Origin of the sequence: Cellulomonas cellasea, assembly GCF_030372105.1 — a bacterium.
Classification (GTDB): Bacteria; Actinomycetota; Actinomycetes; order Actinomycetales; family Cellulomonadaceae; genus Cellulomonas_A; species Cellulomonas_A cellasea_A.
Genome location: NZ_JAUDBQ010000016.1, coordinates 56,224 through 111,490, shown reverse-complemented (window position 1 = coordinate 111,490; position 55,267 = coordinate 56,224). Strand labels below are relative to the sequence as shown.

At 73.6% G+C, this 55,267-nt stretch carries 49 protein-coding genes, 1 tRNA gene and 1 pseudogene; 18 read left to right on the top strand and 33 right to left on the bottom strand.

What is annotated here, in order from left to right; genetic code table 11:
- The 8 genes from QUV83_RS14900 to ctaC form a co-directional block, all read right to left on the bottom strand.
- Positions 1 to 2,549 (bottom strand): carboxypeptidase-like regulatory domain-containing protein (locus QUV83_RS14900; protein ID WP_289565681.1); only part of this gene is annotated, 2,549 nt, incomplete at its 3' end.
- Between the two features lies 1 nt (position 2,550).
- Entirely contained in the window at positions 2,551 to 4,740 is a 2,190-nt protein-coding gene (locus QUV83_RS14895; RefSeq protein WP_289565680.1) for a carboxypeptidase-like regulatory domain-containing protein, read from the bottom strand.
- A gap of 7 nt (positions 4,741 to 4,747) precedes the next feature.
- Positions 4,748 to 5,401 carry a DUF4255 domain-containing protein gene (locus QUV83_RS14890; RefSeq protein ID WP_289565678.1) on the bottom strand — a complete coding sequence of 218 codons (654 nt, stop codon included), beginning with the start codon at positions 5,399 to 5,401 and terminating at the stop codon, positions 4,748 to 4,750.
- Positions 5,402 to 5,558: 157 nt separating this feature from the next.
- Positions 5,559 to 5,945, bottom strand: a complete 387-nt coding sequence (locus QUV83_RS14885) for a DUF4280 domain-containing protein (RefSeq protein ID WP_289565676.1) — start codon at positions 5,943 to 5,945, stop codon at positions 5,559 to 5,561.
- A 6-nt stretch (positions 5,946 to 5,951) separates the two neighbouring features.
- Complete coding sequence (locus QUV83_RS14880) at positions 5,952 to 6,404, bottom strand: septum formation family protein (protein ID WP_289565674.1); 453 nt, start codon at positions 6,402 to 6,404, stop codon at positions 5,952 to 5,954.
- Positions 6,405 to 6,528: 124 nt separating this feature from the next.
- On the bottom strand, positions 6,529 to 6,927 hold the full coding sequence (locus tag QUV83_RS14875; RefSeq protein ID WP_289565672.1) for a cytochrome c oxidase subunit 4: 399 nt from the start codon (positions 6,925 to 6,927) through the stop codon (positions 6,529 to 6,531).
- Positions 6,924 to 8,735, bottom strand: a complete 1,812-nt coding sequence (ctaD, locus tag QUV83_RS14870; protein WP_289565670.1) for an aa3-type cytochrome oxidase subunit I — start codon at positions 8,733 to 8,735, stop codon at positions 6,924 to 6,926. The genes QUV83_RS14875 and ctaD overlap by 4 nt, the downstream gene beginning before the upstream one ends.
- Positions 8,735 to 9,571 carry an aa3-type cytochrome oxidase subunit II gene (gene ctaC, locus QUV83_RS14865; RefSeq protein WP_289565668.1) on the bottom strand — a complete coding sequence of 279 codons (837 nt, stop codon included), beginning with the start codon at positions 9,569 to 9,571 and terminating at the stop codon, positions 8,735 to 8,737. Before ctaC ends, ctaD begins: the two co-directional genes overlap by 1 nt.
- Positions 9,572 to 9,904: 333 nt before the next feature.
- Here ctaC and QUV83_RS14860 point away from each other — a divergent pair, with 333 nt between their 5' ends.
- Positions 9,905 to 11,077: an aminotransferase class V-fold PLP-dependent enzyme gene (locus QUV83_RS14860; RefSeq protein WP_289565666.1), complete on the top strand. Its 1,173-nt coding sequence runs from the start codon at positions 9,905 to 9,907 to the stop codon at positions 11,075 to 11,077.
- The gene (locus tag QUV83_RS14855; RefSeq protein ID WP_289565664.1) at positions 11,074 to 11,364 is read left to right on the top strand and encodes a sulfurtransferase TusA family protein; all 291 of its coding nucleotides are present in this window, start codon (positions 11,074 to 11,076) and stop codon (positions 11,362 to 11,364) included. Before QUV83_RS14860 ends, QUV83_RS14855 begins: the two co-directional genes overlap by 4 nt.
- Positions 11,365 to 11,476: 112 nt before the next feature.
- Here the strand turns inward: QUV83_RS14855 and erpA are convergent, their stop codons facing one another.
- Both erpA and QUV83_RS14845 read right to left on the bottom strand, forming a co-directional pair.
- Positions 11,477 to 11,827 (bottom strand): iron-sulfur cluster insertion protein ErpA, encoded by a 351-nt coding sequence (gene erpA, locus QUV83_RS14850; protein WP_066589160.1) that lies wholly within the window; start codon positions 11,825 to 11,827, stop codon positions 11,477 to 11,479.
- 121 nt (positions 11,828 to 11,948) lie between these two features.
- The gene (locus tag QUV83_RS14845; RefSeq protein ID WP_289565662.1) at positions 11,949 to 13,124 is read right to left on the bottom strand and encodes a glycerate kinase family protein; all 1,176 of its coding nucleotides are present in this window, start codon (positions 13,122 to 13,124) and stop codon (positions 11,949 to 11,951) included.
- A 77-nt stretch (positions 13,125 to 13,201) separates the two neighbouring features.
- On the opposite strand from QUV83_RS14845, the gene nadA reads away from it, so the two are divergent.
- The 3 genes from nadA to QUV83_RS14830 all read left to right on the top strand — a co-directional run bounded on the left by nadA (position 13,202) and on the right by QUV83_RS14830 (position 15,884).
- Positions 13,202 to 14,407: a quinolinate synthase NadA gene (gene nadA, locus QUV83_RS14840; protein WP_289565660.1), complete on the top strand. Its 1,206-nt coding sequence runs from the start codon at positions 13,202 to 13,204 to the stop codon at positions 14,405 to 14,407.
- Positions 14,408 to 14,441: 34 nt separating this feature from the next.
- Complete coding sequence (locus QUV83_RS14835) at positions 14,442 to 15,041, top strand: DJ-1/PfpI family protein (protein ID WP_289565658.1); 600 nt, start codon at positions 14,442 to 14,444, stop codon at positions 15,039 to 15,041.
- 102 nt (positions 15,042 to 15,143) lie between these two features.
- The gene (locus QUV83_RS14830) at positions 15,144 to 15,884 is read left to right on the top strand and encodes an acyl-CoA thioesterase (protein WP_354003952.1); all 741 of its coding nucleotides are present in this window, start codon (positions 15,144 to 15,146) and stop codon (positions 15,882 to 15,884) included.
- On the opposite strand, the pseudogene QUV83_RS14825 reads toward QUV83_RS14830, so the two are convergent.
- Positions 15,772 to 17,145: pseudogene (locus QUV83_RS14825) on the bottom strand (dipeptidase); the annotation flags it as partial. The gene QUV83_RS14830 and the pseudogene QUV83_RS14825 overlap by 113 nt on opposite strands.
- Before the next feature lie 34 nt (positions 17,146 to 17,179).
- Between QUV83_RS14825 and QUV83_RS14820 the strand changes: the two are divergent.
- Entirely contained in the window at positions 17,180 to 17,785 is a 606-nt protein-coding gene (locus tag QUV83_RS14820) for a DUF3043 domain-containing protein (RefSeq protein WP_289565657.1), read from the top strand.
- 20 nt (positions 17,786 to 17,805) lie between these two features.
- Positions 17,806 to 18,816 (top strand): aldo/keto reductase family protein, encoded by a 1,011-nt coding sequence (locus tag QUV83_RS14815; RefSeq protein ID WP_289565655.1) that lies wholly within the window; start codon positions 17,806 to 17,808, stop codon positions 18,814 to 18,816.
- Positions 18,817 to 18,895: 79 nt separating this feature from the next.
- On the opposite strand, the gene QUV83_RS14810 is transcribed toward QUV83_RS14815, so the two are convergent.
- From QUV83_RS14810 to QUV83_RS14790, 5 genes are read right to left on the bottom strand one after another with little or no spacing between them, the layout of a single operon-like run.
- Entirely contained in the window at positions 18,896 to 19,546 is a 651-nt protein-coding gene (locus QUV83_RS14810) for a YczE/YyaS/YitT family protein (RefSeq protein ID WP_289565653.1), read from the bottom strand.
- A complete protein-coding gene (locus tag QUV83_RS14805) occupies positions 19,543 to 19,755 on the bottom strand; it encodes a hypothetical protein (protein WP_289565652.1) in 213 nt (70 codons plus the stop codon). Before QUV83_RS14805 ends, QUV83_RS14810 begins: the two co-directional genes overlap by 4 nt.
- A 4-nt stretch (positions 19,756 to 19,759) precedes the next feature.
- Positions 19,760 to 20,845, bottom strand: a complete 1,086-nt coding sequence (locus tag QUV83_RS14800; protein ID WP_289565650.1) for a quinone-dependent dihydroorotate dehydrogenase — start codon at positions 20,843 to 20,845, stop codon at positions 19,760 to 19,762.
- A gap of 26 nt (positions 20,846 to 20,871) precedes the next feature.
- A complete protein-coding gene (locus tag QUV83_RS14795; RefSeq protein ID WP_289565648.1) occupies positions 20,872 to 21,156 on the bottom strand; it encodes a YdeI/OmpD-associated family protein in 285 nt (94 codons plus the stop codon).
- Between the two features lie 33 nt (positions 21,157 to 21,189).
- Positions 21,190 to 21,474 carry a YdeI/OmpD-associated family protein gene (locus tag QUV83_RS14790; protein ID WP_289565646.1) on the bottom strand — a complete coding sequence of 95 codons (285 nt, stop codon included), beginning with the start codon at positions 21,472 to 21,474 and terminating at the stop codon, positions 21,190 to 21,192.
- Between the two features lie 289 nt (positions 21,475 to 21,763).
- Here QUV83_RS14790 and manD point away from each other — a divergent pair, with 289 nt between their 5' ends.
- Both manD and QUV83_RS14780 read left to right on the top strand, forming a co-directional pair.
- Positions 21,764 to 22,987, top strand: coding sequence for a D-mannonate dehydratase ManD (gene manD, locus QUV83_RS14785; protein ID WP_289565644.1), 1,224 nt, complete (start codon positions 21,764 to 21,766; stop codon positions 22,985 to 22,987).
- The gene (locus QUV83_RS14780) at positions 22,977 to 25,079 is read left to right on the top strand and encodes an alpha-glucuronidase (RefSeq protein WP_289565642.1); all 2,103 of its coding nucleotides are present in this window, start codon (positions 22,977 to 22,979) and stop codon (positions 25,077 to 25,079) included. Before manD ends, QUV83_RS14780 begins: the two co-directional genes overlap by 11 nt.
- Here the strand turns inward: QUV83_RS14780 and QUV83_RS14775 are convergent.
- The 5 genes from QUV83_RS14775 to QUV83_RS14755 all read right to left on the bottom strand — a co-directional run bounded on the left by QUV83_RS14775 (position 25,041) and on the right by QUV83_RS14755 (position 31,928).
- Complete coding sequence (locus tag QUV83_RS14775) at positions 25,041 to 25,817, bottom strand: DUF624 domain-containing protein (protein WP_289565640.1); 777 nt, start codon at positions 25,815 to 25,817, stop codon at positions 25,041 to 25,043. The two genes, QUV83_RS14780 and QUV83_RS14775, sit on opposite strands and share 39 nt — an antisense overlap.
- A 30-nt stretch (positions 25,818 to 25,847) precedes the next feature.
- Positions 25,848 to 27,491 carry an ABC transporter substrate-binding protein gene (locus QUV83_RS14770; RefSeq protein ID WP_289565638.1) on the bottom strand — a complete coding sequence of 548 codons (1,644 nt, stop codon included), beginning with the start codon at positions 27,489 to 27,491 and terminating at the stop codon, positions 25,848 to 25,850.
- An 80-nt stretch (positions 27,492 to 27,571) separates the two neighbouring features.
- Positions 27,572 to 28,501 (bottom strand): carbohydrate ABC transporter permease, encoded by a 930-nt coding sequence (locus QUV83_RS14765; RefSeq protein ID WP_289565636.1) that lies wholly within the window; start codon positions 28,499 to 28,501, stop codon positions 27,572 to 27,574.
- Positions 28,498 to 29,514: an ABC transporter permease gene (locus tag QUV83_RS14760; protein ID WP_436231931.1), complete on the bottom strand. Its 1,017-nt coding sequence runs from the start codon at positions 29,512 to 29,514 to the stop codon at positions 28,498 to 28,500. Before QUV83_RS14760 ends, QUV83_RS14765 begins: the two co-directional genes overlap by 4 nt.
- The gene (locus QUV83_RS14755; protein WP_289565634.1) at positions 29,511 to 31,928 is read right to left on the bottom strand and encodes a beta-glucosidase; all 2,418 of its coding nucleotides are present in this window, start codon (positions 31,926 to 31,928) and stop codon (positions 29,511 to 29,513) included. The genes QUV83_RS14760 and QUV83_RS14755 overlap by 4 nt, the downstream gene beginning before the upstream one ends.
- Before the next feature lie 231 nt (positions 31,929 to 32,159).
- On the opposite strand from QUV83_RS14755, the gene QUV83_RS14750 reads away from it, so the two are divergent.
- A complete protein-coding gene (locus tag QUV83_RS14750) occupies positions 32,160 to 33,197 on the top strand; it encodes a LacI family DNA-binding transcriptional regulator (protein WP_289565632.1) in 1,038 nt (345 codons plus the stop codon).
- Positions 33,198 to 33,281: 84 nt separating this feature from the next.
- Complete coding sequence (locus tag QUV83_RS14745; RefSeq protein WP_289565630.1) at positions 33,282 to 33,455, top strand: hypothetical protein; 174 nt, start codon at positions 33,282 to 33,284, stop codon at positions 33,453 to 33,455.
- 43 nt (positions 33,456 to 33,498) lie between these two features.
- On the opposite strand, the gene QUV83_RS14740 is transcribed toward QUV83_RS14745, so the two are convergent.
- Both QUV83_RS14740 and QUV83_RS14735 read right to left on the bottom strand, forming a co-directional pair.
- Complete coding sequence (locus QUV83_RS14740) at positions 33,499 to 34,077, bottom strand: methylated-DNA--[protein]-cysteine S-methyltransferase (RefSeq protein WP_289565628.1); 579 nt, start codon at positions 34,075 to 34,077, stop codon at positions 33,499 to 33,501.
- Positions 34,074 to 35,696: a DNA-3-methyladenine glycosylase 2 family protein gene (locus QUV83_RS14735; RefSeq protein ID WP_289565626.1), complete on the bottom strand. Its 1,623-nt coding sequence runs from the start codon at positions 35,694 to 35,696 to the stop codon at positions 34,074 to 34,076. Before QUV83_RS14735 ends, QUV83_RS14740 begins: the two co-directional genes overlap by 4 nt.
- A 179-nt stretch (positions 35,697 to 35,875) precedes the next feature.
- On the opposite strand from QUV83_RS14735, the gene QUV83_RS14730 reads away from it, so the two are divergent.
- Positions 35,876 to 36,307, top strand: coding sequence for a VOC family protein (locus QUV83_RS14730; RefSeq protein WP_289565624.1), 432 nt, complete (start codon positions 35,876 to 35,878; stop codon positions 36,305 to 36,307).
- Between the two features lie 114 nt (positions 36,308 to 36,421).
- On the opposite strand, the gene QUV83_RS14725 is transcribed toward QUV83_RS14730, so the two are convergent.
- The 3 genes from QUV83_RS14725 to QUV83_RS14715 all read right to left on the bottom strand — a co-directional run bounded on the left by QUV83_RS14725 (position 36,422) and on the right by QUV83_RS14715 (position 39,651).
- Positions 36,422 to 38,002, bottom strand: coding sequence for a pectate lyase family protein (locus tag QUV83_RS14725; RefSeq protein WP_289565622.1), 1,581 nt, complete (start codon positions 38,000 to 38,002; stop codon positions 36,422 to 36,424).
- A 328-nt stretch (positions 38,003 to 38,330) separates the two neighbouring features.
- The gene (locus QUV83_RS14720; RefSeq protein WP_289565621.1) at positions 38,331 to 39,176 is read right to left on the bottom strand and encodes an alpha/beta fold hydrolase; all 846 of its coding nucleotides are present in this window, start codon (positions 39,174 to 39,176) and stop codon (positions 38,331 to 38,333) included.
- A gap of 52 nt (positions 39,177 to 39,228) precedes the next feature.
- Positions 39,229 to 39,651: a GNAT family N-acetyltransferase gene (locus QUV83_RS14715; protein WP_289565619.1), complete on the bottom strand. Its 423-nt coding sequence runs from the start codon at positions 39,649 to 39,651 to the stop codon at positions 39,229 to 39,231.
- A 176-nt stretch (positions 39,652 to 39,827) separates the two neighbouring features.
- On the opposite strand from QUV83_RS14715, the gene QUV83_RS14710 reads away from it, so the two are divergent.
- Positions 39,828 to 40,196 carry a cupin domain-containing protein gene (locus QUV83_RS14710; protein ID WP_289565616.1) on the top strand — a complete coding sequence of 123 codons (369 nt, stop codon included), beginning with the start codon at positions 39,828 to 39,830 and terminating at the stop codon, positions 40,194 to 40,196.
- An 89-nt stretch (positions 40,197 to 40,285) separates the two neighbouring features.
- On the opposite strand, the gene QUV83_RS14705 is transcribed toward QUV83_RS14710, so the two are convergent.
- A tRNA-Leu gene (locus tag QUV83_RS14705) sits at positions 40,286 to 40,368 on the bottom strand.
- 177 nt (positions 40,369 to 40,545) lie between these two features.
- Here QUV83_RS14705 and QUV83_RS14700 point away from each other — a divergent pair.
- A complete protein-coding gene (locus tag QUV83_RS14700; RefSeq protein ID WP_289565614.1) occupies positions 40,546 to 41,763 on the top strand; it encodes an AI-2E family transporter in 1,218 nt (405 codons plus the stop codon).
- Positions 41,764 to 41,776: 13 nt separating this feature from the next.
- On the opposite strand, the gene QUV83_RS14695 is transcribed toward QUV83_RS14700, so the two are convergent.
- The 5 genes from QUV83_RS14695 to QUV83_RS14675 all read right to left on the bottom strand — a co-directional run bounded on the left by QUV83_RS14695 (position 41,777) and on the right by QUV83_RS14675 (position 50,333).
- Complete coding sequence (locus QUV83_RS14695) at positions 41,777 to 42,670, bottom strand: dihydrodipicolinate synthase family protein (RefSeq protein ID WP_289565612.1); 894 nt, start codon at positions 42,668 to 42,670, stop codon at positions 41,777 to 41,779.
- 44 nt (positions 42,671 to 42,714) lie between these two features.
- Positions 42,715 to 46,185: an error-prone DNA polymerase gene (locus QUV83_RS14690; protein ID WP_289565691.1), complete on the bottom strand. Its 3,471-nt coding sequence runs from the start codon at positions 46,183 to 46,185 to the stop codon at positions 42,715 to 42,717.
- A 180-nt stretch (positions 46,186 to 46,365) separates the two neighbouring features.
- Positions 46,366 to 47,583, bottom strand: coding sequence for an endo-1,4-beta-xylanase (locus QUV83_RS14685; RefSeq protein ID WP_289565689.1), 1,218 nt, complete (start codon positions 47,581 to 47,583; stop codon positions 46,366 to 46,368).
- A gap of 195 nt (positions 47,584 to 47,778) precedes the next feature.
- Positions 47,779 to 49,383 (bottom strand): DNA polymerase Y family protein, encoded by a 1,605-nt coding sequence (locus QUV83_RS14680; protein WP_289565610.1) that lies wholly within the window; start codon positions 49,381 to 49,383, stop codon positions 47,779 to 47,781.
- Complete coding sequence (locus QUV83_RS14675; RefSeq protein ID WP_289565608.1) at positions 49,380 to 50,333, bottom strand: hypothetical protein; 954 nt, start codon at positions 50,331 to 50,333, stop codon at positions 49,380 to 49,382. The genes QUV83_RS14680 and QUV83_RS14675 overlap by 4 nt, the downstream gene beginning before the upstream one ends.
- A gap of 169 nt (positions 50,334 to 50,502) precedes the next feature.
- Between QUV83_RS14675 and QUV83_RS14670 the strand changes: the two genes are divergently transcribed.
- From QUV83_RS14670 to QUV83_RS14655, 4 genes are all read left to right on the top strand, one after another.
- On the top strand, positions 50,503 to 50,859 hold the full coding sequence (locus QUV83_RS14670) for an ArsR/SmtB family transcription factor (RefSeq protein WP_289565606.1): 357 nt from the start codon (positions 50,503 to 50,505) through the stop codon (positions 50,857 to 50,859).
- Complete coding sequence (locus QUV83_RS14665; RefSeq protein WP_289565604.1) at positions 50,856 to 52,601, top strand: SulP family inorganic anion transporter; 1,746 nt, start codon at positions 50,856 to 50,858, stop codon at positions 52,599 to 52,601. The genes QUV83_RS14670 and QUV83_RS14665 overlap by 4 nt, the downstream gene beginning before the upstream one ends.
- A 52-nt stretch (positions 52,602 to 52,653) precedes the next feature.
- The gene (locus QUV83_RS14660) at positions 52,654 to 53,193 is read left to right on the top strand and encodes a YbhB/YbcL family Raf kinase inhibitor-like protein (protein ID WP_289565602.1); all 540 of its coding nucleotides are present in this window, start codon (positions 52,654 to 52,656) and stop codon (positions 53,191 to 53,193) included.
- 69 nt (positions 53,194 to 53,262) lie between these two features.
- Complete coding sequence (locus QUV83_RS14655) at positions 53,263 to 53,835, top strand: YbaK/EbsC family protein (RefSeq protein ID WP_289565601.1); 573 nt, start codon at positions 53,263 to 53,265, stop codon at positions 53,833 to 53,835.
- Between the two features lie 107 nt (positions 53,836 to 53,942).
- On the opposite strand, the gene QUV83_RS14650 is transcribed toward QUV83_RS14655, so the two are convergent.
- Positions 53,943 to 55,127 (bottom strand): class I SAM-dependent methyltransferase, encoded by a 1,185-nt coding sequence (locus QUV83_RS14650; protein WP_289565599.1) that lies wholly within the window; start codon positions 55,125 to 55,127, stop codon positions 53,943 to 53,945.
- Positions 55,128 to 55,267: the final 140 nt, after the last annotated feature.

Sequence of the window (55,267 nt, the reverse complement as noted above, 5' to 3'; positions counted from 1 at the left end):
GCCTGGCTGTTGAGCACTGTGGTGACCGCGGATGTCGCGGTCGGCGGCCCGGACGCGCTCATCCGCACCTCGACGAGGTAGTGCTGGGGGGCCTCCACCTCGGGGAAGGCGTAGGCGCCGCTGGTGTTCGTGGTGGTGCTGGCGACGGGGCCGGCGGCTGTGCCGTAGTCGGTGGCCCGGTACAGGTTGACGACGACGCCCGCCGCGTCGACACCGGCCTGGGTGACCTTGCCGCGCACGCTCGCGGGGCTGGCCAGGGTGGCGTCGAGCACGGCGGTCTGGCCCGCGACCAGCGTCACGATGCTCGAGGTGGAGGCCGTCGACGAGCGGGAGAACGTCACCGTGTACGTGCCCGGTGGCAGTGCGTCCACCGCGTACCTGCCCCGTTGGGCGGCCGGCGTCGAGGCGGTCGTGACCTGGTACTGCGTGCTGCCGGAGGACAGCGTCACCGTCACGTTGGGCGCCGGCCCGGTCACGGCCCCCTGCTCGTCGGTCTGCGAGACGATGCCGGCGAGCTGGGCGGTGGAGGCCCGCATCGTCGCGTTGACCTGGTCGGCCCGCGGGGCGCCGGAGGTGACGGAGCCGTTGCCGTCGAGGCTCACCGATACGACCTGGGTGGCGAGGTCGTCCCGGGTGAACGTCACGGTGTACGAGCCGGGGATCGCCAGGCCGGACACCGACCACGCGCCCACGTCGACAGTTGACTGGCTGACCGTCTGCCAGGTGCGCGCGCCGTCGCTGACGGTCACGCCCACCCCGCCGGCGCGCAGGCCGGCCGGGGTGACCCCGACCCTGCCCCCGAGGCGCCCCGAGTCGATCCCGAGGGTCGCGGAGACGCCGGTGAGGGCCTGGCCTGCGGCGAGGTCGAGGCTGAGGGTCGCCGACGAGTGGCCGGCCGCCGCGACGACCACCGTGAACGTCGCCGGGGTGGGCAGATTGCGCAGGGTGAAGGAGCCGACGTCGCCGTCGGTGAGCGTCACGGTGCGCACCGTGACGTCCCCGGCCGTCGCGATCACGGTGGCGTCGCCGATCGGCCCCTGGGACCCGACCACCACGCCGGAGATCGTGCCGTCGCCCTCCAGCAGCCGGATCTCGATGCCGGAGCGCAACTCGCCCGCCGCGACGTCGACGCGCTGCACCTGGGTGCTGAAGCCCGGCTTCGAGACCACGATGTCGTAGACGTTCGGCGAGGGGACGTCCTCGAGCTGGAATGTGCCGTCCGCGCCCACCGGGGCGGTGCGGACGATCGCGCCCGTGGTGGCCCCCGGCGCCGCGCCGGCCAGGTCCTCGGCCTCGATCGGCAGCTCGAGCTGCACGGTGGCCCCCGCCACATCGGCGCCCACCACAGTCCCGGAAAGCGTCGCGGGCACGCCGCCGAGCAGCACGACGAGCCCGCCCACCGACTGCCCTGTGCCGAGCTCGACGGCGGCGGCGTCCTCAGGGGACGGCGAGGACGGGTACCAGACCTCGCTGAACCCCGCGCCGCGGAACCTGAGCTTGTACTCCCCGGCGGGCAGCTTCGACACCTGGAACGCGCCGTCGTCGCCGGTGGCCGTCGTCGCCAGCGCCTGCGTGGGGTCCGACGCGCCGAAGGCCTCGACGGCGACGCCAGCCACCGCGCCCTCGGAGGACAGCAGCCGCACCACGCCGCCGATCGACGACGTCCCCACCGTGGCCCCCTGCTCGCGTGCCTGCGCCACCTGCAGCGCCAAGTCCCGGTCGGCTGCGGAGCGGTTGACCACGCTGGTCAGCGCGACGGCGATCACCACCGCGAACACGCTCACCGCCACGAGCAGCCCGAGCAGGGACATGAGCCCGCGGTTGAACCGGGGACGCTGGACGAGCACCCCGATGGCCGCCGGCGGTGTCGCGTCGGACACGACACTCGGCCCCTGTGCGAGGTCCTCCTCGTCCCAGTCAGGGGCGCCGCCGCGGCCGCGACGACCCGTGGCGACGTCTCCGCGCGGGTCCGTGACGCGCAACTCGAAGGGGCGCACCGCGGGGCTGCCGAACCACGGCCGCCGGCCGCGGGCGCGCAGCTCCGTGGTGACCTGCTCCCCCGGGGCCAGCACGAAGGTGTCGGGGGTGAACGCGAACCTGACCTTGCCCTCGGCGTCCGCGCCGACCAGCGAGGACGTCTCCGTGGTGTTGCCGTTGTTCTCGACCACCACGCCGAAGACGCCGCCCCGGCCGCCGGTGACCGTGGCCGGCTCGAGCCGGACGTCCACGCGCGGCGCGCGCGGCACCTCGAGGGTGATGTCCTCGACATGGGTGAGACCGCCCTCGCCGAGCGCTGTGACCTGGACGGCCATCTGCCGCTCGCCGGCGGGCACGCCCTCGGGCAGCAGCACCCGGACCTCGGTCTGCTCGGTGGCGCCGGGGAACAGCCGCAGCGTCGGCGTCTCGACGGTGACCCAGCTCGCGTCGGCGCCCAGGAACCGCACCGTCGCCCCGGCGATCACGTCGGCGGTGTTGGTCACGGCGACCGTCAGCACGGTCTCCTGGCCGGGGTGCGCCACCGCCCGACGCGGCTCGGTCACCACACGCATGTCAGCTCCCCGCCGTCAGGTCGACGTCCTGCGAGGCGACGCCCCCGGCAGTGACGGTGACCAGGGTCGCGGCGACCACCTGCGCGCCCTGCAGCACCCGCACGGTGTAGCGGCGCGGCGCGAGCGAGCCCACGGTGAACGCGCCGGTGCCGCTCGCGGACGTGGTGCGCCAGGTCTGCTTGCCGTCGGTCACCTCGACGCTGGCGCCGCCCACTGCCACGCCCGCGTTCAACACCCGGCCGGAGACGGCGCCCACCGCCGACGTCAGGGTGACGCGCACCGGCGCCGAGCTCCCGTCGGAGCCCACCACGACCGGCACCGTCGCGGCCGCGTGCCCCGCGAGCTCGACGGTGACCGTGTACGAGCCCGCGCCCGCGAGCCCCGTCAGCTGGAACGCGCCCACGTCGCCCTGCGTGAGCGTCGTGACGACCGCCGCCGTCGATGACCCGCCGAGGCGCACGGTGGCGCCGCCGAGCCCGGCCCCCGCCGCGTCGGTGACTTTGCCGGTGATCGTCCCCGCGCCCGCGCGCAGCGCGACGTCGGCGCCGGTGCGCTGCTCCCCCGGCCCCAGGTCCACGACGAGGGTGCGGGAGGCGTGGCCGTCCTTCGCGAAGGTCAGCACGTACGTGCCGGGGGTGGGCAGCCCGGTCAAGACGTAGGCGCCCACCGTGCCCGTGGTGGGGGTGCCGACCTCGAGCGTCTTGCCGTCGACGGTGGTGCTCACCACGACGCCGCCTAGCCCGGCCCCTCCGTCCGTGACCCGGCCGGTGATCTGCCCGGAGCCCGCCCCGAGCCGCACGTCCGTCACGAAGCGCTCCTGGCCTCCGAGCACCCGCTCGGCGAGGGTGGTCGGCGCGTACCCCTCGGCGCTGAACGTCACCTCGTAGGAGCCCGGCGCGGGCAAGCCCGCGAGCACGTAGGAGCCGTCGGCGGCGGCCGTGGCCTCCCACGGCGACAGCGCCTCGCCACCGGCCCAGGTCGGCCGGGCGGTCACAGTGACGACCTCGTCGTCGTCCGCGAGCGTGACAGTCCCCCGCAAGGCCGCCTCATGTCCCGTGATCACGGCGTCCACACCGTCGGTCACTTCGCCCGCTGTGGCGCGCACGGGGTCCGAGCCCTCCAGCGCGGGCGCCTGCGGGTGCCACACGTCGTCATAGCCCTCGGCGCTGAACCGCAGATGGTAGGAGCCGGGCAGCAGCCCGGCCACCGTGTAGCCGCCGTCCGCCTGGGTGGCGGCCGAGCTGACCACCACCGGCCCGTCGCGTCCCAGCCGGATCACCTCGACAGTGATCCGCCCGACGCCCGTGGGGTCGACGGCGCCCCGCACCTGCCCGCTCAGCACTCCCCCGACGCCCGCGGCCACGGCCCCGTCCTTCGGGACGGCCCCCGCCACGCCGCCCGCGGCGCCGTCGGCGGAGCCGGACGCGGCGAAGAACGACGCCGGCGCCACCCGGGTCAGCGGGTCCTGGCCCAGCACCGCGCGGATGCCCAGGAGTGACACCGCCGCCCACATGCCGACGATCGCGACCAGGGTCAGCGTGGTCAGCAGGCCCCGGCCGATCAGCGGCCGCTGGCGCAGCACCAACGGCACCGTCGCCTGCTGCTCGGCCGCCGTCGCGTCCAGTCGCAGCGCCCGGTCGCGGTCGGAGCCCACCAGGTGGCGCGGCCCGCGGACCTCCACCGTGCAGCGGGCCCGCTCACCGGGCGCCACCGAGACGCTCGACGGCGTGACCTTCGCCCGGAGGCTGCGGTCCGCGTCATCAGCCCGCAGCGCCACGTCGAGCAGCACGTTGCCCTTGTTGACCACGTCGACGGCGAACTCGGCCTTGCGCCACGCCCGCGCGACGGCGGGGTCGGCCTCCACCGCCAGCGCGGGGCGGACCCCGACCACCACCAGGACCTCATGGGCCCCGGCCACGACCGCCGGGTCGTTGCCGGTGACGAGCAGCGCCAGCGGGTGGGCGCCCGCCGGGAACACGGCGGGCACGTCCACCACGGCGGTGACCGTCCCGGACGCGTCGGGGAAGAGCGCGACCCGCTCGGGACGCGCGTGGGCGAACTCCTCCAGCGACCCGCGCGCGCGCAGGCCGACGCCCTCGATCACGTGGCCGGTGTTCACGACCTCCAGCGGGATCTCGACACTCGACCCGGGCGCGACCTCCACCCGGTCGACAGCACACAGCACCCTCATCCGACGGTCACGCGGGCCCAGATCCGTCGGCGTCCCGCACCAGGCCGGAGCCCTCCCGGCGGATGCCCGAGCCCCCGCGCGCGGCGGTGGGCGCCTCGGGCGCGCCCCGCGGAGTCGCGACCGCGGAGCCGGCCACCGATGTGACGGCCGGAGGCGCCGCCTCCCAGTCGAAGGCGTCACCCGCGACGGTCACCATCAGCAGGAAGCTCGCGCGCAGCTGCCCGCCGAGCGCGCCCCACAGGTCGCGCGGCCGGTTGCCCTGATCCTGCACGACAGCGAGCTGCACCCCCGAGGCCAACGGGGCGGGCAGGTACTGCGGGGGCAGCACCTGGTGGGCGAGCACCCGCGACATCACGTCGCCGAGCAACTGGTGCTCATCGCGCACGACGCTCGCCCAGGCGCTCACCAAGTAGTCGAGCTGCACCATCGGCAGCGGGGCCCGCTGCTGCGCGCCGGCGCCTGTGGCCCGTGCCGCGGCGGGGCGCGGCGGCTGCGCGCTCCTGCTGATCCCGTAGAGGAACGCGTTGACGGTGATGCGGTTCACCTGAGAAGACCAGCTCGACGCCGGCGTCTCGAAGGACACGTCGCCCACCTCGCGGGGCAATGGCAGCGTGGCGCGCCAGAACGCCTCCAGGCCGTCCTCGACCGTGGGGATCAGCAACAGACCTCTCCTCCGTCGAGCCTGACCAATGTGCGCACATGCCCGTGATGGCCGCAGGCATGCGGGTGGCACGGGCTTGCCGAGGCTATGCGGCGGGCACGGCGCCGCTCATCGGTAATCGCTACGCAACTTGGACGCGGGCGCCCCGGGGCGGCGCTCAGCTGGTGGTGCGCACCGACCCCGGCATCACGATCTGGATGACCCCGCCGTACGCGCAGGCGCAGGTCGTCCCCGCCACCAGGGCCGGCGCGCCGCCGATCTGCACCGTCGGCGAGCCCCCCGCCCAGGGGGTCGTCACAGGCGTGCACGGCATCGGGGTGAGCACGCCCAGCGCCGCGCTGGTGGCCGCCGCCACGGCCGGGTTCGCCAGGCTCATGCACATCGCGAACGGGGGGATGTTGACGAACGGCGTCGCGTCGATGATCGTCGCCGCGGGCTTCCCCTCGACCATCACCCGCTTGACCGGCAGCACCTGCATCGTCGCTGGCGCGACGCCGAACGAGCACATGAGCATCGCCGTCGACGTCACCTGGGGCCTGCCCACGGCGCCTCAGACCTCAGCGCCGCGCACGGACGCGGTCAACTGGGCGCCCGTGGTGGTCACCAGGCAGGTGATGTCACGGTCCTCGCCCTGCGACCAGCCGCGCGCCGAGGGCAGCAGGTACGTGAAGAACAAGTCGGAGTCGCGGTAGTCGAGGCCGACGTAGCCCTCGAACTCGGCGACGCAGGCGCCGTCGGCGTAGGTGGCGAGCTGCGCGTCGCCGGGGAACTCGGCGTCGGCCGGCTCATAGCCCGTGACCGCGAACACCTCGAGGGTGTGCTGCTGCTCGCACGACACCCGCTCGACCTCGGTCAGCTCGGCGGTGATCTCCGCGGGCGTGCGCAGGCAGTCGCCCACCGCCAGGTCGAAGACCTCGACCATGTCGCCCGTGTCCTCGTCGCCGCCGAACCAGGCGCAACCGCCGAGCATCGGGAGCGCCAACGCTCCCGCGACGGCGGCCATAGCCCTCCGCCGCCTGCCGCGCCTGTCCCGTCCCACATCCACGCCCTCGCTCACAGTCACCACGAGCCCCCACGCTAGGCGCGTGGGGGCTCGTGGGTCTTGCGTAGTCGTTGCTGAGATCGCGTCAGTGGGCGTGCTGGCCGCGGGAGAACTCGAACACCCAGCCCACCAGCCCGATCACGGCGAACGCGGCGCCGATGTAGGCGATCCACCAACCGGCAGCCATGCCCAGGAAGACCAGCGCGGCGGCGCCGGCGATGACCAGCGGCCACCAGCTCCACGGGCTGAACACGCCCTGGTCACCGGCGCCCTGCTCGATCTCGGCCTCGGGGTCGTCCTCGGGGCGGGGGTCGATGCGGCGCGACAGCAGCAGGAAGTAGCCGCCGATCATCCCGACGAGGGCCGCCACCAGCGGGATGCCGAGGGAGCCGATGGGCTCCCAGCCGCTCCACAGCCCGTAGATCAGGCCGACGGGAAGGAAGAACACCACCCCGTAGAGGAAGAGCTTGTACTCGATCTTCATCGCTGGTCCTCCGGCTCGTCGCCCTGGTCCTTCACCTGGGTCGCGGACTGCTCAGGCTCCCCTGTCCCCTGCGCGAGGCGCTCTTCCACCAGTGTGTTCTCACCACGCCGGTCGGCGTCGCCGAGCAACTGGTCGAGCACACCGGTGTCCGGCTGCGCGCGGTCGAGGGCGGCGATCTCCGGGTGGTGGAGGTCGAACGCGGGGCGCTCGGAGCGGATGCGCGGCAGCGACGTGAAGTTGTGCCGCGGCGGCGGGCAGCTCGTGGCCCACTCGAGCGACGCCCCGTAGCCCCACGGGTCGTCGACCGTCACCTTGGGCGCCCGGCGCCAGGTGATGTACACGTTCCACAGGAACGGCAGCGTGGACGCGGCGAGCAGCACCGACCCGACGGTCGAGAGCTGGTTCATCCAGGTGAACCCGTCCTGCGGGGAGTAGTCGGCGTACCGGCGCGGCATGCCGTCGACCCCCAGCCAGTGCTGCACCAGGAACGTCGCGTGGAAGCCGATGAACAGCGTCCAGAAGTGGATCTTGCCGAGCCGCTCGTCGAGCATGCGCCCGGTGAACTTGGGCCACCAGAAGTACAGGCCGGCGAACATCATGAACACCACGGTGCCGAAGACCACGTAGTGGAAGTGCGCCACCACGAAGTACGAGTCGGACAGGTGGAAGTCGAGGGCCGGGCTGGACAGGATGATCCCGGTGAGGCCGCCGAAGAGGAACGTCACCATGAACCCGAGGGTCCACAGCATCGGCGTCTCGAAGGTGATCTTCCCCCGCCACATCGTGCCGATCCAGTTGAAGAACTTCACGCCTGTCGGCACGGCGATCAGCATGGTCATGAGCGCGAAGAACGGCAGCAGCACGGCGCCGGTGACGTACATGTGGTGCGCCCACACCGTCATCGACAGCGCCGCGATCGCGATGATCGCGTAGACCAGGCCCTTGTAGCCGAACAGCGGCTTGCGGCTGAACACCGGGATGATCTCCGACGCGATGCCGAAGAACGGCAGGGCGATGATGTAAACCTCGGGGTGCCCGAAGAACCAGAACAGGTGCTGCCAGAGCAGCGCTCCCCCGTTGTCCGGGTTGAACACCTGCGCGCCGAGCCGGCGGTCCGCGCCGAGCGCGAACAGGGCCGAGGCGAGCGGCGGGAACGCCATGAGGATCATCAGCGCGGTGATGAGCGTGCCCCAGGTGAACACCGGCATCCGGAACATCGTCATGCCGGGCGCGCGCATCGTCACGATCGTGGTGATGAAGTTGACGGCGCCCAGGATCGTGCCGAAGCCGGTGAGGGCGAGCCCGAACACCCACAGGTCTCCACCGAGCCCTGGCGAGTAGACGGCGTTGGACAGCGGCGCGTAGGCGAACCAGCCGAACGACGCGGCCCCCTGCGGGGTCACGAACCCGGCGCACGCGATGATGCCGCCGAACAGGTACAGCCAGTACGCGAACATGTTGAGCCGCGGGAACGCGACGTCGGGCGCGCCGATCTGCAGCGGCATGATGACGTTCGCGAAGCCAGCGAACAGCGGCGTCGCGAACAGCAGCAGCATGATCGTGCCGTGCATCGTGAAGAGCTGGTTGTACTGCTCCTTCGACTGCACGATCTGGATGCCGGGCTCGAAGAGCTCGGCCCGGATCAGCAGGGCGAGCACGCCGCCGAAGCAGAAGAAGAGGAACGACGTGATCAGGTAGAGGTACCCGATCGTCTTGTGGTCGGTGGAGGTGATCCACTTGACCACCGTCCGCCCGAGTGTCTGGCGGTTCGGGGCCAGGCCGGGGATCGCCTCGGTTGCGGTGGCCATCAGTTGTCAACCTCTTCCGTGGCGCGGGCGGGGTTCGCCACGCCGTTCAAGTCCTGCAGGCGGCTGTACTCCAGCCCGAGCGCGCCGGTCTGGCCCTTCTCACGCAGCTCGGCGATGTGCGCGTCGTACTCGTCACGCTCCACGACCTTGACGTTGAAGAGCATCGAGGAGTGCTCCTCGCCGCACAGCTCGGCGCACTTGCCGACGTACTCGCCCACGCGGGTGGGCACGATCTGGAACAGGTTGGTCCGCCCCGGGAACATGTCCTGCTTGTAGAGGAACGCGGGCACCCAGAAGGAGTGGATGACGTCGCGGGAGTTGAGGACGAACTGCACGCGCTCGTCGACGGGGAGCCACAGGGTCGGCTGCTCGGCGAGGACGCCGTCCGCGCCGATCTCCTGGGCGTGCTCCCCGGTGTCGTAGGCGTCATCGGTGAGGTAGTTGAAGTCCCAGCTCCACTGCTTGCCGATCACCTGCACGGTGAGGTCGGACTCTGCCTCGTTGGACTGGATCTCCGACTGGTCGCGCGCGGTGAAGTAGTAGAGGACGCCGACCATGATCAGGGGCATGATCACGTACATGACCTCGAGCGGGACGTGGTACCGCAGCTGCACGGGCAGCCGCTCGTCGTCCTTGCGCTTCCGGTAGACGGTGATGCACCAGAGGATCAGGCCCCAGGTGATCACGCCGACAGCGAGCGCGGCGATCCACGAGCCGACCCACAGGTTGGTGATCCGGCCGGTCTGGTTGGTCACCTGCCCGTCGGTGTAGCCGGGCAGGAAGCCCCGCTGGACCTCCGCGGAGCACCCCGCGAGGAATAGGACGGCGACGGTCACCAGGGCCCCCCACTTCACAGCGGGGCGCCGGTTCCGGCTGGGGTTCTGCGGGCGCACTGGGGACCTCTCACTCACGTCCCGGCCTGGGCCACCACCTCTTCGGGCGGCCTCCACCTGGGACCTTCGTCCTCGACGTGTGCAGCCTAGCGTCAAGATTCGCGTTCAGCGTGACCACGGCGCGCTGAAGACGACAACCTGTCAGCACCCTTGGCGCCCCGTCGCGGGCGTCTGACATGGGCTTTCCGGCTCATGTCGAGCGGGCAGGCCGCGCTACCGTGCCCAGGTGACCTCTCACCGCGCCCCCACCCCGCACCCGCGAGCCCGGAGCGGCATGTGACGGACGCCACGCTCCCCTCCCGCGTGTTCCTCGACGCCGGGGGCCGGGCGCCACTGCTCCCGGCCGCCCGCGAGGCGTTCGCCCAGGCCGTGGACGAGGGATGGGCGGACCCCCGCCGGCTGCACTCGGAGGGCCGCCGCGCGCGCCTGCTGCTCGACGGCGCCCGCGCGGCGATCGCCGACGCCGTGGGCGCCCGCACCGAGGAGGTGGACCTGCACGGCTCCCCCACGCTGGCGCTGCACGCCGCGGTGCGCGGCGTGGCGCGCGGCCGACGGCGCGCCGGGCGCGACGTGGTCGTCTCGGCGGTGGAACGCGGCGCCGCGCTCGAGGCCGCCACGTTCGCCGCGGCCCAGCCCTGGGGCGGCGCGGCGGGCCGCCGGGTCGACGTGGCGGTGGACCGGCGCGGCAGGGTCGACCTGGACGCGTGGGCGGCGGCGGTCGCGGCCCCCGGGGTCGCCTTGGCGGCGCTGCAGCACGCGAACGGCGAGGTCGGCACCGTCCAGCCGGTCGACGCCGCGCGCGGGCTCGCGCGCCGCGCGGGCGTGCCGCTGCTGGTGGACGCCGGCGCGAGCCTCGGCCACGCGCCCGTCGGGGACGCCTGGGACGTCCTCGCGGCCGATCCGGGCGACTGGGGCGCGCCGGGCGGCATCGGGGTGCTCGTCACCCGCGCGGGTGTGCGGCGTGCGCCGGACTGGCCCGAGGACGAGGACCGCTGGTCGCCTGGCGGCGTCTTCGTCCCCGCGGCCCTCGCCGCCGCGGTGGCCCTGCAGGACGCGCTGCGCGCCCGCGCGGACGCCGACGCCCGCCGCCGCGACCTCGTGCGCCGCATCCGGGAGCGGGTGTCCGCGCAGGTCCCCGACGTCGAGGTCGTGGGCGACCCCGAGGACCGGCTCCCCCACGTGGTGACGTTCTCGTGCCTGTACGTGGACGGCGAGGCGCTGGTCGGCGAGCTCGACCGGCTGGGCTTCGCCGTCGGATCCGGCTCGGCGTGCGCGTCGAGCGCCCTCGAGCCGAGCCATGTGCTGGCCGCGATGGGCGTGCTCACCCACGGGAACGTGCGTCTGGCGCTGCCGCGCGACGTGCGGGCGGACGATGTGGAGCGGTTCTGCGACGTGCTCCCCGGCGCGGTGGCTCGCGTCCGGGAGATGCTCGGGGTGCACGGGCTGTGACCGAGGCCGTCACCGTCGACGCGCGCGGGCTGCGCTGCCCGCTGCCGGTGATCCGGCTGGCACGCGTGGCGCGCGACCTGCCGGACGGCGCCATCGTCACCGTGCTGGCCACGGACCCGGCGGCCCGCCACGACGTGCCCGCCTGGGCGCGCATGCGCGGGCACGCGATCCTCGGCGTCGAGGACGAGAGCGAGGGGGTCACCGCGATCTCAGTGCTCCTCGGCGGCGCTGGGCTGGGCGGCACTGGGCTCGGAGACGCTGGGCTCGGCGACGCGGCCGGTCCCTGACGGCCGGGCCCGGCCCACGACGCGCGAGGAGCCCGGCGCCGTGATGGCGCCGGGCTCCTCGTGGTCGTGCGTGGGTCCCGCGTCGACAGCCGTCGTCCGCGAGGTGGCGGGCTCAGCCGAACGAGCCGCCACAGGCGCAGGAGCTGCCGGCGTTCGGGTTGTCGATCGTGAAGCCCTGCTTCTCGATGGTGTCCGCGAAGTCGATCGTCGCGCCGTCCAGGTACGGCACGCTCATCCGGTCGACGACGACCTCGACGCCGTCGTAGTCGCGCAGCGCGTCGCCGTCGAGCACCCGCTCGTCGAAGTAGAGCTGGTAGATCAGGCCCGAGCAGCCGCCGGGCTGCACGGCCACGCGCAGGCGCAGGTCGTCACGGCCCTCCTGCTCGAGCAGGCTGCGGACCTTGTCCGCTGCGACGTCGGTGAGGTTGACGCCGTGCGTCGCGGTCTCGGTGGTCTCGCTCATGGTCTCTCCAGGCCTCGATGAAAGGGTCGAGTGGTCAGGCACTTCCGTCGTGTCATCAACAGCGCCCTGCGGCAAGTTGTTCCCACCCTACGCCGCACGCCCTAGGACCTTCGCCGGGACGTCAGCGCGACCAGGTCTGCGCCACCCGCGCGGCCCGGCGACGGAGCATGCCCGCCGGGTCGGCCAGCGACTCGGCGACCTGGGCGGGGTTCTGCGCGACGGCGTAGGCGCCGGCGATGCCCGCGGCGCCCCACTCCCGGCGGGTGGCGTCCACTTGGCCGGCGATCACGATGGCGGGGACGGCTGCCACGAGGGCGCGCTCGGCGACGGCCGCGACCACCTTCCCGTGCAGCGACTGCCAGTCGAACCGGCCCTCCCCGGTCACGACGAGGTCCGCGTCGGCGATCTGCTGCGTGAGGCCCACCGCGTCGGCGACGAGGGCGGATCCGGGGACCAGCCGCGCGCCGAGCAGCGACAGGCCGAAGCCGAGGCCGCCCGCGGCGCCGGCGCCGGGGGCCGCGGTGAGCCGCGCTGCCGGCGTCCCGGGCCGCGCCAGCAGGTCGGGCCGCAGCGCGTCGCCCAGGGCTCCCACCGCCAGATGCGCGAAGTGCCCCAGGGCGCGCTCGAGCTCCTGCGCCTGCAGGTCGGTGGCGCCCTTCTGCGCGGCGAATCCCGCGCTGGCGCCGTGCAGGCCGAGCAGCGGCACGTCGACGTCGCACGCGGCCACGATCTCCACGTCGCGCAGCGCCGAGCGCACGTCGCCCAGGCCCGCCAGGTCCGCGGGGGCGACGTCGCCCAGCCCGCCGCCGCCGCCGGCCAGCCGCGAGCCGCCGGGCCCGACGCCGAGCGCCGCGAGCATCCCGGCGCCCGCGTCATTCGTCGCCGACCCGCCCAGGCCCACCACGACCCGCCGCGCGCCGGTCCCGACCGCGGCCCGGAGCAGCTCGCCGACCCCGGCGGAGGATGTGCGCGTGGGGTCCCGGCGCTCGGGCGGCACCAGGTGCAGCCCGGTGGCGTGCGCCGACTCGACATAGGCGGTGCGACCGCCCGGCCCGTCCACGACGAGCACGGCTGCCGGGACTGGCTCGCCGAGCGGGGAGCCGACGGTCACCGAGAGCAGCTCGCCGCCCAAGTCGGCGCGCAGGGTGTCGAGGAACCCGGGGCCGCCATCGGCCAGCGGGCAGCGGATGAGCACGTCGTGCGGGGCGGCTTGCGCCCAGCCCTCGCTGATCGCGTCGACGGCTTGCTCAGCCGTCAGGGTGTCGCCGAAGCCGTCCGGGGCGATGAGCACGCGCATCGGGCGATGATGGCACGCCGGGCCGCCCGCGCCGCTCCCCGGACCTGCACACCTGCCGTTATGGGAAGATCAGGCACGTGAGCCTCACCGACTCCCCGCTGACCACCTTCGCCGAGCCCGCGCCGTCGGCGTTGCTGCTGCTCGGACGGGGCGCCGACCTCTCCTCGGAGCGGGGCGTCGAGTGCCCCGGCGACCTCCCGGCGGCGAGCGACCCCGACCTGGTCGAGCGCGCCCGCGCCGCCCGCGCCGCGTTGGGCGACCGGGCGTTCGTGCTGGGCCACCACTACCAGCGCGACGAGGTGATCGACTTCGCCGACGTCACGGGCGACTCGTTCAAGCTCGCACGCGAGGCCGCCGCGCGGCCCGAGGCCGAGTTCATCATCTTCTGCGGCGTGCACTTCATGGCCGAGTCCGCGGACATCCTCACGTCCGACGCCCAGCAGGTCGTGCTGCCCGACCTGGCGGCCGGCTGCTCGATGGCCGACATGGCCGCGATCCACCAGGTCGAGGACGCGTGGGACGTGCTCGCGGACGCGGGCGTCGTCGAGCAGACCGTGCCCGTCACGTACATGAACTCCTCCGCGGCGATCAAGGCCTTCACGGGCCGCCACGGCGGGACGGTGTGCACGTCGTCGAACGCGCATGTCGCCCTGCGGTGGGCCTTCGACAAGGTCGGCGGGGTGGACGGCACGGGCAAGGTGCTCTTCATGCCGGACCAGCACCTGGGCCGCAACACCGCGGTGCGCCTGCTCGGGCTGTCGTTGGACGACTGCGTGGTCTACGACCCGCGCAAGCCCGGCGGAGGGCTCACCGCCCAGGAGTTGCGCGACGCGCGGATGATCCTGTGGCGCGGGCACTGCTCGGTGCACGGGCGCTTCACCGAGCGGAACGTGACCGAGGCCCGGGCGGCCGTCCCGGGGATCAACGTGATCGTGCACCCCGAGTGCCGCCACGAGGTGGTCGCCGCCGCCGATCAGGTGGGCTCCACCGAGCACATCATCAAGGCGCTGGACGCCGCCGAGCCGGGCTCCGCCTGGGCGATCGGCACCGAGTTGAACCTGGTGCGCCGACTCGCGAAAGCCCACCCCGACAAGCAGGTGCACTACCTCGACTCGACGGTGTGCTTCTGCTCCACGATGAACCGCATCGACCTGCCGCACCTCGTCTGGGCGATGGAGTCCCTCGTGGCCGGGCGCGTCGTCAACCGCATCGTCGTCGATGAGGACGACGCCCGCTGGGCGCGCGCCGCCCTCGACCAGATGCTGGCGCTGCCCGGGATCTGACCAGCCTGCGAGCCCCCACCGCGAGAGGACAGTCATGCCGACCGGACGACAGCTGCGGGTGGGGATCCTCGTGTTCGACGACTGCGAGGAGCTCGACGTCGTCGGGCCGTACGAGGTGCTGGCAGCCTGGGCGCGCCGCTCCGCGCTCCGGCCCGAGGTCGTGACGTTCTCCGCCGACGGCGGCGGCATACGGTGCGCGAAGGGCCTGCGGCTCGTCCCCGACCACAGCGCGGCGAACGTCGGGCCCCTGCACGTCCTGGTGTACCCCGGCGGGTCCGGGACCCGGGCGCTGGCCCGGGACCGCGCCCACCTCGACTGGCTGCGGCAGGTCCGCGCGACGACCCCGCTCATGACGAGCGTGTGCACCGGGGCCCTGGTGCTCGCCGCCGCCGGGCTGCTGTCCGGCCGGCCCGCGACGACGCACTGGCGGGCGTTCGACGAGCTCGCGGCGATCGACCCGACGGTGCTGCGGGACACCGAGTCCCGGTTCGTCGACGACGGCGACGTGGTGACCTCCGCCGGGGTCTCGGCGGGCATCGACATGGCCCTGCACCTCGTCGCGCGCCTCGACTCGCCCGAGGAGGCCAGCCTGGTGCGCCTCGACCTCCAGTACGAACCCGCCCCCACCGTCTAGCCCGCCCGATCGGCCCGCCGACCACCGCACCCACGAGGACGTGACCATGCCGCTGCTCGACGCCACCGGGCCGACGCCCCACCTGCCCGCCCCGGCCGCCGCATGAACCGCCTGGTGCGGCTCCTGCTGGTGTGGCTCGCGGCCCGCAGGGCGGTGCGCCGCACTCCCCCGCAGGACCGGCCCTCCGGCTTCGACGAGTACCGCACGCCCATGCGGGTGATGCCCAACGACCTCGACCTGCTGCGGCACATGAACAACGGCGTGTTCTTCACGCTGCTCGACATCGGCCGGGTGGACCTGCTGGTCCGCAGCGGCGCGCAGCACGTCGTCAGCCAGGAGCGCTGGTACCCGGTGGTGGTCGGCGAGTCGATCAAGTTCCGGCGCTCGCTCGTCCTGTGGGAGCGGTTCGAGATCGTCACGCGCGTGCTCGGCTGGGATGAGCGCGTGGTGTACCTGGAGCAGCGCTTCGAGCGGCGCGCCCGGGGCGGCGGCTCCGAGGTCGTCGCCGAGGCGTGGATCGTCGCGCGGTTCCTGCGGCGCTCCGGCGGCACCGTGCCGTCGACTGCCGTGGCGGCGGCGTTCGGCCTGGAGGGCCCCAGCCCCGAGATCCCGGAGCCGGTGCTGGCCTGGTCGCGGGCGCTCGACCTCGCCCACCGCGAGGCCGCGCCCGAGCGCCCTGCCACCGACAACATCCCCGCCACCGACGACATCCCTGCCGCCGACCGCGGCTCCCGAGCCGGTCCAGCAGCAACGCCTCGGCGAGGACCACGCGCTCGAGCTCGCCCAGGTGCTGGGACTCGTTCGCGCCGTGCGCGCGGCTCTCCGGGTCCTCGACCCCCGTGACGAGGATCGCGGCGTCCGGGAACACCTCGAGCAGGTCGGCGATGAACGGGATGGAGCCGCCGAGCCCGATGTCGACGGACGGCGTCCCCCACGCCTCGCCGAACGCCCAGCGGGCCACGCGCATCGCGTCGGAGTCCACCGGCGCCTGGAACGGCTGGCCCTGCTCGCCGTCGCGCACCGTCACACGCGCGCCGAACGGCGCGTGGCCCTCGAGGTGCGCGCGCAGCGCGGCCTGCGCGGCGGCGGGGTCCTGGCCCGGGGGGATGCGCAGCGACAGCCGGGCCGTCGCACGCGGCGCCAGGGTGTTCGAGGCCTGCGCGACGCTCGTGGCGTCGATGCCGATGACCGCCAGCGCGGGCTTGGTCCACAACCGCGAGCTGATCGACCCCGAGCCGACCAGGTCCGCGCCCGGCAGCACCGTGGCGTCGGAGCGGAAGTCGCCCTCGTCGTAGTCGACCTCGGGCGGCGTCCCGGTGACGAGGCCGTCGACGGCCACATCGCCGTGCTCGTCGTGCAACGTGGCGATGAGCCGGGCCAGCAGCGTCACGGCGTCGAGCACCGGGCCGCCGAACATGCCGGAGTGCACGGCGTGCTCGAGCACCGCCACCTCGACGTCCAGGTCCACCAGCCCGCGCAGCGACGTGGTCAGCGCGGGCGTGCCGACCTTCCAGTTCGAGGAGTCCGCGACGACGATCACGTCGGCGGCGAGCTCGTCGCGGTGCGCGGTGAGGAACTGCGCGAAGGAGGGCGAGCCGATCTCCTCCTCGCCCTCGATGAACAGGGTGACTCCCACGCCGAGCTCGTCGCCGAGCACGCGCAGGGCGCCCAGGTGGGCGATGATCCCGGCCTTGTCGTCGGAGGCGCCGCGCCCGTACAGGCGACCGTCGCGCTCCACGGGCTCGAACGGCGGGGTCGTCCACGCGGCGGGGTCGCCGGGGGGCTGCACGTCGTGGTGCGCGTAGAGCAGCACCGTCGGGGCGCCCTGCGGGCCAGGTCTGCGGGCCACCACCGCTGGCCGCCCGGGGGCGCCGTCGGGGCCGTCGGCCGACAGGATGCGCACGTCGTCCACGCCGGCGCCGCGCAGCAGCTCCGCCACCGCCTCCGCGCTCGCCTGGACGTGCGCCTGGTCGAATGCGGGGCTCGACACGCTGGGGATCCGGACCAGGGCCTCGAGGTCGGAGCGCAGCCCGGCGAACGCCTCGGAGGTGCGTTCGCGCAGCGCAGCGACACGGTCAGGGGTGGGTGCAGGTGGGATCGTCACAAGAGCCCACCGTACTCTCGACTACTCTGGTGGGGTGTTCGGACGCAGCAAGGACGACCAGGCCCTGACCGGCGGCATCAGCCCTGAGCCCGTGAGCCCCGCCGCCTCGGTGGAGCCCGGCAAGGGCCGGCCCACGCCCAAGCGGAAGCAGGCCGAGGCCGCGAACAAGCGACCCCTGGTGCCCGCCGACCGCAAGGCCGCGGCGCGGAACGCCAAGGCGAAGGCGCGGGTGCAGCGCGAGCGCGAGTTCGCCGCGATGCAGTCCGGCGACGAGCGCTACATGCCCGCCAAGGACCGCGGCCCGGTGCGCCGCTACATCCGCGACTACGTGGACGCGCGCTGGAGCCTCGGCGAGTTCTTCCTGCCGGCGGCCCTGGGCCTGATCGTGCTGCAGATGGTCCTCGCGACCGCGAGCCCGGAGGCGGCGGTCCTCGCCCTCGTGCTGCTGTACCTGTTCGTCCTGGCGATGATCGTGGACGGCTTCATCATGTGGCGCGGGCTGAAGAAGCGCCTGAAGGCCAAGTTCGGCGAGGAGGCGATCCCCAAGGGCGCCACCATGTACGCCGTGCTGCGCGTGTTCCAGCTCCGCCCGTCGCGTCTGCCGAAGCCGCAGGTCAAGCACGGTCAGCGACCCTCCTGAGCCGCCGATAAGGTGGCGGGATGGTCAACTACCGCTACCTGGGCAACTCGGGCCTCAAGGTCACCGAGATCACTTACGGCAACTGGCTCACGCACGGCTCGCAGGTCGAGAACGACACCGCGAAGGCATGCGTCCAGGCTGCCCTCGACGCTGGCATCACCTCGTTCGACACCGCTGACGTCTACGCGAACACCAAGGCCGAGACGGTGCTGGGCGAGGCGCTGAAGGGTCAGCGCCGCCAGTCGCTGGAGATCTTCACGAAGGTGTACTGGCCCACGGGGCCGGGCGGGGCGAACGACAGCGGCCTGTCGCGCAAGCACATCATGGAGTCGATCCACGGCTCGCTGGAGCGGCTGCAGACGGACTACGTCGACCTGTACCAGGCGCACCGCTACGACCACGACACGCCGCTGGAAGAGACGATGCAGGCGTTCGCCGACATCGTCCGCCAGGGCAAGGCCCTGTACATCGGCGTCAGCGAGTGGACGGCGGACCAGATCCGCGCCGGGCACGCGCTGGCCCAGGACCTCGGCTTCCAGCTCATCTCCAATCAGCCGCAGTACTCGGCGCTGTGGCGGGTCATCGAGGAGGAGGTCGTCCCCACCTCGAAGGAGCTCGGCCTCTCGCAGATCGTGTGGTCCCCCGTGGCGCAGGGTGTGCTGACCGGCAAGTACAAGCCGGGCGCGCCCGCCCCCGCCGGGTCGCGGGCCACCGACGAGAAGGGCGGCGCGCGGATGATCTCGCGCTTCCTGGGCGACGACGAGCTGCTGGCACGCGTGCAGAAGCTGCAGCCGATCGCCGACGAGCTCGGCCTGTCGATGGCGCAGCTCGCCGTCGCCTGGGTGCTGCAGAACGACAACGTCGCCGCGGCGCTGATCGGCGCCAGCCGGCCCGAGCAGGTCGCGGAGAACGTCAAGGCGTCGGGCGTCGTCATCCCGCCGGAGCTGCTCACGCGGATCGACGACGCGCTGGGCGACTCCGTCGTCCGCGACCCCGCCGAGACGGCGAAGAACTCCCCCGCCTCGCGCTGAGCCGCCCGCCCGGCCACACGGCCGGCCAGCCGGATGCGAGAAGCAGCCGTCCTCCTCCGGGAGGGCGGCTGCTCGCGTCTCAGGCCTCGGAGGCCGTCCGCCGCTCGGGAACTGTCAGGCGTGGCAGCAGCACGTGCACCAACGGCCCGATGGCCAGCGCGTAGGCGAGGGTCGCGAAGCCGACAGTGCCGCCGAGCGCCCACCCGACGGCCACGACCAGCACCTCGATGCTGGTGCGGACCAGGTTCACCGGGCGCCCGGTGCGCCGGACCAGGCCGGTCATGAGCCCGTCACGCGGCCCGGGGCCGAGGCGCGCGCCGATGTACAGCCCGCTGGCGACGGCGTTGAGCAGGATCCCGCCGACCACGAGTCCCACGGCGGCCGGCAGGTCGAGCTCCTCCGGCAGCTGGGCTAGCAGCAGCAGGAACGGGTCCACCAGGGCGCCGATCACCAGCACGTTGGCCACGGTCCCCGCGCCCGGGCGCTGCCGCAGCGGGAACCAGCACGCGAGCACGAGCACGCTGAGCATCAACGTCGCGGCGCCCAGCGTCCAGCCGAGCCGGAGCGCGACCCCCTGGCCGAGCACATCCCACGGCATGTTGCCGAGCCCCGAGCGGACGAGCATCGCGAGCGACGCCGCGAACAGGACCAGGCCGACGAACAGCCGCGCGTACCGCTGGGGCAGGCGCGCGTCCTCACCCGTGGCGGCGCCGGACGGCGGCTGCGTCACGGGATGCGCAGCACGAGGGTGGGGGTGACCTGGTGGCCGTCATGCAGCAGGCGCGCGGAGTGCACGCCCTGCTGGGCGAGGGTGCGCCACTGCTCGCCGATCCACTGCTCGGCGTCGAACTGGGTGGTGAAGACCGGGCTGATCGGGCGGTCGAGCGCGCGCCCGTCCACGTCGTCGAGCTCCCACGCCCACCGCGGTCGCATCACCATGGGGTCAGCGTCCCGCGCTGTCATGTGCCACATCGCCCGCCGGCGAGGCGCCTGCCGCCCGCGCGGCGTCGGCTGCCAGCGCCTTGCTGATGCCGGCCGCCCAGAACGGGCCCTCGTAGATGAAGCCGGTGTAGCCCTGCACCAGCGTGGCCCCCACGGCCAGGTACTCGCGGGCGTCGGCGGCTGTGGTGACGCCGCCCACGCCGATGATCACGGCGTCCGGGCCGAGCCGCCCGCGCAAGCGGGCGACAACGTCCAGCCCGCGTGGGAGCAGCGGCGGGCCGGACAGCCCGCCCTCGCCGAGCTGATGCGCGATGGTCGTGTTCACGGCGACCACCCCGTCGAGGCCCAGCTCGGTGACGAGGTCGGCCACGGCGTCGACGTCCTCGTCGGACAGGTCGGGGGCGATCTTCACCAGCAGCGGCACACGCGGGCGGCCGACCGCCGCGGTGGCCTCGTCGGCGGCGGCGCGCGTCGCCTGGAGGATGGGCCGCAGCGACTCGACGGACTGCAGGTCGCGCAGGCCCGGGGTGTTCGGGGAGGACACGTTGACCACCAGGTAGTCCGCGTAGGCGCCGAGCCGGCGGGCGCTGATCGCGTAGTCCTGCGCGGCGTCGCTCGCGGGGGTGACCTTCGTCTTGCCGATGTTCACGCCGATGACCAGGGACCGCCCGGCGGCGGTGCTCCGCAGCCGGTGCAGCCGGCGCGCGACCTCGGCCGACCCCTCGTTGTTGAAGCCCATCCGGTTGCGCAGCGCCCGCTGGTCGAGCACCCGCCACAGCCGCGGCGGCTCGTTGCCCGGCTGGGGGTGCGCGGTCACGGTGCCGATCTCCACGAAGCCGAACCCGAGCATCCGCAGGCCCGCGACGCCCTGCGCGTTCTTGTCGAAGCCCGCGGCCACGCCGAACGGCGAGGGGAAGGTGCGGCCCAGTGTGCGCACAGCCCCAGTGGGCGGAGCCGCGCTCAGGCGGGCGATCGCGGAGCCGAGCACGGGGACCGCCGCCACGAAGCGGATGAAGCGGAACGCGAGCTCATGCGCCCGCTCGGGGTCCATGCGGCGAAAGACCAGGTTGAAGAGGAGGCGGTACACACGCCCAACTTACCGGCTGGGCGGTCTCACCGGCGTCGAGGCTGGTGGGCGGGCTGGCCGTCGGCGGCACGGCGCGCGGTCTCCTCGACACGCGCGGCGCGGGTGGGCGCGCGGCGGGCGTCCGCGACCCAGGCGAGGATCGAGCGGCGCTGCGAGGGGGTGAACCCCTCCCAGCTCTGCCAGGCGCCGGGACAGGCGTCGAAGGCCGTGGCCAGGTCACGGGGGACGATGAGCTCCTCGACGCCGTCGAGCCGCGTCCACGAGCCGTCGGCATGCGCCGCGGCGACGCAGGCCCTGCCCGCCTCCGCCATCCGCCCTTCGGCCTCGAGGCGGGCGACGCGCTCCTAGTTCGAGCGGGACCAGCCGCTGCCGGGCCGTCGCCGGGTGAACCAGATCGCGGACCGCTCGTCGTCGAGCCGCACCGCCGTGGAGTCGATCCAGCCGTAGGCGAGAGCGTCCTGGATCGCGGCCTCATAGCCCACGACGGGACGCCACGTGGGGGCGCGCCAGGACACCAGCCAGACGCCGGGCGGCTCGTCCGCGTGGTGGCCGTCGAGCCAGGCCCGCCACTGCGCGGCAGTTGTCGGGTGCACGCGGGGGGCGTCGCGTCGTCGATCGTCGACAGGCATACGGCCACCTCCAGGCGTGGGCGCGCGCCCGGCGCCGGGGCCTGTCGCCTCGGGCGCCCAGGCGCGACTGGCGGCACGCGCTGCGTCCAGCCTGGCCGCCCCTCGGGATCCGCGCAATCAGCCGCGTCGCCCGGCCGCGCGCAGGCATCGCGCAGGGGTCGCGCAGAGGTCGGCAAATCGACCGCGACGGATCTCGCGATCGTTATCGACGTGCCCTGCGCCGCGTCCTAGGCTCGTCGGCGTCGGCGCCGACGCCGACCCGCGGGGGCGGAACGCGATCGGGGGCGTCATGACGCACGGCACGGCCATCCGCTCCGCCGAGGTCCTCGTCACGAGCCCGGACCGCAACTTCGTGACGCTGCGGCTGACCACCGAGGACGGCGTCGTCGGGCTGGGCGACGCGACGCTGAACGGCCGCGAGCTGTCCGTCGCCTCCTACCTGCGCGACCATGTGGCCCCGCTGCTGCTGGGCCGGGACGCGCATCGCATCGAGGACACCTGGCAGCTGCTGTACCGCGGCGCGTACTGGCGGCGGGGGCCGGTGACGATGTCCGCGATCGCCGCCGTCGACATGGCGCTGTGGGACATCAAGGCGAAGATCGCCCGGCTGCCGCTGTACCAGCTCCTCGGTGGGGCGTCCCGCACGGGGGCGCTCGCCTACGGCCACGCGTCGGGCCGCGACCTGCCCGAGCTGTTCGACTCGGTGCGGGGCCATCTCGACGAGGGCTACCGCGCCATCCGCGTGCAGACCGCCGTGCCGGGGATCACCACGCTGTACGGGGTCCCGGCGCCGGGCGCCCGGTACGAGCCCGCCGCGCGCGCGCCGCTCCCCGCCGAGGAGGACTGGGACACCCGGGCGTACCTGCGGCAGGTGCCCGGCGTCTTCGAGGCGGTGCGCGGCGAGTTCGGCCCCGAGCTGCCGCTGCTGCACGACGGCCACCACCGCATGACGCCGATCCAGGCGGCGCGGCTCGGCAAGGACCTGGAGCCCTACGGCTTGTTCTGGCTGGAGGACTGCACCCCGGCGGAGGATCAGGAGGCGCTGCGGCTGGTCCGCCGGCACACCACCACGCCCCTGGCGATCGGCGAGGTGTTCAACACCGTCTGGGACTACCAGACGCTGGTGCGCGAGCAGCTCATCGACTACGTGCGCTCGTCGGTGACGCATGCCGGCGGGATCACGGCCCTGCGCCGCATCCTCGACTTCGCGGCGCAGCACCAGGTCAAGTCCGGCATCCACGGGCCCACGGACATCTCCCCCGTCGGCATGGCAGCCGCGCTGCACCTCGACCTGGCGATCCACAACTTCGGCATCCAGGAGCACATGCCGCACACCGCCCTGACGCATGAGGTCTTCCGCGTCTCGGCGACGTTCGCCGACGGCTATCTGCACCCCGGCGAGGAGCCCGGGCTCGGCGTGGGGTACGACGACGCTGCGGCGGAGCGCCACCCGTACCAGCCCGCCTACCTGCCGGTCAGCCGCCTCCAGGACGGCACCGTCCATGACTGGTGACGCGCACCCGGCCTGGCTGCCCGACGCCGCCTTCGCCCCCCTCGGCCGCCGCACCGTCGCGGTGCTGCTCCCGGAGCAGCCCGCAGCACGCGAGCCGACCTGGGACACCGTGCTCCGCGAGGCCGACCGGGCGACGTCGGCACACGGCGGCGTCCTGCTGCGCACGCTGGACCCGCAGGTCACGGGCGCCGATCCGCTCGACGGGCCGGTGCGGGGCCCAGCGCCCGACATCGTGCTCGCCTCCACGTCCGCGCTCACCGGCTCCCACTGGAGGCCCCGTGCCGCGTCGGAGCCGTTGACGAGCCCGCTCCCCCGCGACGCGTTCCGCGAAGTGCGCGTCCCGGGCCGCACGATCGTCGTCGCCACGACCGGGTCGGGGCTGCTCGCCGGCCTGCACCACCTCGTCCGGCAGGGCGAGAGCGTCGTCACGGACGGGCCGGGCGCCGCCAGCGACACCACGCATGCGCCCGCGCTGCCGATCCGCATGCTCGACCACTGGGACAACCTGGGCCCACACCCGGTGATGGGCCAGGTGGAGCGCGGGTACGCCGGGGGCTCCCTGTTCTTCAGCGACGGCGCCGTCCGCGAGGACCTGTCCCGGGTGGCGGAGTACGCCCGGCTGCTGGGCTCCGTGGGCGTCAACCGGGTCGCGGTGAACAACGTCAACGTGCACGCCCTCGAGGCGCGGCTGCTCACCGACGGGCTCGCGGACGTCGCCCGCCTAGCGGATGTGTTCCGCGCCCACGGCATCCGCCTGCACCTATCGGTGTCCTTCGCGGCGCCGATGCTGGTCGGCGGCCTCCCGACAGCCGACCCCGACGACCCGGACGTCCGCCGATGGTGGGCGGACGCGACGGCGAAGGTGTACGCGGCCGTGCCGGACTTCGGCGGCTACGTGGTCAAGGCCGACTCCGAGGGGCAGCCCGGCCCGTTCGCCTACGGCCGCGACCACGCCGACGGGGCGAACCTGCTGGCCCGCGCCCTGGCGCCCTTCGGGGGGACGGTGTTCTGGCGGGCGTTCGTGTACGACCACCGCCAAGACTGGCGCGACCGCTCGACGGACCGCGCGCGGGCCGCCCACGACTGCTTCGCGCCCCTCGACGGGAAGTTCGACGACAACGTGGTGCTCCAGGTGAAACACGGCCCGATGGACTTCCAGGCCCGGGAGCCCGTCTCCCCCGTGCTCGCCGCGATGCCGCACACCCGGCTGGCCGTGGAACTGCAGGCGACCCAGGAGTACACCGGCCAGCAGCGGCACGTGTGCCACCTGCACCCGTGGTGGCACGAGATCCTCGCGTTCCGGCCGTGGGGCGCCGGGCGGTCGGTGGCCGATGTCGTGGCCGGCTCGGCGCTGGCCCCGGGCGGCGGCGTGGTGGCGGTGTCGAACGTCGGCGACGACCCGTTCTGGACGGGCCACCCGCTCGCGCAGGCGAACCTGTACGCGTTCGGCCGCCTCGCCTGGGACCCCACGCTGTCGCCGGAGCGGGTGCTGGCGGAGTGGGCGGGGCTGGCCTTCCCCGGCGCCACGGAGCGCGTCCGGTCGACGCTGCTCGACGTGCTCGGCGACTCGTGGCACACGTACGAGCAGTACACCGCGCCGCTCGGCGTCGGGTTCATGGTCCGCCCCGGGCATCACTACGGGCCCGACGTCGACGGGTACGAGTACACCCCGTGGGGCACGTACCACTTCGCCGATCGCGACGGCGTGGGGGTCGACCGCACTCGGGCGACGGGCACCGGGTTCACCGGCCAGTACCCGGCGCCATGGCGTGACGTCTACGAGTCACCCGACTCCTGCCCCGACGAGCTGCTGCTGTTCTTCCACCACGTGCCGTACGCGCATGTGCTGCACTCGGGGAGCACCGTGATCCAGCACATCTACGACTCCCGGGCCGCCGGGGCCGCACGCGTCGAGCAGATGGCCGCCGCCTGGTCCGAGCTCGACGGCGCCATCCCCGCCGGGGTGTTCGAGGAGGTCGCCGCCCGCCTCGCCGAGCAGGTCCGCAGCGCGCGCGAGTGGCGCGACCAGGTCAGCGCCTACTTCTTCCGCAAGTCAGGCGTCCCCGACGCCAGCGGCCGCGCCATCTGCTGACCCGCCCGGCACTGATCCGGTCGGCACTGATCCGCCCGGCACTGATCCGGTCGGCACTGATCCAATCGGCACAGTGAACGTCGCCTCGACGTCGCGCAGGATCGGCGCCGCGTTGCGCAGCAGCGCGGCGGCGAGCACCGAGCCCAGCAGCGCCAGCACCCAGTCCGAGCCGACCACCACAACCCCCGCCGCGAGCACTGCGTACGACGCCAGGCCCAGCGTCGACAAGGGCCGTCGCACCAGGAACCACCCGGCGAGCCGCAGCGCGTCACGGGTGCGGAACGCGTACAGGGACGTGATGACCAGCAGATGCCCGGCGACGAGCCCGCTGGCGAGCGTGAGCAGCCCGAGCAGCGGGCCGAGCAGCCATCCGCCCGGGACGGCGCGCAGGTGGGCGAGGTTCACCGCGAGCGCCGTCCCGACCGCGAGCGCGGGCAGCCACCACCGGGACACGTCGAGCGCGTTGAGCCGGTAGCCGCGCCAGAAGTGCTGCGCGGGCGCCAGGTCGTGCTCACGGCCGCGGGCGCGCCACGCGAAGACGGCCGCCGAGAGCGCTGGCGCGACGGGGACCAGCGCGATCGCCAGGAGGGGCGCGTTGCTGGCGTCGGGGGTGAGCAGGGCGATCAGCACCAGGCCGGGCGCTGTGGTCAGCAGCAGCAGCCCCTCGAGGGCGAGCGCCCAGTAGACGAGGGAGACGGCACGCCCGAGGACGCCCTCATGCGGTTCAGGGGTGCGCATGGGGGTGTCCTCGGGCTTCGTGGGTCGCGCTCAGCCGTTGGCCTCCGCGTACCGCTTCTGGGCGTTGTTGACGACGTCGAGGAATGCCTGCAGGTTCATGCCCTCGAGCTCGGTGACGAACGCGTCGAAGGTGCTGAGGTCGCGCGACCCGAGGATGAACTGCAGGGTGTTCTGGTCGACGTAGTCGGTGAGGGCGCTCTGGTAGAGCGAGACCTGCTCGCGCTCGACCTCGTTGAGCGGGTAGGGCGGCGGGACGGGGGTCCTGTCCTTGGCGCGCATCGACTCGCGCCAGGCGATCTCCTCCTCGGTCTGCATGGACTCGGCGAGCTCGGTGGTGGAGCCCTGGGCGAGCAGGAAGACGCCGTTGAAGAACCCGTGGTCGGTGCGCAGGTTCGTCGTGCCGGACGGGTTCAGGCCGACGAAGTCGACGTCCGCGGTCAGCGTGCGGCTGCCGTCGGCGCCCTTCTCGAACGTGGTCCCCTCGACCCCCCAGGTGGCGAACTCGAGTCCCGCGTCGGAGTAGTAGAGCCAGTCGACGAACTGCAGCAGCGCGACGAAGTTCTCGCTCTCCAGCGCCTCGGCGGAGATCATGACGCCGCTCTCCAGCCGCTCGCCGCTGATCAGGTCGCCGGCGGGGCTCTTCGGGACGCGGATCTTCGCGATCTGGGCGGTCGTGTCGCCCGCCTCGGCGAACGCCTTGCGGTGGCCCGCCAGGAGCTGCGCGTTCGTGGAGATGGCGAAGGACTTGCCGGTGACGAGCTTGGCCACTGCGGCGTCGTCCTCCTGGGTGAAGGACTCGGGGTCCAGCAGCCCGTGCTCGACGAGCGAGTGGAGGTACGTCAGCAGCTCGCGGTACTCCGGCGTGGTTGCCGCGTAGACGAACTCCTCGGCGTCGGGGTCCCAGGCCGCCCCCGACCCGAAGCCCCATCCGGCCACCGTGCCGAAGGACGTGGCGGCGTAGTTGAGCAGGCTCTTGCCCTTGAATCTGTCGGAGAGCGGGTACGCGTCGGGGTGCGCCTGCTTGACGGCCAGCAGCACGTCATGCAGGTCGTCCCAGGTTGCCGGCTCCTTGAGCCCGAGCTCGTCGAGGACGTCGGTGCGGAGCGCCAGGCTGTAGTCGGGCCGGAGGTCCTCGAGCAGCCCGGGCAGCAGGTAGAACTTGCCGTCCTCCTGGCGCAGCCGGTCGATGTCCGCCTCCAGGCCCCACTTCTCGACCTTGTCCTGGAAGTTCGGCATCAGGTCGAGGTAGTCGCTCACGGGCAGGATCGCCCCGGCGGCGACGAAGGGGGTCTCCTGGCCCGGGTAGGTCACGGGCATGATGAGCGGCGCGTCACCGCCGCCGATCACCAGCGAGCGCCGTTGCTCGAAGTCGCTCAGCGGCGCCATCGACAGGTCGAGGGAGACTCCGGTGCGCTCTGTCAGCTCCTTGGCCATCGTCCACTCGGGGTCGTACGGGTAGTCGGGGTGCTCGCGGTACAACAGCGAGAACGACACCGGCTCCGTGGCGGCGAACTGGTCCCCCACCCCGTAGTCCGCCATCGCGCCGACGCGTTTGTCCGCGAGGTCGGACGCGGTGTCGTCCTCCGTCTCCTCGCCGCTGCCGCATGCCGCGAGGCCCAGCGCCAGCGCGCCCGCCGTCGCTATGGCCCAGGCGCGCCTGTGTGACCTTGTCATGATGCTCCCTCCGGTGCGGAACCTCGTCGTCTGACCGTGCTGGGACTGACCGTGCTGGGACTGACCTGCTGGGACTGGCCTCACTGCTTCACCGCCCCGAGCATCACGCCCGAGACGAAGTACTTCTGGATGAACGGGTAGAGGGCGACGATGGGCAGCACCGTGAGCACCATCGCCACGGCCTTGATGTTCGAGTCGACCTGGGTGAGGTTGTCGGTGGACCCCCCGCCGACGCTTGTCGCGCTGGTGGCCGCGGCGAGCAGGTTGCGCAGGTACACGGTCACGGGGAACAGCTCGGAGCGGTCCATGTAGAGGAACGCCGCGAACCAGGAGTTCCAGAAGCTCACCGCGTAGAACAGCACCATCGTGGCGAGCACTGCCTTGCTGAGCGGCAGCACGATGCGGAAGAAGATCCCGTAGGTGCTGAGGCCGTCGATGGCCGCGGCCTCCTCGAGCTCCTCGGGCATGTTCTCGAAGAACGACTTCATCACCAGCAGGTTGAACACGCTGATGGCGTTGGGCAGCACGATCGCCCACAGGGTGTTCTTGAATCCGAGCGTGCTGATCAGCACGTAGTTGGGGATCAGGCCGCCGTTGAAGAACATGGTGAACACCGCGGCGCCGATGAGGAACGAGCGGCCCTTGAGATGCCGCTTGGAGATCGCGTACGCGAACGTCGTGGTCAGCGCCATGGCGATGACCGTGGCCACGACCGTGTAGACGACCGTGTTGCGGTAGTTGGCCCAGAACATCGAGTCGGCCATCACCAGCTGGTAGGTGTCGACGTTGAAGCCGCGTGGCACGAGGTTCACCTCGCCGGCGTTGATATGCCGCTCGGCGCTGAACGACTGCGCGACGATCGTGGCGAACGGGTAGAGCATCACCACGCAGACCACTCCCAGCACCACCGCGTTGACCACCCGGAAGACCCGGTACCCGGGGGTGTCCCGCACGACTGTGGTCCGTGGGCGCGCGACCTCCTCGGCGGCGCGGGCCACGTCGGTGGTCACCACAGGCTCGTCCCCACGGTGCGGCGCGAGATCGCGTTGGCGGACAGGATCAGCGTCAGGCCGATGAGCGCCTCGAACAGGCCGATCGCCGCCGCGTAGCTGAAGTTCGAGGAGAGGATCCCCACCCGGTACAGGTAGGTGGAGATGACGTCGGCGGTCGGGTACGTGAGCGGGTTGTACAGCAGCAGCACCTTCTCGAAGCCCACCGCCATGAAGGTGCCGACGTTGAGGATGAGGAGCGTGATCATCGTGGGCCGGATGCCCGGCAGCGTGATGTGCCAGGTCTGCTGCCACCGGTTCGCGCCGTCGATGCGCGCAGCCTCGTACAGGTTGCCGTCCACGGTCGTCAGCGCCGCCAGGTAGAGGATCGTTCCCCAGCCCACGCTCTGCCAGAGCTCGGAGCCGACGTAGATGGTGCGGAACCAGCCGGCGTCCTGCAGGAAGCTGACCGGCTCGCCGCCGAACAGCCCGACCAACTGGTTGACCGTGCCCTGCACCGACAGCAGCTGGAAGACCATCCCGGCGACGATGACGATCGACATGAAGTGCGGCAGGTACGAGATGGTCTGCACGAGGCGCTTGAGCCTGGCCGTGCGGAGCTCGTTGATGAGCAGCGCGAGCACGATCGGCATCGGGAAGCAGACCAGCAGGGTCAGGGCGCCGAGGATGAACGTGTTGCGGAAGACGTTCCAGAACGTGGGGTCGTTGACGAACATCTCCACGTACCGCAGGCCCACCCACTCCTCGCCGAACAGGCTGCCGCCGGGTTGGAAGCGGCGGAAGGCGATGACGTTGCCGGCCATCGGCAGGTAGCGGAACAGCAGCAGGAACAGCAGCGGCGTGAGGACCAGCGTGTACAGCCGCCAGTCACGCCGCCATGCCTGGCGCCAAGTGAGCCGGCGGGGGGCGGTGCGCACGGGCCGGGCGCCGCGGGCCGGCCCGGCGGGGACTCGCGGAGCGGCGTCAGGCGCGGCGGGCGGCGGGCCCGACAGCACCGGGTCGTGCACGCTCACGAGACCACCACCCCGCCGGCCCCTTCCACGAGGGCGACCGCCGACGACGACGTCATCACGCGGTCGTGGCCGACCTCCCGCAGTGGCCCCTCGAGGCTCAGCGGCAGCACCGCGTGCACATCCGCGCTGGACCGGGCGAGCCACAGCTCGACGTCGCCGGGCTCGACGATCCGCCGGCCGCACAGCCCGGTGAATGAGGCGAGGTCCGCGTGGACCGTGAATCGCGCCCTCGCGACCTCCCCTGGCCTGAGGTCCACCCGGGCGTAGCCGACGAGACGCATCACCGGTTGCACCACCTGGGCGACCGGGTCGTGCAGGTAGAGTTGGACGACCTCCGTCCCCGCCCGATCCCCCGAGCAGCGGATGAGGACCTCCACCTGCACCGACCCCGCGGAGTCCCATCGGGCCCGCTGCCCGTCCGCCGTGCCGACCACGCGCGCGCCCTCCCAGGCGAAGGACGTGTAGGACAGGCCGTGCCCGAACGGGAACCGCGGGGTGGGGTCCACCGAGGAGATGTCGCATCGCCGCCCCAGCGCGGCGGTGAGGTACGGCGCGGGCTGGCCCGACGGGTCGGCGGGGATCCCCACCGGCAGGCGCCCAGACGGGTTGACGGCGCCGAGCAGCACCTCGGCCAGCGCCTGCCCGCCGAGCTGCCCGGGGAAGAACGCCTGCACCACGGCGGCCGCGTCGTCCGAGAGCGCCCCCACGGCATAGGGCCGCCCGGTGACGAGGACCAGCACCACGGGTGTCCCAGCGCCCAGCACGGCCCGCACCAGGTCCTCCTGGACGCCGGGCAGCCGCAGGCCTGTCGCGTCGCTGCCCTCCCCCGACGTGCCGCGCCCGAACAGCCCGGAACGGTCGCCGACGGCCACGACGCACACGTCCGCGGCGGCGGCGGCGCGCACCGCCGCGGCGAAGCCCGACGTGTCGTCGCCGGTGACGGCGCAGCCGGGGGCGTGGAGCGGATCCACCCCGGCGCCGCGCAGCGCGTCCAGCAGTGTCGGCGCGTCGACGCCCGGGGGGACGTCGGGGTGGTGGACGGCGACGTGCGCCGGGAAGGTGTAGTCGCCCATCATCGCGAGCGGGTCGTCCGCCAGCGGGCCCACCACGGCGACGCGCTGGAGGTCGCGCAGGGGCAGCGTGGCGTGGGGGTTGGCCAGCAGCACCACCGCCTCGCGCGCGAGCCGCAGGGCCAGCGCCTTGTTCTCGTCGTCGTCGAGGTCGACCTCGTCGAGGCCCGCCGGCTCCGGCTCCCATCCGTCGTCCAGCATGCCCAGCCCGATCTTCTGGGCGAGCACGCGGCGGGCCGCGCGGTCCACGAGCGACTCGTCGACATCGCCGCGGGCCACCGACTCCCGCAGCGGCGCCCCGTAGCAGTGGACGCTGGGCAGCTCGACGTCGACCCCGGCGGTGAGCGCGAGCGCCGCGGCCTCCCCCTCGTCCTGTGCGACGCCGTGCAGCGCCTGCAGGAACCGGATGCCGAAGTAGTCCGCGACGACGGTGCCGGTGAACCCCCACTCGTCGCGCAGCAGCGTGGTGAGCAGGCCGACGTCGGCGGCCGCCGGCACCCCGTCGACGTCGGCGTAGGAGTGCATGACGGAGCGGGCGCCACCGTCGCGCAGGGCCATCTCGAACGGCGGGAGGATGACGTCCGCGCGCTCGCGGGGTCCCATGGACACGGGCGCCAGGTTCCGCCCCGCGCGGGACGCCGAGTACCCGGCGAAGTGCTTGAGCGTCGCGATGACCCCCGCGCCCTCGAGTCCACGCACGTATGCGGCGCCGAGGGTGCCGACCAGGTAGGGGTCTTCGCCGATGGTCTCCTCGGTGCGCCCCCAGCGCGCGTCCCGGCTGACGTCGAGCACGGGCGCCAACCCCTGGTGGACGCCCACGGCCCGCATCGAGGCGCCGATCCGCGCGGCCATGCGCTCCACGAGGGCCGGGTCGAAGGCGGCCCCCCAGGATAGCGGCACGGGGTACGCGGTGGCGCCCCAGGTGGTGAATCCGGTGAGGCACTCCTCGTGCACGAGTGCGGGGATCCGCCATCTGCTCGCGGACATGATGGCGGCCTGGGAGCGCGCCAGCGAGCGCGCGCCCGCCACCGGGTCGACTGGCGCGGCGCCGAGCGGGCGGGTGAGCTGGCCCAGGCCGTCGCGGATGACCTCGTCCCAGACGAGTGCGCCGTCGGACATCTCGTTCTGGTGCGGGGCGACGACGGCGCCTGAGGCGTCGGCCCCGACCCACAGGCCGACGAGTTGGGCCAGCTTCTCGTCCAGGGACATCCGGGCGAGGAGCGCCTCGACGCGCTCGGCGACGGGCCTGGAAGGGTCCCGCCAGGGCGCCGGGCCGGGGTCGATGCCGCCGTCAGGCCCGGGGGCGGTGGCGTCATGCGCGAGGAAGTCCGGGTCGACGGCCATCGGTCAGGACACCTCCGCACCCACCACGCCGTGGGTCTCGAAACTATCGAACGAGTGTCCGATATGTCTGGTGCAAGGGCGCTAGGGGTCCCGCGCAGACGCGTCAAGGGCGCCGGGCAGGCCAGATCACCCGCGCACCCCCCATTTGCCCCGCGTGACAGATGCGCCCAAGTGCTACCTTTTTGATCGAAACTTGCGGGGCGCGAAGCAGAGATGGGGACCGAGACCCGGATGAGCAGCATCGACCACGACCCGGGCGCCAGCACCGCCCCCACCATCGCGACCATCGCCGCCGAGGCCGGGGTCTCCGTGCCCACGGTGTCCAAGGTGCTCAACGGTCGCCCCGACGTGGCCGCGGCGACCCGCGCTCGCGTCGAGGCCGCGCTCGCCCACCACCGCTACCAGCGCCGCCGCAGCCGCACCCCGTCCGGGCCCCGGCTGCTCGACCTCGTGTTCCACGAGCTGGACTCGGCGTGGGCCGTCGAGATCATCAAGGGCGTCGAGCAGGTGGCGGGCCCCGCCCGCGTCGGTGTGGTGCTCTCGGACCTGGGCGGCGCACACCGGCCCCGCCAAGAATGGCTCGACGACCTGCTCGCCCGGCGCCCGCTCGGCGTCATCCTGGTGATGTCCGACCTCGAGCCCACCCAACGCCGCCAACTCGAGTCCCGCGCCATCCCCTTCGTCGTGGTCGACACCGCCGGGGAGCCGCCCGCCGGTATCCCCACCGTCGGCTCGCAGAACTGGAACGGCGGCCTCGCCGCGACCCGCCACCTGCTCGGCCTCGGCCACCGCCGCATCGCCGTCATCGCCGGGCCCACCGACGTGCTCTGCAGCCGCGCCCGCATCGACGGGTACCGCACCGCGCTCGACGAGGTCGGCGCGCCCGTCGACCCCGAGCTCGTGCGCCACGGCGACTTCTTCGTCCAGGGCGGCTACCAGCACGGCCTCGACCTGCTCAGCCGCCCCAACCGGCCCACCGCCATCTTCGCCGGATCGGACCTGCAGGCCCTCGGCGTCATCCGCGCGGCCCGCGAGCTCGGGCTGCGCGTTCCCGAGGACCTGTCGGTGGTGGGCTACGACGACCTGCCCCTCACCGAGTGGATCGGGCCGCCGCTCACCACCATCCGCCAGCCCCTGCGCGAGATGGCCGGCACCGCGACCCGCATGGTGCTGAGCCTCGCGCGCGGGGAGACCCCGGCGAACCAGCGCATCGACCTGGCCACCGAGCTCATCGTCCGGGAGAGCACGGCCCGGCTGCGCGGCGCCTGACACCCCCGAATCCTCCGGCCAAGACCCACAACTCCCCTGGCCGAATCCCGCTCGGTGGTCCCGCCCTGTCCCTAGCATCCGGACATGAGATCGCTCGCAGCCGCCTCCGTCATCTCCCTGCTGATCAGCCTCCTGGTGCTCGCCGCGACGCTGTACGCCGCGTACTGGATCGTCCGGCGTGCCGTGCGCGACGGGATCCTCGACGCGCGCGACAGCACTCCCCCGCACCCTGGTGGGCAGCCGGGGCCCGCCGTCTGACGGCTGCCCTCGCCGCTGGCCGGGCCGAGGCGCGGGGGTTGGGCTAGAACGGGAACAACACCGGCTGCGGGCCCGATCCCGCCTCATGGTCGAGCAGCCGCTGCTTGCGGGCGAGGCCGTACCGGAACCCGCCGAGCCCGCCGTCGGACCGCAGGACCCGGTGGCAGGGGACGAACAGCGCCGCGGCGTTCATCGCGCATGCCGCGGCCGCCGCCCGCACCGCCGCGGGATGGCCCGCGCGCACCGCGTAGTCCGAGTACGTGACGCGCTCGCCGGGGGCGACCTGCCGCAGCACCTCCCAGGCACGCATGCGGAACTCCCCCGACCGCTGGCGGACGGCGATCCTGGCGGGCGCCTCGAGGTCGCCGTCGTAGAACGCGGCGACCGCGCCGAGAGCCGACCTGGCCGCCTCGTCCTGGGTCGCCGGTCCCGCCCGCACCACGTCGCCGGGCGCGGGGCGCAGGGACGGGTGCACGAGCGCGAGGAGGGACGCGACGTCCTCGGTCCAACCGGAGGCGAGGACGTCGCCGCCGTTGAGCAGGACGGTGAACGGGCCATCTGGCGTGCCGGCCGTCGCAGTGCTCGCCATCGTGGTGCTCGCCGTCGCAGTGCTCGCGGTCATGGGGCTCTCCTCTCGGGGCGGGCCGCGTCGGCGGCCTGCCACAGGTGCATCGCGGCATATGAGCGCCATGGCGCCCAGGCGGCGGCATGGCGTGTGAGCGCCCGGTGGCTGGCGGCCATGGGGCCGTCGTCCTCGAGCACGCCGACCGCGCGCGCGCCGGCGACGAGCGCGACATCGCCGTCGAGCCAGGCGTCGGGATCGCCCAGCACGCGCATGGCGATGTAGGCGGCGGTCCACGGGCCGATCCTCGGGCGGGCGACGAGCTGGGCGCGCAGCGCCTCCGGATCGGCGCCGACATGGACGTCGAGGCTGCCGTCGGCCAGGGCCCGGGCGGTCGCCAGCACGGCGCGCACCGCCTGACGGGGAAGTCGCAGGGGCCGGTCCGGGTCCAGGTGCTCGTCGGGCTCCGGCACTCCCTCGACGATCTGGGCGGGTGTGGGGAAGATCCGATCGAGGCCGGGGATGCCCGAGGCGTGCGGAGCCCCCACCTCGGTGGCGAGGCGGCCCAGGTGGGTGCGGGCGGCGGCGACGGAGATCTGCTGCCCGACGAGCGCCCGGACCACCAGCTCATGCGGGTCCACCGCGCCCGGCACGCGGATCCCCGGCGTGCGCGTGACAAGCGGGGCCAGCCGGGGGTCGGCGCCCAGCGCGTCGTCGATGGCGAGAGGGTCGGCGTCCAGGTCGAGCATGCGCCGGGCGCGGGCGACTGCGGGGACGACGTCGGCCAATGAGGCGAGCTCGAGCCCCGCGCGCAGCCGCCATCCGCCTGCCGTAGGCGTCGCGACGACCTCGAGCGCGCCGGGGCCATGCGGGAGGGTGAGCGTCCGGGCGTACCGCAGCGGGCCGTCGCCGCGGAGGTCGGCCACCTCCACCCCCCGGATCGCGCGCATGGCCAGGAATCGGAAGACGCCTGGCGCGTCGAACGGCTGCCGCACGGGCAGGTCGAGGTCGAGCCGCACCGGCGCGTCCGCCGCGGTCGCGCCCGTCGGCGGGTGGCCGCCCGGGACGGCGCCGGCGCGGGCGCGCACCTCGCTCGGCCGGGCCGCGAAGACCTCGTGGACCGTCTCGTTGAACTGCCGGATCGAGCCGAAGCCCGCTGCGAATGCCACCTGCGCCATCGGCAGGCTGGTGCCCACCAGCAGCGAGCGGGCAGTCTGGGCCCGCCGGGCCCTTGCGAGGGCGAGCGGCCCCGCGCCGAGCTCGGCCACCAGCAGCCGGTGGACGTGCCGGGCCGTGTAGCCCAGACGCGCGGCCAAGCCGTCGACGCCCTCCCTGTCGACAACGCCATCGGCGATCAGGCGCATCGCGCGGGCGGCCAGGTCGCCCCGCAGGTCCCAGTCCGGTGTGCCGGGCGCCGCCTCCGGCAGGCAGCGCTTGCAGGCGCGGTAGCCCGCCTGGTGCGCGGCGGCCGACGTGAGGAAGAAGGTGACGTTCCGAGGCGCCGGGGTGCGGGCCGGGCATGAGGGCCGGCAGTAGATCCCGGTCGAGGAGACCGCCGTGAAGAACCGCCCGTCGAACCGGGTGTCGCGCGCGTCGATCGCCCGGTAGCGCTCCGCGAACATCGGGTCGCCCAGGGCGCATCGCGCCCCGTCGGCGTGCGCGGTCCGGTCGCTGCTCATGGGTCCATCCTCACCCCGCGGCGCGGCGAAGGCTGGCGGGTTTCAGACATGACCGTGGCGACGGCGGCGGACGGCGACACGCCCCTGCGGGTGCGGGCCCCGACGGGCCGGGGTGACGATGACGACAACACCGGGCGGCCGGTTGGCCGCTCGGCCATCGACACGAGGGAGCGCGGGCGATGAGCAAGACCAGCCCTCTGCGAGGACTCACCACCATCAGCTTCTGGGCCCCGGACGTCGCAGCAGCCGCCGATTGGTACAGCCAGCTGCTGGGCGTCGAGCCGTACTACGTCATGCCCGAGCCTCCCGCTCCCCCGCGGTACATGGAGTTCCGCATCGGCGACTACCAGCACGAGCTCGGCATCATCGACTCCTCCTTCGCGCCACCACGCTCCAGCGACGACCCGGGAGGCGCCATCGCCTACTGGCACGTCGACGACCCGCGGCAGACCTACGAGGACCTGCTGGCACGGGGCGCCACGCCCTTCGAGGAGCCGACGCCCCGGGGCGAGGGCTACGTCACCGCGGCGGTGGTGGACCCGTTCGGGAACGTGCTGGGCGTCATGTCGAACCCGCACTACCTGCACGTGCTGGAACGGCGCCCCGAGTGATCGCGCGCGTCGAAGGCCCCGGAGCGCGCGCCCCGGGGCCTTCGATGTCGCTGCCTCACCGCGCGGACTGCCCTCTCACGTCACCGCGAGACGGGTCCGGCGACGCGGCGGGTGCTACTTGTAGGTCTCGAACTCCGCGATGCGCGGCGTGCCCGACGCGCTGGTGATCTCGAAGTTGATCTTCTTCAGCGAGGTCGCGGTGAAGGAGATCACCCCGGCGCCGTTGCCCGTGGCCAGGGTCGCGCCGGTGTCGTTGTTGACGACCTTCCACGCCCCGATGTTGCCGACGGCGCCGGACGCCTCACGGATGTTGACCTTGGACACGGTGGTGGCCGAGCCCCACTTGATCGAGATCCGCCCGGTGGTTCCCGAGGGCGACCAGTAGGTGCTCGTCGAGCCGTCGTGGGCGTTGCCGTAGCTCGTCCCGCTCGCCTTGCTCGAGCCGTCGGAGCTGGCGCCGATGCTCAGGTTGGTCCCGCTCGGCGTCGGGTTCGACGTCGGGCTGGTCGTCGGGCTGGTCGTCGGGTTGGACGTGGGGTTGGTGGTGGGGTTCGTCGTCGGGTTGGTCGTGGGGCTCGGCGTCTGCGGCGTGCACGAGCCGTTCGACACGCGCAGCCCCGTGTTGGCGCCTGCCGTCTGGCGGACGACGTCGGGCACGCAGCTCGCGCCGTCCAGGCCGTAGGAGTACGGGATGCTGACGGTCGTGTTCGACGTGGGGTTGGGGCCGGCGGGCTGGTTGTCGCCGCTGCGGCTGGACCACGTCACGTTGTCGAAGATGTTGCCGGCGACCTGCCAGTAGCCGGCCTGGTCCGTGTAGAAGGTGCCGAGGACGTCCTTGGAGTCCTCGAAGTAGTTGTTCTCCACCTTCGCCTTGGCCCCGGCCCGCGAGTTGATGCCGGACTCGTTGAGGCTCACGTAGTGGTTGTTGTAGATGTGCGCGATGCCGCCACGCAGCAAGGGCGCGCGGGAGTCGATGTTCTCGTAGCGGTTGTGGTGGAACGTGACGAAGCCGTTCGTGGTGTCGCTCTCGCTGGAGCCGATAAGGCCGCCACGGCCCGAGTTGCGCAGGACGCTGTACGACAGCGTCACGTACTGGGTGTTGTTCTTCATGTCGAACAGGCCGTCGAAGCCCTCCGACTCACCACCCGAGGCCTCCAGGGTGACGTGGTCCACCCACACGTTGCGGACGCCGTCCTCCATGCCGATGGCGTCGCCGCCGTTGGATGTGGGCGAGCCCGACTTCTTGACGTTCTTGACCGTCACGTTCTGGATGATGATGTTGCGGGAGTCCCGGATGTGGATGCCGACCTGGTCGAAGGTGGCGCCGCTGCCGACACCGACGATCGTGACGTTGCTGATCCCCTTGAGCTCGATCACGCCGTCCGCGGTGCTGCAGGAGGAGCCCGACGCCTTGGACGTGTTGCCGTGGTTGATGGTCCCCACGACCTCGATGGTGATCGGGGTGCTGGTGCTGGCCCGGCTGCACAGGGCCGCGTGGATCGCGGTGCCCGTGGTGGCCCGCACGGTCTGGCCGCCGGCTCCGCCGGTGGTGCCGCCGTTGCTGCTCGCGTAGCCGGTGGCGCTGCCGGTCGCCGCCTGGGCGGCGGGCATGGCCAGGGCGGTCAGGCCGATCGTGGCCGCCAGGGCCGTCGCGGCGCTCGCCGCGAGGGTGCGTTGTGCGACTAGTCGTCTCATCGTTGCCTCACATTCGTCATTGAACTCGGGCCGTTGCTGTGTGCGTGCGGCGCGCTCTGGGCGCCCCATGCGGCTCGGCGGCTGGCGTCGGGGCCGGGTTGGCCTCAGCCGCCTGTCGTCGTCCACCGCCTCGTGCGGACGTCTCCTCGGGATCGGGAGCGCACACCTCTGGTCACCGATGGCGCCGTCGGAGGTCGTCGGCGCCGCCGTCCCGGCACTCGGGCAGGTAGCGCCAGGATCAGGCGCAACGCAGCGAGGAACCGGTTTCCCGATCGTAGGAGACCGCTTTCCCGACGCACAAGAGCCGAAACCTTTCACGCTGCGCCCGCTAGCGGGACGTGTGCTCCAGCAGCCGCTCGACCAGTTGTGGCCAGGCCCGCCGAGGAGGGGCGCCATGCCCCGCGTCCCGCACGACGAGGAGGCTGGCGCCCGGGACCTCCACCGCCAGGGCCTCCGCGTGGGGCAGGGGGAACACCGGGTCGTCGGCGCCGTGGACCACGAGCGTCGGCGCGCCGATCTCGCCGAGCCTGCCGCGCCACCCCGGCCCCCCGTCGACGGCGTAGTGGTTCTCCCGCGCCCGCAGGTCCGATGACCGCGCGACCGTGCGCTCTGCCACGGCGCGCTGCACATCGGCCTCGAAGCCGCCACGCTGGTACGCCCGCTCGGACTCGACGAGGTACGCCACCGCCTCCGCCGGATCGGACCAGTCGGGCTCGGGCGGCCCAGACGCGAACGCCTCCTGGTCCGGCCCTGGCAGATCGTCGGCCTCCCGGCCCGGGGCGCCCGGCGTGCAGCTCATGAGCGTGAGCGTCAGCACCCGCCCGGGATGCCGGAGCGCCGCCAGTTGTGCCGCGGATCCACCCATCGACAGCCCGACGAGATGCGCCCGCGCCACCTCCTCGGCGTCGAGGACCCGCATCAGGTCGTCGGCCAGATCGGGCAGGCCGTAGCCCGGCCGGCCCACCGGCCAGGTGGTGGACCGCCCGGTGTCCCGCCAGTCGAAGCGGATCACCCGCCGCTCCCGCGCGAGCCGGTCGACCAGCTCGTCCGGCCACGCGTCGAGCGAGCAGGCGGCGCCGTGCGCGAGCAGCAGCACCGGGGCGTCAGGCGGCCCCGAGATGTCGAGGCACAGCGACACCCCGTCGATGTCGACCACGCGCTCGGAACGGGTCACTGAGCCAGGCTGGCGCCCGCCGACGACCTGCGCGACCGCGCTGCCCCGCCTGTCACGGCCGCAGCCGCACCAGCCCGGCTCGTGTCGGCGCGAACCCGCACGCGTCCACGTAGAACGCCTCGAGGTCCTCCTCGAAGTCGACGTGCAGCCACTCGCACCCCGCAGCCGCTGCCTCATCTCGCGCCACCGCGATCAGCCGGGCGCCGACCCCCTGCCGTCGCGCGCGCAACGCCACCGAGGTGTCCACGACGAACGCGTGGACCAGCCCGTCCCACACGACGTTGACGAAGCCCACCAGCCCCGCGTCATCCCGGGCGGTGGCCCAGCCGAGGCTCAGGCGCGCAACCCGGTCGTTCCAGTCGTCATCGACGGGCTGATGGCCGAACGCCTCGGCGTGCAGGGCGTTGGCCTCCGCGTTGTCGAAGGGCTCACGCCACCCGTAGGCGACCGGTGCGGTGACAGGCAGGCTGCTCATGGCGCCACTCTGCCGCGCACGACGCCGCTGGTCGCGGGATTTGCCGTCGGCAGCCCCACGAACGACCCCGAGGCGCCGACCGGTCAGGTGGGCGCAGCCCAGGACGCGAAGGGCTTCACGATGACGGGCGCCGGCGTAGCGTCGAATGGGTCACTCGATCAAGGGGGTTGGTTCTGATGGCTGGAGTGGAGTCGAAGAGCTTCGACGCGCCTGACGACGTTCGACCATTCACGGGCAATGGCCAGGCGCAGGTCGTGGAGTTGGCTGGCAACACGGTGGTCAAGGCGACGTTCGAACCCGGCTGGCGGTGGTCGGAGAACGTCCGCCCGATCGCGGGCACGGACAGCTGCCAGTCACCGCACTTCTTCTACGTGATCTCTGGGCGGCTGAAGGTGGTGATGGACGACGGCGCCGAGGTGGAGGCCGCGCCCAACGACGTCGTGCGCGTCGAACCGGGCCACGATGCCTGGGTCGTGGGTGACGAGCCATGCGTCTCCGTCGACTTCGGGGCGTCCCCCGCCTACGCCCGCAGGAGCGGCTCCTGAGCAGAAGGCGCTCAACGAGAGCAAGTGGAAGCGACGAAGGCCCCGATCCTGGCGGGGATCGAGGCCTTCGTCGTCGCTGTCTCAACGAGTGTCCGGAGGGGGACTTGAACCCCCACGCCCTTTCGGGCACTAGCACCTCAAGCTAGCGCGTCTGCCATTCCGCCACCCGGACAGGTGGACCTCAGGACGCCTTTCGGCTCCCTCAGGTGCGGGCAGAAACATAGCATGGCGAGCCGGTCGAGCATGAATCGCGGGTGCGGGGCAGACTGTCCAGGGACAGCATCACCGCAGCGTACGGGGCCAGATCACCCGATCTCGGGGTGACGCCCGCCACACCGGAGGAGGGCTGATGGCCGATCAGGGCGCGTCGGGCGACCGGGCCTCGGGCCCGCCCCGGCACCCGGTCGGCGTGACGTCCTCGACGCGGCGCCTCGCGGGCTCCCGTCGCGCCGCCCCCATCGTCGTCGCCGAGCCGACGGCGCCGCGCTGGCTGACGAACTTGGCCGGGGTGTCGTGGCGGCTGCTGGTGGTGACGGCGGCCATCGCCCTGGTCTTCTACGCCACGTCCCGCGTGCAGCTGCTGTTCATCTCCCTGTTCTTGGCCCTGGTGTTCACGGCGGTGCTGCGCCCCGCGGTGGAGCTGTTCGCCCGGGTGATGCCGCGGCCGCTGGCCACGGCCCTCGGGCTGCTGGGCGGGGTGCTGATCCTGCTGGGGATGCTCACCTACGTGGGGGTGTCGGTCGCGGGCCAGTGGTCCAAGCTGTCCGACCAGTTCGCCAGCGGCATCCAGGACATCATCGACTTCCTCGAGGACGGCTCGCCGTTCCGGGTCACCTCCGACCAGATCAACCAGTGGATCGAGAACGGCCGGACGTGGGTGGAGGAGCACGCCAGCGAGCTCGCGTCGGAGGCCGCGGCAGGCGCGGGCAGCGTGGTGGAGGTGCTGACGGCGCTCGCGCTGGCGACGTTCTGCGCGGTGTTCTTCCTCACCAGCGGGCGGCAGATGTGGGAGTGGTTCCTGGCGCAGCTCCCCCTGAGCGCTCGGAGGTCGTGGAGCGTCGCGGGCGCCGCCGGGTGGTACACGTTCTCCGGCTACACGCGCGGCATCCTGATCATCGCGTTCACCGACGGCCTGCTGGCGTTCATCCTGCTGTCGATCATCGGGGTGCCGCTGGCGGCGCCCCTCGCGGTGCTGGTGCTGATCGGCGCGTTCATCCCGCTGGTGGGCGCCCCCGCGGCGATGGTCATCGCGATGATCGTGGCCCTGGCGGCGAACGGGCCGGTGCAGGCGGCGATCGTCGGCATCGGGATCGCGCTGATCGGCCAGTTCGAGGGGCATGTGCTGCAGCCTCTGGTGATGGGCAAGCAGGTCGCGCTGCACCCCGTCGTGATCGCCGTGGTGGTGCTGGGCGGCACGTTGACGGCCGGCATCCTGGGCGCGGTCATCGCGGTGCCGCTGGTCGCGGTCGCGTGGACGGTGTTCTCCCGGCTGCGGGAGCCCGAGCCGGAGCTGGAGCCCGGGGACGTGCGCGAGCCGTATGAGGCCTATCAAGGCGACGAGGAGTAGGCCGCCCCGGCGCCTACGCGGGGTCGTCGAGGCCCGCGAGCGCCCGGTCGATCTCTCGGAGCACGCCGGGCCCGGGCCGCCGCAGCGGGGCCGGCAGCGGGCCGACATCCACGCCGAGCGCCTCCCCCACGGCGTGCACGACGCGCGCGCCGCCGGTCGCGGCGAGGTCGGCGAGCGGCTGGAGCCCAGCCATCAGGGCCAGGGCGCGCTCGGCGTGCCCGGCGGCGGCCACGTCGGCGACCTCGGCGTAGCGGGCGGGCAGCACGCCCGCGAGCCCGGAGTGCCAGGTGCGGGCGCCGCCGAGCAGGCCGTGCACGCCGAGGCCGTCGCCGCTGAAGCCGATCTCGATGTCGGCGGGGAGCTTGTGGTGCAGCTCCCGCGCGCGTCCGCGCACCAGGTCGGCGCTGGCCCCCCGGTCTTTGACGCCTTGGACGCCGGGCAGCCGGGTGACGCGGCGCAGTTGCTCGATGCTGAAGTCGTACCGGGTGGCGACGGGGTTGTGGTACGCCCACAGCGGGATCCCGACCACCTGGGTCACACACCGGTACAGCTCGTGCACCTCGTCGTCGGTGAGCGGCAGGTACGCCATCGTCGGCACGAGCAGCGCGTCTGCCCCCGCCTGCTCGGCGTCGCGCGCGAGGTCGAGGACGTCGCGGGTGGTCAGGGCGCCGACGCCCGCCAGCACCGGGACCCGCCCGGCCGCGGCCTCCACAGCCGCCTCGCACACCCGCCGCCTCTGGGCCCGGTCCAGGTACGCGAATCCGCCCGTGCTGCCGAGCACCGCGACGCCGCTGGCGCCACCGGCCACGGCCCGGTCGACGAGCTGGGCGAGCACACCCTCGGCGACCTCCTCCGTGACGGTGCGCGGGGTGGGGAGGTAGGCGACCAGCGAGCCGAAGAGGGGCATCTAGGCAGCGTAACCACCGGGTCCGGCTCGGGTGCGGCTGCCCTTCAACGGAAGTCGCGCGACGTGGTCCGCACCCGCAGGGACAGCGGGGCCAGGTGCTCGGCGATGAGGTTCGTGGCGCCGTCGGCCCGTTCCAGCCGGCCGCGCACCACCAGCGCCGCCGACGTGCGGGCCGCCTTGCGGAACTTCTGCCAGAGCCCCGGCGAGCAGACCACGTTGAGCAGGCCCGTCTCGTCCTCGAGCGACAGGAACGTGACCCCGCCCGCCGTCCCCGGCCGCTGTCGGTGGGTGACGACCCCCGCCACCGCGACCCGCCTCCCCTCCTCGTGGCGGTACGCCTGCTCGACGCGCAGCACACCGGCGGCGTCGAGGCCCTCGCGCACGTGCTGCGTGGGGTAGGAGTCCACTGAGACGCCGGTGGCCCACACATCGGCCACCGCCAGCTCGACGTCCGTCATGCCGGGCAGCGTGGGGGCGCTGACGCCCACCGCGACGCCGGGTAGCGTGTCGGGCCCCTCCAGGGCGAGGGCGCCCGCGGCCCACAACGCCTCCCGCCGGGTGGCCCCCAACGCGCCCAGGGCGCCGCCGGTGGCGAGCGCCTCGAGCTGCGCGGTGGTCAGGCTCACCCGGCGCACCAGATCGCGCAGGTCCACGAACGGCCCATGCGCGACGCGCTCGGCCACCACGCGCTCGGCGACGTCCTCCCCCACGCCCCGCACCGAGGCGAGGCCCATCCGGACCGCGAGCGCCCGGCCGTTGTCGGCTGTCGCGTGCTCGTGCACCGGCGCCGTGCCGGAGTGCGTCGGCACGAGGCGCGGCTCCCCACCCGGCGGCGTCGGGCCCAGCCGCTCGACCCGTGCCTGCACCCCGGAGGCCTGCACGCACGGGCGCAGCACCTGCAGGCCGTGGCGGCGCGCGTCGGCGACCAAGGACTGTGGGGAGTAGAAGCCCATCGGCTGCGCGGCCAGCAGGCCGGCGTAGAAGGCGGCCGGGTGGTGCACCTTGAGCCAGGCGCTCGCGTACACGAGGAACGCGAACGAGTACGCGTGGGACTCGGGGAACCCGAAGTCGGCGAAGGCCTTGAGCTTGTCGAAGATCTGCTCGCCGGTCTCCCGGTCGATGCCGTTCGCGGCCATCCCGGCGAGCAGGCGGGCGTGCAGGGCCTCCATCCGCTCGGTGGACCGCTTGGAGCCCATCGCCCGGCGCAGTTGGTCGGCCTCGGCGGGGGTGAAGTCCGCGACGTCGATGGCCATCTGCATGAGCTGCTCCTGGAACAGCGGCACCCCCAGGGTCTTCGCGAGCGACTTCTCCAGTTTGGGGTGCAGGTAGGTGACCTTCTCCCGGCCGTGGTACCGGTTGATGTACGGGTGCACCGAGCCGCCCTGGATGGGCCCGGGGCGGATGAGCGCGACCTCCACGACGATGTCGTAGAACCGGCGCGGCTGCAGGCGCGGCAGGGTGCCCATCTGGGCGCGCGACTCCACCTGGAACACGCCCACCGTGTCGGCGGCGCTGAGCAGGTCGTAGACGAGCGGGTCCTCGTACGGCAGGGCGTGCAGGTCGAGCTCGACGCCCTCATGCTCGCGCACCAGGTCGAACGCGATCCGCAGGGCGGTCAGCATGCCCAGGCCCAGCAGGTCGAACTTCACCAGCCCCGCGTCGGCGCAGTCCTCCTTGTCCCACTGCAGCACGGTGCGCCCCGGCATCCGGGCCCACTCCACCGGGCAGACCTCGATGACGGGCCTGTCGCACATCACCATGCCGCCCGAGTGGATGCCCAGGTGACGCGGCAGGCGCAGGAATCGCTCCGCCAGGTCGATGACCTGCTCGGGGATCTCGTCGAGCTCGGACGCCGCCGGGGGGCGGGTGCGCGGGACCACGTCGTGCCGGTCGGCGGTGGGCTCGAACGTCGTCCCCCACACCGCGTCATGCGGGTCGCGGCCCCGACCGGTCCGGGCGGGCGGCGCGTCACGCGCGGGCGCGGCGTCGCGGCCGTCGGGCGTCACTGGGTCCGCGCCGCGCAGGCTGCCCCAGCGCTCGATGGACTTGCTCCACGCGTCCTGCTGCCCCGCGTCGTAGCCGAGCGCGCGCGCCGCGTCGCGCACCGCCGAGCGCGGCCGGTAGGTGATGACGTTCGCGACCTGCGCGGCATGCGTGCGGCCGTGCTTGGCGTAGACGTACTGGATGACCTCCTCGCGGCGGCCCGACTCGATGTCCACGTCGATGTCCGGGGGCCCGTCCCGCTCGGGCGCCAGGAAGCGCTCGAACAGCAGCCCGTGGGCCACCGCGTCCACCGCCGTGACCCGCAGCACGTAGCAGACCGCGGAGTTGGCGGCCGAGCCGCGGCCCTGCGCCATGATGCCGTTGCGGCGGCAGAAGTCGACCAGGTCGTAGACGACCAGGAAGTACCCCGGGAAGCCCAGGTCCTCGATGACGCGCAGCTCGTGCTCGAGTTGCGCGTACGCCCCGGGCACCCGCTCGGCCTCCGGCGGCCCGTACAGCTCCAGGGCGCCGCGACGCACCAACTCGCGCAGCCAACTCGCCTCCGTGTGGCCGGGCGGCACGGGGTAGGGCGGCAGTTGGGGGGCGACCAGGGCGAGGTCGAACGCGCACTCGGCGGCCAGGCGCGCGGCGGTGGCCACGGCCTGCGGGTGGCGTCGGTGCAGGGCCAGCATCTCCGCCGCCGAGCGCAGGTGGGCGGTGGGGGCGCCGGGCAGCCAGCCGTCGAGGTCGTCGAGCGAGGAGCGGGCCCGCACGGCCGCGAGCGCCGCCGCGAGATCGGCGTCCCGGGGGGTGGCGTAGTGGACGTTGCCGGTGGCGACGAGGGGCAGGTCGGCGGCGGCCGCGAGCGCCGCGAGGGCGTCGTTGCGCTCGGCGTCGAACGGGCCGCCGTGGTCGGTGGCCTCGACGGCGACGTTCTCGTGGCCGAACAGCCCGACGAGCCGGTCGAGCTCGGCGCGGCCGGCGAGGAATCCCTCGGGCGTCACCTCGCCGTCTGCTCCCCCGCCGCTGGCGAGGGCCTGGCGGACGGAGCCCTTGCGGCAGCCGGTGAGGATGAGCCACTGCCCGGCGGCCTGCTCGGCGAGCCCCTCCCAGGTGTGCTGCGCGGCGCCCTTGGCCCCGGCGGCCAGGTGTCCCGTGGCGATGGCCCTCGACAGCGCGCGGTAGCCGTCGGGCCCGCGGGCCAGCACGAGCAGGTGGGTGGCGCGGGGGTCGGGGACGCCGGTGGGCGCGTCGAGCACGTCGGGGCCGCTGACGCGCTGCGCGCCCCACCCCCCGCCGGGGACGGGCAGGTGCAGTTCGGCGCCGAACACGGTGGGCAGCCCGACGGCGCGCGCGGCCTGGGCGAAGCGCACCACGCCGTAGAGGCCGTCGTGGTCGGTGAGCGCGAGGGCGTCCAGGCCGAGCCGCACAGCCTCGGCGGCGAGCTCCTCGGGCTGGCTCGCGCCGTCGAGGAAGCTGAACGCCGAGTGGGCGTGCAGCTCGGCGTACCGGCCGTCCGTCGTCCGCGGCACGACGAGCCCTCCCGTCCACTGGCTGCCCGGCGCGAGGGGGCCCGCGCCGTCGAACACATGTTCGATCACACCAGTACACGCTGCCGGACACCGGGACGTCAAACCACCAGGCGACGCCCGCCGAGCGTTCGCCTCAGCCCTGCGCCCGACCCTGCCCCCGGCCCCGCGGCGACCCGCGAGTCAGCCCAGCCGGACCTCCGCGCCAGCGACCCCCGCCCGGTCGAGAGTGACCGTCGCGCTGCCCTGGCCTGCGGTGATGCTGTAGTCGCCGAGGAATCCCCGCACACTCACACGTCCATGGGCATCGGTGGCCAGAGTGCGCGGCTCATGCCACCACTCCCCCTTCACGAGCCCGTGCAGGGCGTCATACGCCGGCTTCGGCGTGCCGTCGGCCCGCACGAGGCCGCCGGGCGCCCCCAGCCACATCCCCGCGTCGCTCAGCCCCCAGTAGGTGGCGGCCTCCACCGACGGGTGCGACAGCAGCGTCCGGTAGTAGCTCGCCACCTCGCGCGCCTGGCGCTCCTCGCCCCCCGGAGTGGACGGCCACTCGTCGACCTGGTGGTCGTTGAGGTCCTCGAGGTGGGCGGGCATGAGCTCGCCGGACAGGATGGTCGTCTCGGTCAGGTGCAGCGGCAGGCCGTAGCGGGAGAACCTGTCGAGCACCTCCAGGGTGCGGTCCTCGCCCCAGGCCCCCTGGTGCATGTGGCTCTGCAGCCCGATGGCGTCGATCTCGATGCCCGCCTCGAGGCAGCCCTCGATGAGGCACTCGAAGGCGGTGGACATGTCGAAGTCGTTGAGCAGCAGGGTCGCCGCCGGGTTCGCCTGACGGGCGGCGTCGAAGGCCAGCCGGATGGTCGGGATGCGCCCGCGCTCGCGGCACAGCGGCGTCATCGCGTTGGGGACCTTGTCGAACACGGGCATGATGACGACCTCGTTGATCGCGTCCCAGGTGTCGACCACCCCCGCGAAGTCGGCGACGTCGCGCCGGATGCGGGCGTCCAACACGTCCGCGACCTCGCTGGTAGGCAGGTCGAGCAGCCAGTCGGCGCATTCGGAGTGCCAGGCCAGCGGGTGGCCCTTGACCGCGCATCCCCGATCGGCGAACCAGCGGGCCGCGCGGAGCAGCCGTGCGGTGTCGGGGCGGCCCCGTTCCGGCTCGAACTGCCCCCAGTAGAACGGCAGCGTGGCGGCGTTGAAGAGGCTGAGCCACTGGTCGGCCAACCGCCGGTCCGCCTCGCCAGCCTCGCCGTCGCTGTTCGCGAGGTCGATCAGGTCGAACCCGATGCAGCCGAACAGGAAGCGGTGCGCGGTCTGGGCGACCACCACCGGCGCGTCCGCCAGCGGCTGCCCCTGGGCGTCGCGCACCGTCACGGTGACGTCGGCGATCCGATGCGACATGGCCGGGTCCGGCCGGGGGCTCGTTCCCAGGGCGGCTCCCTGGTCGGTCAGGTGGGGCAGCACAGCGATGACCTCCTCGTCACGTCACTCGAATGCCCACACTGCCAGGTCACGGGCCCAGGACGGGTGCGCGCCACACCTCCCCCGGGCACGGCGCCGTTCGCCGTCGACAGCTCGCCCCCACGGGCTGGCGGCTCAGTCGTAGGCCCCCTCGCACATCCAGCGCCCCTGCCAGGAGAGCAGCAGCGCGCCGCCGTCGGCGAGGCTGACCTGCAGATGCGCCCGGCGCCGGGCCCCCGGCGCCCACCACCGCTCGACCAGTGGCCATGGGCCCGCCCACCCCACCACCGCACGCTCGGCCGTGCCGTCGCGCGAGCCCCGCACTGTCGCGGGGTTGCCGCTCATCACGAAGCGCTCGTCGAGGCGGACCGGCTCCCCGGCGGCGGTGCGCACCTCCACCGGCTCGGGCTCGGGCAGCACCGTGGCCGGCGCGGGCTCGGGCAACCGCCCAGGCCACGGCCGGTCGGCGGGGCGCGGGGCGGCGGTCTGGTCACCCCAGGGCCGCAGCGACACCTGGTCGCGCACGTCCCGACCGCCCTGCAGCGCCGCGGTCAGCACCCCGTCACCGCCGATGAGCCCCTGCACCCGGTCCAGGGCCCGATGCGCCCGCAGGTCGCCGCCCGAGGCCCCGCCCCACAGCCGGCCCTGCTCGGCGCCCGCCGGGGCGACGTCCTGCGCGGCCAGGGCCAGGCTCACCAAGGCCACCGGGTGGGCGTCCTCGGGCTCCTGGGGCGCCCGGGTCAGCGCGCCCGACGTGAGCCACCCCTCGAGCTGCCAGCGGATCCGGTCGGTGATGCGCGCGGCGGTGAGCCCGCCGAGCCCGCCCGTGTCGGTGCGCCACACCCGGACCAGGTCCTCGCCCTCGTCGGTGCGGGCGGTGATCTGGAGGCGCCCGCAGGTGACCGAGTGCTCCATGAGCAGCGCGTGGAGCTCCTCCGCGAGCCGCCTGCCCATGAAGGTGGCGATGTCGACCCGGTGGGCCGGCGGGTCGAGCTCGCAGGACACCTCGAGGTCTGTCTCCGGGCGGCGGCGAGCCGGCGGGCGGGCGTCGTGGCCGCGCGCGAGCAGCTGCGCCCAGGCGCCGAGCGTGCCGAACCGGGCCTGCACGTCCCCGTCGGGCAGGGCGGCGAGGTCGCCGAGGACCCGCAGGCCCAATCGGCCGAGCAGGTCCACAAGATCGCGCACCTGGGCGTCGAGGCCGTCCTGGACGGCGGCGTGGGCGAGCTCGCTCATGCCGCGCGGGGCCAAGTAGTCACGCGAGGCGCCGGGTGGCACCGTCGCGTCCTCGCGGGCGGCCAGGATCGCGGCGAGCAGCCCGTCGGCCGTCCCGACGTGGGCCTCGTGGCCGGTGCGCTGGGCGACGGCCGTGACGATCCGCTCCGCGAGCACCTCCTCCGAGCCGTGGTAGCGGCTGGCTCCCCCGGCCGGCAGCAGCAGCAGGCCGGCGCGGGCCACCTCGATGCCCGCGACGACTGTCTCGACCGCTGTGGCGACGGGTTCGAAGAGCCGCACGTCACGCCCCTCGTCGGCGGCGAGCAGCACGAGCTCGGGGCAGCAGCCCTGCGCCTGCCGACGGCGCATCCCCCGGCGCACGCCCTGTGTGCGGGCGAGGGCGGAGACGGCGACGAGACGCCGCCCGTCGTGGACGGCGGCGGGCAGGTGCGGGGCCACCTCGTCGCCGCGCACGGCGGCCACGACCGGCCAATCCGGCACCCACACGACCGTGGTGCGCGTGCTCATCCGACCAACCGCAGCGGCGCAGGCCCCCGTGCCGCCCCACGCCCTCGCCCAGCGCCCGGGACGGGCGGGGGCCTGCCCGCCGACCTGCCGAGTGGGAGTGTCAGGCCGATGCTCTGCGGGACGCCGGCGCCACCACGTCCACTGCGGGTGACGCGCAGGTCATGCGCGCGCAGCCTCCCGGCGCCGTCCTCGGCGCCGCTCCACCGCTCGCTGGCGGCGGTCAAGACGACGTTCGCCCCCGGCCACGCCACGCTCGAGAGCAGCACGGCCCCCCGGTCGCGGGCGCGCGCTGTGAGCCGTCGCCGGTCGCTGTCGGCGAGCACCGCGCCGGGCCCGACGAGCACGACGTCGAGGCCGTCGACCAGGGCGGCCACCACACTCGGCGCGTCGAGGCCGGGGCGGGGCACCAGCGCGAGGCGCTCCAGGGCCACCCCCGCCTGCGCCGCGGCGAGCAGGCCCACGCTCGGCTGCCCGACGACGGCCGCCCAGGCGCCCTCGGCGCACGCGTGGGCGAGCAGGGTGAGCAGCAGCGAGGTGGAGCCGATGACCGCCAGGGCGCTGCCCCGGCGCAGCCCGTCGGGCAGCAGGGGCGCGAGCTCGTCGGGAACGGGCAATGAGGGCCGCTCGCTCAGGAGCAGCGAGCGCTGGGGCGCCTCGGCCGGGGCCACGGGGCGGGCCTCCGCACTGCCGGACTCCGCACCGCTGAAGAGCACGGCGCCGAGGAAAGGCTCCGCGCCGTTGAAAGGCTCCGCGCCATTGAAGGGCTCCGCGCCGCCCCGAGGCCCCACGTCCGCCTCCGCCATGCCACTGGCCCCCGGCCCGGCCGGCCGGGGGACGGCTTCCCCGCCGGGGAGCACGAGGGGGCGCGCCCCGGTCCGCTGCTCGGCGTGGGCCAGCGCCGCGCGGGCACGGGCCGCACGCTCCTCCCGGCTCAGCACCGCCGTCTCCATGCCCCGCCCTTCCCTATCGAGCACATCTCGAAATCGAACAGATCTCGAACACCTGTTCGATCATGCCAGTACACGCTGACATCTGAGCGGCTGTCAATCGAGCGCCCCCAGACGGCGTACGATCGCTCAACGGATTGATGAATCCATCAAGTCGTGTGATCGGAGAGCTGTGCCCCTTCCCCCGCCGGGCGTCGACCGGCCCGTCCACGAGTTCAAGGCCGAGCTGTTCAAGGCCCTCGCCCACCCCGTGCGCATCCGCACGCTGGAACTGCTCGCCGAGCAGCCCCGCCAGGTCAGCGAGCTGCTCGCCGAGATCGGGATCGAGGCCTCCCACCTGTCCCAGCACCTGGCCGTGCTGCGCCGCGCCGGAGTCGTCACCGCGCGGCGAGAGGGCAACGCCGTGCACTACACGCTCGCCCACCCCGCGGTGGCCCAGATGCTCGCCGCCGCCCGCACCGTGCTGCTCGACACCCTCGCCGGCGCGAAGTCCGCGCTCGCCGACCTCGAACGCGAGGAGCGGCCATGAGCGCCCCGGCATTCCTGGCGCGGGTCGACTGGCGCGCCACAGCGGCCCTGCTCGCGCGCCGCACCCTCCCCCGCCGCTCCGACTACGCGGGGCTGCGCGGCTCCTGGCGCGCCGACGCCGTCGCCGGCCTCACCGTCGCCATCGTCGCCTTGCCGCTCGCCCTCGGGTTCGGGGTCACCTCCGGCCTGGGCGCCACCGCGGGCCTCGTCACCGCCGTCGTCGCCGGCGCCGTCGCGGCCGTGTTCGGCGGCTCCCAGCTGCAGGTCTCCGGGCCCACCGGCGCGATGACAGTCGTGCTCATCCCCATCGTGGCCCGCTACGGCCCCGAGTCCGTCGCGGTGGTCTCGATCATGGCCGGCGGCCTGGTCATCCTGGGCGGCCTCGTGGGCCTCGGGCGGCTCGTCGCCTACATCCCCTGGCCCGTGGTCGAGGGGTTCACCCTGGGCATCGGCGTCGTCATCGCCCTGCAGCAGGTCCCGCTGGCCCTGGACACCCCCAAGGCCGCCGGGGAGAACGCGGCCCTCGTCGCGCTGCGCACCCTGGGCCAGGTCGACTGGCTCGCGGCGCTGCCCGCGCTCGGCGTCGTCGCGCTCGTCATCGCGATCATGACGCTGCTGCCGCGGGTCAACCGCACCCTGCCCGCCTCCCTCGTCGCCGTGGTGGCCGCGACGCTGCTGGTCGAGCTCACGGGCCTGGGCGTGGACCGGATCGGCGCGCTCCCGTCCTCCCTGCCCGCCCCCTCGGTGCCGATAGCGAGCGTCGAGACCACCTCCGCGCTGTTCTCGGCGGCGTTGGCCGTGGCCGCGCTCGCCGCCCTCGAGTCGCTCCTGTCCGCGCGCGTGGCCGACGGGATGGCCGACGACATCCCCCGCACCCAGCCCAACCGCGAGCTCGTGGGCCAGGGGCTGGCGAACGTCGCCTCCGGCCTGTTCGGCGGCATGCCCGCGACCGGCGCCATCGCCCGCACCGCTGTGAACGTGCGCGCCGGCGCCCGCACCCGGATGTCCGCGCTGCTGCACGCGGGGGTGCTCGCGGTGATCGTCTACGCGGCCGCGCCGTGGGTCGCGCGGATCCCGCTCTCGGCGCTCGCGGGCGTTCTGCTGGTCACGGCGGCCCGGATGATCGACTTGCCGACGGCCCGCTCGATCTGCCGATCGGGCCGGTCCGGCGCGCTGGTCTTCGTGCTGACGCTGGGCGCCACGATCGTGTTCGACCTGGTGATGGCCGTCGAGATCGGGATCGCCGTCGCCGCGGTGCTCGCCCTGCGCGCCGTGGCCCGGGCCAGCGGCCTGCACCGCGAGCAGATCCCCGCCTCCGACACGGAGGCCGTGGGCCTGGCCGAGGAGCACGCGCTGCTGAACGAGCACATCGCGCTGTACCGGATCGACGGCGCGCTGTTCTTCGCGGACGTGCGCCGTTTCCTCGACGAGCTGGCGCAGGTCGCCGACGTGCGCGTCGTGGTGCTGCGCCTCTCCTCGATCAACGTCCTGGACACGAGCGGGGCGAACGCCCTCGCCGAGGTCGTCGCGGACCTGCGGCGCCGCGGCATCGTGGTGCTGCTCAAGGGCCTGCGTCCCGAGCACCGGCGCCTCGTGGAGTCCGTCGGGGTGCTCGAGGAGCTGCAGCACGAGCACCACCTGTTCGCCGACCTGGACGACGCGATCGAGCATGCCCGCTCGCATGTGCGCCGCGGCGGCGGCGACCGGCTCCCCACAGGCGCCGGGCCACACCCCCGCGCATGATGGAGGGGTCGGCCGGGGAGCCGAGCCGACCCCGACCCGCGCGGAGGTCTTCATGGCCGTCTCACTGACCCGCCCGTTGGCCCCTGAGCCGTACGCGATGCTCCCGCACGTCGCGTCGTTCGACCTCGTCAGCGAGGACGTGCGCCACGGCGAGCCGCTGCCGGACTCGGTGCAGGCGCCACCGGGCGGCAACGCCTCGCCGCAGTTGAGCTGGTCCGGCTTCCCCGCCCAGACGCGCTCGTTCCTGGTCAACGTCTTCGACCCCGACGCGCCGGGCGCCTCCGGGTTCTGGCACTGGGTGCTGGTCGACGTGCCCGTCACCACGACGTCGCTGGCGCACGGCGTCGGGACCCCCGAGGGGAACCGGCTGCCGCCTGGCGCCTTCCATGTGCGCGGCGACCACGGGCTCGCGGGATACGAGGGGGCCGGGCCGCCCCACGGCGACCGCCCGCACCGGTACTACATCGCGGTGCACGCGTTGGATGTGGAGCGCCTGGGGGTGACGGTGGGCGCGATGCCCGGCGCCGTCTCCCTCGCGGCAGTGCGGCACACGCTGGCCCGCGGGGTCCTGATGGGCACCGCCCAGCGCTGACCGCGCTCCGCCGTGACGCGGGCCGGACGGCCACGCCAGCCCGCCAGGCCCCTCGCTAGCCTCGCCCTCATGACCGTGACGACCCTCGGGACCCTGACCTGGCTGCGCGCCCTCGACCACCCCGAGCTGCTGGCCGAGCCCACGTTCGCCGCGCTCAGCGGCTGGGCGGCCGTGGAGCCATCCGTCGCCGAGTCCGTGGTCGTCGCCGAGATCGACCCCGACCTCGCCGACACCGCCGCGATGACGGAGGCGCATGGCCTGCCGCTGTCCGCGTCGGTCAACTGCGTGCTCGTCGCGGGCCGCCGCGAGGGCGCGGAGCGCATCGCCGCGGCCGTCGTGCGCGCCACGACCCGGGCCGACGTGAACAACGCGGTCAAGCGGCTGCTGGACGTCCGCAAGGCGTCATTCCTGCCGATGGACCGCGCCACGCAGGAGTCGGGCATGGAGTACGGCGGGATCACCCCGATCGGCCTGCCCGACGGGTACCGCGTGCTGGTGGACGCCCGGGTGGCCGCGCCGGACCCGGCGGGCGACCCGGTGATCATCGGCAGCGGCCTGCGCCGCTCGAAGCTGGCCCTGCCGGGCGCCCTGCTCGCCACCGCGCCGGGCGCCGAGGTCGTGGACGGGCTCGCGCTGCCCTGAGTCCCAACCGCGACGCCACCGGACCGCGATGCCACCGGCCCGGATGCCACCGGCCCGGATGCCACTGGAGCGGATGCCACCGGCCCGGATGCCACTGGAGCGAGGCGTCAGAGCACCAACCGGTAGAACCGGAAGGTGTCGTGCTCGACGCCTAGCACCTCGACGTCGTCGAACCCCGCCGCGTGCGCGTACCCGGCCAGCACGTCGGGCCGCATCACGGTCCCGGTGCCCGCGCTGGGCGCCTCGGCGAGCGCGTCGGGCAGGCACACCGTGAGCGAGTAGCCGTAGAACAGCCGCTCCGCGACACCGGCGGGCGCGCTGAACGCCGGCTCGGTGCGCTCGTCGACGACGAGCACGTACCCCTGTGGGTCCGCGAGCGCCCGCATGCCGCGCAGCACGCCCACCGGGTCGCGCAGGTCGTGCACGCACTCGAAGGCGGTCACCACGTCGTAGGCGCCGGCGTGGCCGGGGCCAGCGTCCGCGTACCCCGCGGCGTCCGCCTCGACGAACCGCACCCTGTCCCCCACGCCCGCCTGCCGCGCGTGCCCGTGGGCGGCCGCCACTGACGGCCCGTCCAGGTCGATGCCGTCCACCCGCGCGGTGGGGAACCCGAGCGCGAACGCGATCGACGACCAGCCCTCGCCGCACCCGATGTCCGCGACGCGGGCGCCGTCCGCGAGCAGCGCCGCGAGCGCGGGGAGCTGGGGCACGACCTCCTGGGCGAGCTGGCGCAGGAAGAACGGGCGGTTGAGAGCGGCCTGGGCTTCCCGCGCGTCGGCGCCCAGGCGCGCCCAGCTGACGCCCGTGCCGGTGCGGTAGGCCTCGACGGTCTCGTCGATCACCCGCCAGGAGGCTGCGGCCAGCCGCCCGAAGGGCGCCAGGTAGGCCAACGAGGCCATGTCGGTGAGCACCTCCTGCGCGCCCGGGGTCAGGGCGAAGCGGCGCGCGTCCGCCTCGGCGGCAGGCTCCGCGCCCGGCGCGGCGACAGGGGTGGCCTCGACCGTGAGGTAGCCGACCGCCGCCTGGTGCTCGAGCCATTCGCGGGTGTACCGGGCGTCGGTGCCGGTGCGCCGCGCGAGCTCCTCGGCCGTGGACGCGCCATGCTCCGCGAGCGACCGGTACCAACCGAGGCGGTCGCCCGCGTAGAGCGCGTGCAGCTCCTGGGAGCCGAGCAGGGCGGCGAGCACCCGATCGGCCACGTCTCCGGCGCCTGCGCCCAGGCTCGCGAGCAGGTCGCCGGGCAGGGCCGGAGCCTCGGGGCCAGGGCCGGGCGGGTGGGGATCTTGCGACATCACGGGCCTCCGTCGCCGGCGTGGCGGCCACCCGGTCGGGGACCCCACATCTCGACATTGCGCCGGTCCGGGCGGGCCCGCAACCGCCTCGCGCGACTCGCATCCCGCTTGTATCTCACTCGTCCTCCAGCAGGATCACG

Bases quoted from the DNA above. Each gene is read 5' to 3' on its own strand.
- QUV83_RS14895 (WP_289565680.1), bottom strand. From the start codon at position 4,740: ATGAGGGTGCTGTGTGCTGTCGACCGGGTGGAGGTCGCGCCCGGGTCG.
- QUV83_RS14880 (WP_289565674.1), bottom strand. From the start codon at position 6,404: ATGGCCGCCGTCGCGGGAGCGTTGGCGCTCCCGATGCTCGGCGGTTGC.
- QUV83_RS14875 (WP_289565672.1), bottom strand. From the start codon at position 6,927: ATGAAGATCGAGTACAAGCTCTTCCTCTACGGGGTGGTGTTCTTCCTT.
- ctaD (WP_289565670.1), bottom strand. From the start codon at position 8,735: ATGGCCACCGCAACCGAGGCGATCCCCGGCCTGGCCCCGAACCGCCAG.
- erpA (WP_066589160.1), bottom strand. From the start codon at position 11,827: ATGAGCGAGACCACCGAGACCGCGACGCACGGCGTCAACCTCACCGAC.
- QUV83_RS14845 (WP_289565662.1), bottom strand. From the start codon at position 13,124: ATGCGCGTGCTCATCGCCCCGGACGGCTTCGGCGACACCCTGACGGCT.
- QUV83_RS14835 (WP_289565658.1), top strand. From the start codon at position 14,442: ATGCCGACCGGACGACAGCTGCGGGTGGGGATCCTCGTGTTCGACGAC.
- QUV83_RS14830 (WP_354003952.1), top strand. From the start codon at position 15,144: ATGAACCGCCTGGTGCGGCTCCTGCTGGTGTGGCTCGCGGCCCGCAGG.
- QUV83_RS14815 (WP_289565655.1), top strand. From the start codon at position 17,806: ATGGTCAACTACCGCTACCTGGGCAACTCGGGCCTCAAGGTCACCGAG.
- QUV83_RS14805 (WP_289565652.1), bottom strand. From the start codon at position 19,755: ATGGTGATGCGACCGCGGTGGGCGTGGGAGCTCGACGACGTGGACGGG.
- QUV83_RS14795 (WP_289565648.1), bottom strand. From the start codon at position 21,156: ATGGCGGAGGCGGGCAGGGCCTGCGTCGCCGCGGCGCATGCCGACGGC.
- QUV83_RS14790 (WP_289565646.1), bottom strand. From the start codon at position 21,474: ATGCCTGTCGACGATCGACGACGCGACGCCCCCCGCGTGCACCCGACA.
- manD (WP_289565644.1), top strand. From the start codon at position 21,764: ATGACGCACGGCACGGCCATCCGCTCCGCCGAGGTCCTCGTCACGAGC.
- QUV83_RS14780 (WP_289565642.1), top strand. From the start codon at position 22,977: ATGACTGGTGACGCGCACCCGGCCTGGCTGCCCGACGCCGCCTTCGCC.
- QUV83_RS14775 (WP_289565640.1), bottom strand. From the start codon at position 25,817: ATGCGCACCCCTGAACCGCATGAGGGCGTCCTCGGGCGTGCCGTCTCC.
- QUV83_RS14770 (WP_289565638.1), bottom strand. From the start codon at position 27,491: ATGACAAGGTCACACAGGCGCGCCTGGGCCATAGCGACGGCGGGCGCG.
- QUV83_RS14755 (WP_289565634.1), bottom strand. From the start codon at position 31,928: ATGGCCGTCGACCCGGACTTCCTCGCGCATGACGCCACCGCCCCCGGG.
- QUV83_RS14750 (WP_289565632.1), top strand. From the start codon at position 32,160: ATGAGCAGCATCGACCACGACCCGGGCGCCAGCACCGCCCCCACCATC.
- QUV83_RS14745 (WP_289565630.1), top strand. From the start codon at position 33,282: ATGAGATCGCTCGCAGCCGCCTCCGTCATCTCCCTGCTGATCAGCCTC.
- QUV83_RS14740 (WP_289565628.1), bottom strand. From the start codon at position 34,077: ATGACCGCGAGCACTGCGACGGCGAGCACCACGATGGCGAGCACTGCG.
- QUV83_RS14735 (WP_289565626.1), bottom strand. From the start codon at position 35,696: ATGAGCAGCGACCGGACCGCGCACGCCGACGGGGCGCGATGCGCCCTG.
- QUV83_RS14730 (WP_289565624.1), top strand. From the start codon at position 35,876: ATGAGCAAGACCAGCCCTCTGCGAGGACTCACCACCATCAGCTTCTGG.
- QUV83_RS14725 (WP_289565622.1), bottom strand. From the start codon at position 38,002: ATGAGACGACTAGTCGCACAACGCACCCTCGCGGCGAGCGCCGCGACG.
- QUV83_RS14715 (WP_289565619.1), bottom strand. From the start codon at position 39,651: ATGAGCAGCCTGCCTGTCACCGCACCGGTCGCCTACGGGTGGCGTGAG.
- QUV83_RS14710 (WP_289565616.1), top strand. From the start codon at position 39,828: ATGGCTGGAGTGGAGTCGAAGAGCTTCGACGCGCCTGACGACGTTCGA.
- QUV83_RS14700 (WP_289565614.1), top strand. From the start codon at position 40,546: ATGGCCGATCAGGGCGCGTCGGGCGACCGGGCCTCGGGCCCGCCCCGG.
- QUV83_RS14695 (WP_289565612.1), bottom strand. From the start codon at position 42,670: ATGCCCCTCTTCGGCTCGCTGGTCGCCTACCTCCCCACCCCGCGCACC.
- QUV83_RS14685 (WP_289565689.1), bottom strand. From the start codon at position 47,583: ATGTCGCATCGGATCGCCGACGTCACCGTGACGGTGCGCGACGCCCAG.
- QUV83_RS14680 (WP_289565610.1), bottom strand. From the start codon at position 49,383: ATGAGCACGCGCACCACGGTCGTGTGGGTGCCGGATTGGCCGGTCGTG.
- QUV83_RS14675 (WP_289565608.1), bottom strand. From the start codon at position 50,333: ATGGAGACGGCGGTGCTGAGCCGGGAGGAGCGTGCGGCCCGTGCCCGC.
- QUV83_RS14665 (WP_289565604.1), top strand. From the start codon at position 50,856: ATGAGCGCCCCGGCATTCCTGGCGCGGGTCGACTGGCGCGCCACAGCG.
- QUV83_RS14660 (WP_289565602.1), top strand. From the start codon at position 52,654: ATGGCCGTCTCACTGACCCGCCCGTTGGCCCCTGAGCCGTACGCGATG.
- QUV83_RS14655 (WP_289565601.1), top strand. From the start codon at position 53,263: ATGACCGTGACGACCCTCGGGACCCTGACCTGGCTGCGCGCCCTCGAC.
- QUV83_RS14650 (WP_289565599.1), bottom strand. From the start codon at position 55,127: ATGTCGCAAGATCCCCACCCGCCCGGCCCTGGCCCCGAGGCTCCGGCC.